This window comes from Lentzea aerocolonigenes, from assembly GCF_000974445.1.
Taxonomy (GTDB): domain Bacteria; phylum Actinomycetota; class Actinomycetes; order Mycobacteriales; family Pseudonocardiaceae; genus Lentzea; species Lentzea aerocolonigenes.
In genome coordinates this window covers 230,687-288,357 of sequence record NZ_BBOJ01000010.1, presented here as the reverse complement: position 1 = coordinate 288,357, position 57,671 = coordinate 230,687, and the positions used below count along the sequence as shown (strand labels likewise).

General features: G+C 68.1%; 52 protein-coding genes and 1 tRNA gene (2 of these 53 running past the window's edge). 21 read left to right on the top strand and 32 right to left on the bottom strand.

Features of this window, described 5'->3' with window-relative positions:
- The 5 genes from der to AOM45_RS20895 all read left to right on the top strand — a co-directional run.
- Positions 1-967, top strand: the 3' portion of a protein-coding gene (gene der, locus AOM45_RS20915; protein WP_030469075.1) for a ribosome biogenesis GTPase Der. Its footprint begins 452 nt before the window's first position; 967 of the gene's 1,419 nt are visible here — the last part of the coding sequence; its start codon lies off the left edge, out of view; its stop codon occupies positions 965-967.
- Positions 968-1,011: 44 nt separating this feature from the next.
- On the top strand, positions 1,012-1,644 hold the full coding sequence (locus tag AOM45_RS20910) for a response regulator (protein WP_035911157.1): 633 nt from the start codon (positions 1,012-1,014) through the stop codon (positions 1,642-1,644).
- Complete coding sequence (locus AOM45_RS20905; protein WP_035911066.1) at positions 1,638-2,753, top strand: sensor histidine kinase; 1,116 nt, start codon at positions 1,638-1,640, stop codon at positions 2,751-2,753. The genes AOM45_RS20910 and AOM45_RS20905 overlap by 7 nt, the downstream gene beginning before the upstream one ends.
- Positions 2,754-2,926: 173 nt before the next feature.
- Positions 2,927-3,000 (top strand) — tRNA-Pro (locus AOM45_RS20900).
- Positions 3,001-3,283: 283 nt separating this feature from the next.
- Positions 3,284-4,231, top strand: coding sequence for a hypothetical protein (locus AOM45_RS20895; RefSeq protein WP_051783889.1), 948 nt, complete (start codon positions 3,284-3,286; stop codon positions 4,229-4,231).
- A 378-nt stretch (positions 4,232-4,609) separates the two neighbouring features.
- Here AOM45_RS20895 and AOM45_RS20885 read toward each other — a convergent pair whose 3' ends face one another.
- The gene (locus AOM45_RS20885; protein ID WP_030469080.1) at positions 4,610-6,418 is read right to left on the bottom strand and encodes a UvrD-helicase domain-containing protein; all 1,809 of its coding nucleotides are present in this window, start codon (positions 6,416-6,418) and stop codon (positions 4,610-4,612) included.
- Between the two features lie 2 nt (positions 6,419-6,420).
- Positions 6,421-8,265, bottom strand: coding sequence for an ATP-dependent nuclease (locus tag AOM45_RS20880; protein ID WP_030469081.1), 1,845 nt, complete (start codon positions 8,263-8,265; stop codon positions 6,421-6,423).
- A 459-nt stretch (positions 8,266-8,724) separates the two neighbouring features.
- Here AOM45_RS20880 and AOM45_RS20875 point away from each other — a divergent pair, with 459 nt between their 5' ends.
- Positions 8,725-10,794, top strand: coding sequence for a GNAT family N-acetyltransferase (locus AOM45_RS20875; protein ID WP_030469082.1), 2,070 nt, complete (start codon positions 8,725-8,727; stop codon positions 10,792-10,794).
- A 67-nt stretch (positions 10,795-10,861) separates the two neighbouring features.
- On the top strand, positions 10,862-11,335 hold the full coding sequence (locus AOM45_RS20870; protein WP_201780031.1) for an ASCH domain-containing protein: 474 nt from the start codon (positions 10,862-10,864) through the stop codon (positions 11,333-11,335).
- A gap of 327 nt (positions 11,336-11,662) precedes the next feature.
- Here AOM45_RS20870 and AOM45_RS20865 read toward each other — a convergent pair whose 3' ends face one another.
- Complete coding sequence (locus AOM45_RS20865; protein WP_236703779.1) at positions 11,663-12,823, bottom strand: tyrosine-type recombinase/integrase; 1,161 nt, start codon at positions 12,821-12,823, stop codon at positions 11,663-11,665.
- Between the two features lie 103 nt (positions 12,824-12,926).
- A complete protein-coding gene (locus AOM45_RS49685) occupies positions 12,927-13,301 on the bottom strand; it encodes a helix-turn-helix domain-containing protein (RefSeq protein WP_081902270.1) in 375 nt (124 codons plus the stop codon).
- A gap of 422 nt (positions 13,302-13,723) precedes the next feature.
- Between AOM45_RS49685 and AOM45_RS20860 the strand changes: the two genes are divergently transcribed.
- Positions 13,724-14,929: a hypothetical protein gene (locus tag AOM45_RS20860; protein ID WP_156093955.1), complete on the top strand. Its 1,206-nt coding sequence runs from the start codon at positions 13,724-13,726 to the stop codon at positions 14,927-14,929.
- Positions 14,930-14,952: 23 nt separating this feature from the next.
- Here the strand turns inward: AOM45_RS20860 and AOM45_RS20855 are convergent, their stop codons facing one another.
- Complete coding sequence (locus AOM45_RS20855) at positions 14,953-16,275, bottom strand: DNA cytosine methyltransferase (RefSeq protein ID WP_156093956.1); 1,323 nt, start codon at positions 16,273-16,275, stop codon at positions 14,953-14,955.
- Positions 16,276-16,575: 300 nt separating this feature from the next.
- Between AOM45_RS20855 and AOM45_RS20850 the strand changes: the two genes are divergently transcribed.
- Genes AOM45_RS20850 through AOM45_RS20840 form a run of 3 tightly spaced genes read left to right on the top strand, consistent with a single transcriptional unit; the run spans position 16,576 to position 19,665 of the window.
- Positions 16,576-17,646, top strand: coding sequence for a tyrosine-type recombinase/integrase (locus AOM45_RS20850; RefSeq protein ID WP_030469087.1), 1,071 nt, complete (start codon positions 16,576-16,578; stop codon positions 17,644-17,646).
- Positions 17,647-17,976 (top strand): helix-turn-helix domain-containing protein, encoded by a 330-nt coding sequence (locus AOM45_RS20845; protein ID WP_030469088.1) that lies wholly within the window; start codon positions 17,647-17,649, stop codon positions 17,974-17,976. It begins immediately after the preceding gene.
- Between the two features lie 45 nt (positions 17,977-18,021).
- The gene (locus AOM45_RS20840; protein ID WP_174517920.1) at positions 18,022-19,665 is read left to right on the top strand and encodes a site-specific integrase; all 1,644 of its coding nucleotides are present in this window, start codon (positions 18,022-18,024) and stop codon (positions 19,663-19,665) included.
- Here the strand turns inward: AOM45_RS20840 and AOM45_RS20835 are convergent.
- Together AOM45_RS20835 and AOM45_RS20830 are read right to left on the bottom strand one after the other, a co-directional pair.
- Positions 19,581-20,678, bottom strand: a complete 1,098-nt coding sequence (locus AOM45_RS20835) for a TRM11 family SAM-dependent methyltransferase (protein WP_030469090.1) — start codon at positions 20,676-20,678, stop codon at positions 19,581-19,583. The two genes, AOM45_RS20840 and AOM45_RS20835, sit on opposite strands and share 85 nt — an antisense overlap.
- Entirely contained in the window at positions 20,675-21,775 is a 1,101-nt protein-coding gene (locus tag AOM45_RS20830) for a hypothetical protein (protein ID WP_030469091.1), read from the bottom strand. Before AOM45_RS20830 ends, AOM45_RS20835 begins: the two co-directional genes overlap by 4 nt.
- Positions 21,776-22,312: 537 nt before the next feature.
- On the opposite strand from AOM45_RS20830, the gene AOM45_RS20825 reads away from it, so the two are divergent.
- Positions 22,313-23,371: a hypothetical protein gene (locus AOM45_RS20825; protein ID WP_030469092.1), complete on the top strand. Its 1,059-nt coding sequence runs from the start codon at positions 22,313-22,315 to the stop codon at positions 23,369-23,371.
- A gap of 143 nt (positions 23,372-23,514) precedes the next feature.
- On the top strand, positions 23,515-23,871 hold the full coding sequence (locus AOM45_RS20820) for a pilin (RefSeq protein ID WP_051783891.1): 357 nt from the start codon (positions 23,515-23,517) through the stop codon (positions 23,869-23,871).
- 281 nt (positions 23,872-24,152) lie between these two features.
- Here the strand turns inward: AOM45_RS20820 and AOM45_RS51015 are convergent, their stop codons facing one another.
- Positions 24,153-24,314, bottom strand: coding sequence for a hypothetical protein (locus AOM45_RS51015; RefSeq protein ID WP_156093957.1), 162 nt, complete (start codon positions 24,312-24,314; stop codon positions 24,153-24,155).
- Here AOM45_RS51015 and AOM45_RS52945 point away from each other — a divergent pair.
- The 6 genes from AOM45_RS52945 to AOM45_RS20790 all read left to right on the top strand — a co-directional run bounded on the left by AOM45_RS52945 (position 24,301) and on the right by AOM45_RS20790 (position 33,948).
- Positions 24,301-25,938 carry a TrbL/VirB6 family protein gene (locus AOM45_RS52945; protein WP_156093958.1) on the top strand — a complete coding sequence of 546 codons (1,638 nt, stop codon included), beginning with the start codon at positions 24,301-24,303 and terminating at the stop codon, positions 25,936-25,938. The two genes, AOM45_RS51015 and AOM45_RS52945, sit on opposite strands and share 14 nt — an antisense overlap.
- Positions 25,939-25,943: 5 nt before the next feature.
- Positions 25,944-27,188: a PrgI family protein gene (locus AOM45_RS20810; protein WP_030469095.1), complete on the top strand. Its 1,245-nt coding sequence runs from the start codon at positions 25,944-25,946 to the stop codon at positions 27,186-27,188.
- Positions 27,185-29,140 carry a VirB4 family type IV secretion system protein gene (locus AOM45_RS20805; protein WP_030469096.1) on the top strand — a complete coding sequence of 652 codons (1,956 nt, stop codon included), beginning with the start codon at positions 27,185-27,187 and terminating at the stop codon, positions 29,138-29,140. Before AOM45_RS20810 ends, AOM45_RS20805 begins: the two co-directional genes overlap by 4 nt.
- Positions 29,141-29,197: 57 nt before the next feature.
- A complete protein-coding gene (locus AOM45_RS20800; RefSeq protein ID WP_030469097.1) occupies positions 29,198-31,834 on the top strand; it encodes a helicase HerA domain-containing protein in 2,637 nt (878 codons plus the stop codon).
- Positions 31,835-31,901: 67 nt separating this feature from the next.
- Positions 31,902-32,966: a replication-relaxation family protein gene (locus tag AOM45_RS20795; protein ID WP_030469098.1), complete on the top strand. Its 1,065-nt coding sequence runs from the start codon at positions 31,902-31,904 to the stop codon at positions 32,964-32,966.
- A 7-nt stretch (positions 32,967-32,973) separates the two neighbouring features.
- The gene (locus AOM45_RS20790; protein ID WP_081902271.1) at positions 32,974-33,948 is read left to right on the top strand and encodes a C40 family peptidase; all 975 of its coding nucleotides are present in this window, start codon (positions 32,974-32,976) and stop codon (positions 33,946-33,948) included.
- Positions 33,949-34,058: 110 nt separating this feature from the next.
- Here AOM45_RS20790 and AOM45_RS20785 read toward each other — a convergent pair whose 3' ends face one another.
- Positions 34,059-35,258, bottom strand: coding sequence for a restriction system modified-DNA reader domain-containing protein (locus AOM45_RS20785; RefSeq protein ID WP_156093959.1), 1,200 nt, complete (start codon positions 35,256-35,258; stop codon positions 34,059-34,061).
- 182 nt (positions 35,259-35,440) lie between these two features.
- Positions 35,441-35,872: a hypothetical protein gene (locus AOM45_RS20780; RefSeq protein WP_030469101.1), complete on the bottom strand. Its 432-nt coding sequence runs from the start codon at positions 35,870-35,872 to the stop codon at positions 35,441-35,443.
- A 454-nt stretch (positions 35,873-36,326) separates the two neighbouring features.
- Here AOM45_RS20780 and AOM45_RS20775 point away from each other — a divergent pair, with 454 nt between their 5' ends.
- Positions 36,327-37,133 (top strand): MarR family transcriptional regulator, encoded by an 807-nt coding sequence (locus tag AOM45_RS20775; protein WP_236703778.1) that lies wholly within the window; start codon positions 36,327-36,329, stop codon positions 37,131-37,133.
- A gap of 1,162 nt (positions 37,134-38,295) precedes the next feature.
- Here the strand turns inward: AOM45_RS20775 and AOM45_RS20770 are convergent.
- The 22 genes from AOM45_RS20770 to AOM45_RS20665 form a co-directional block, all read right to left on the bottom strand.
- Positions 38,296-38,715: a hypothetical protein gene (locus AOM45_RS20770; protein WP_156093960.1), complete on the bottom strand. Its 420-nt coding sequence runs from the start codon at positions 38,713-38,715 to the stop codon at positions 38,296-38,298.
- Complete coding sequence (locus AOM45_RS20765; RefSeq protein WP_063757079.1) at positions 38,712-39,161, bottom strand: hypothetical protein; 450 nt, start codon at positions 39,159-39,161, stop codon at positions 38,712-38,714. The genes AOM45_RS20770 and AOM45_RS20765 overlap by 4 nt, the downstream gene beginning before the upstream one ends.
- The gene (locus AOM45_RS20760) at positions 39,158-39,502 is read right to left on the bottom strand and encodes a hypothetical protein (RefSeq protein ID WP_030469105.1); all 345 of its coding nucleotides are present in this window, start codon (positions 39,500-39,502) and stop codon (positions 39,158-39,160) included. Before AOM45_RS20760 ends, AOM45_RS20765 begins: the two co-directional genes overlap by 4 nt.
- A 30-nt stretch (positions 39,503-39,532) precedes the next feature.
- Positions 39,533-40,030, bottom strand: a complete 498-nt coding sequence (locus tag AOM45_RS20755; protein WP_030469106.1) for a hypothetical protein — start codon at positions 40,028-40,030, stop codon at positions 39,533-39,535.
- 82 nt (positions 40,031-40,112) lie between these two features.
- The gene (locus AOM45_RS20750; RefSeq protein WP_156093961.1) at positions 40,113-40,625 is read right to left on the bottom strand and encodes a hypothetical protein; all 513 of its coding nucleotides are present in this window, start codon (positions 40,623-40,625) and stop codon (positions 40,113-40,115) included.
- On the bottom strand, positions 40,622-40,885 hold the full coding sequence (locus AOM45_RS20745) for a hypothetical protein (protein ID WP_030469108.1): 264 nt from the start codon (positions 40,883-40,885) through the stop codon (positions 40,622-40,624). The genes AOM45_RS20750 and AOM45_RS20745 overlap by 4 nt, the downstream gene beginning before the upstream one ends.
- A 46-nt stretch (positions 40,886-40,931) precedes the next feature.
- Positions 40,932-41,201, bottom strand: coding sequence for a hypothetical protein (locus tag AOM45_RS20740; RefSeq protein WP_030469109.1), 270 nt, complete (start codon positions 41,199-41,201; stop codon positions 40,932-40,934).
- Positions 41,202-42,257: 1,056 nt separating this feature from the next.
- Positions 42,258-45,347, bottom strand: coding sequence for an AfsR/SARP family transcriptional regulator (locus tag AOM45_RS20735; protein ID WP_236703777.1), 3,090 nt, complete (start codon positions 45,345-45,347; stop codon positions 42,258-42,260).
- A gap of 164 nt (positions 45,348-45,511) precedes the next feature.
- Positions 45,512-45,919: a hypothetical protein gene (locus tag AOM45_RS20730; protein WP_051783894.1), complete on the bottom strand. Its 408-nt coding sequence runs from the start codon at positions 45,917-45,919 to the stop codon at positions 45,512-45,514.
- Between the two features lie 62 nt (positions 45,920-45,981).
- Positions 45,982-46,428 (bottom strand): pilus assembly protein TadG-related protein, encoded by a 447-nt coding sequence (locus AOM45_RS20725; protein WP_051783895.1) that lies wholly within the window; start codon positions 46,426-46,428, stop codon positions 45,982-45,984.
- A 5-nt stretch (positions 46,429-46,433) separates the two neighbouring features.
- Positions 46,434-46,898, bottom strand: a complete 465-nt coding sequence (locus AOM45_RS20720) for a TadE/TadG family type IV pilus assembly protein (RefSeq protein ID WP_030469113.1) — start codon at positions 46,896-46,898, stop codon at positions 46,434-46,436.
- Positions 46,895-47,572, bottom strand: coding sequence for a hypothetical protein (locus AOM45_RS20715; protein ID WP_030469114.1), 678 nt, complete (start codon positions 47,570-47,572; stop codon positions 46,895-46,897). The genes AOM45_RS20720 and AOM45_RS20715 overlap by 4 nt, the downstream gene beginning before the upstream one ends.
- Positions 47,572-48,087 carry a TadE/TadG family type IV pilus assembly protein gene (locus AOM45_RS20710; RefSeq protein WP_156093962.1) on the bottom strand — a complete coding sequence of 172 codons (516 nt, stop codon included), beginning with the start codon at positions 48,085-48,087 and terminating at the stop codon, positions 47,572-47,574. The genes AOM45_RS20715 and AOM45_RS20710 overlap by 1 nt, the downstream gene beginning before the upstream one ends.
- Before the next feature lie 16 nt (positions 48,088-48,103).
- Positions 48,104-48,295 carry a hypothetical protein gene (locus tag AOM45_RS20705; protein ID WP_035911076.1) on the bottom strand — a complete coding sequence of 64 codons (192 nt, stop codon included), beginning with the start codon at positions 48,293-48,295 and terminating at the stop codon, positions 48,104-48,106.
- A 47-nt stretch (positions 48,296-48,342) separates the two neighbouring features.
- The gene (locus AOM45_RS20700) at positions 48,343-49,236 is read right to left on the bottom strand and encodes a type II secretion system F family protein (RefSeq protein ID WP_030469116.1); all 894 of its coding nucleotides are present in this window, start codon (positions 49,234-49,236) and stop codon (positions 48,343-48,345) included.
- Between the two features lie 10 nt (positions 49,237-49,246).
- On the bottom strand, positions 49,247-50,155 hold the full coding sequence (locus tag AOM45_RS20695) for a type II secretion system F family protein (protein ID WP_051783934.1): 909 nt from the start codon (positions 50,153-50,155) through the stop codon (positions 49,247-49,249).
- A complete protein-coding gene (locus tag AOM45_RS20690; protein WP_030469118.1) occupies positions 50,152-51,642 on the bottom strand; it encodes a TadA family conjugal transfer-associated ATPase in 1,491 nt (496 codons plus the stop codon). The genes AOM45_RS20695 and AOM45_RS20690 overlap by 4 nt, the downstream gene beginning before the upstream one ends.
- The gene (locus AOM45_RS20685) at positions 51,642-52,499 is read right to left on the bottom strand and encodes a CpaE/TadZ family protein (RefSeq protein WP_051783896.1); all 858 of its coding nucleotides are present in this window, start codon (positions 52,497-52,499) and stop codon (positions 51,642-51,644) included. The genes AOM45_RS20690 and AOM45_RS20685 overlap by 1 nt, the downstream gene beginning before the upstream one ends.
- Positions 52,499-53,137, bottom strand: a complete 639-nt coding sequence (locus AOM45_RS20680) for an SAF domain-containing protein (RefSeq protein WP_236703776.1) — start codon at positions 53,135-53,137, stop codon at positions 52,499-52,501. The genes AOM45_RS20685 and AOM45_RS20680 overlap by 1 nt, the downstream gene beginning before the upstream one ends.
- Before the next feature lie 150 nt (positions 53,138-53,287).
- Positions 53,288-53,953, bottom strand: a complete 666-nt coding sequence (locus AOM45_RS20675; RefSeq protein WP_236703775.1) for a hypothetical protein — start codon at positions 53,951-53,953, stop codon at positions 53,288-53,290.
- 192 nt (positions 53,954-54,145) lie between these two features.
- On the bottom strand, positions 54,146-54,691 hold the full coding sequence (locus AOM45_RS20670) for a hypothetical protein (RefSeq protein WP_236703774.1): 546 nt from the start codon (positions 54,689-54,691) through the stop codon (positions 54,146-54,148).
- Between the two features lie 238 nt (positions 54,692-54,929).
- Entirely contained in the window at positions 54,930-55,574 is a 645-nt protein-coding gene (locus AOM45_RS20665) for a prepilin peptidase (protein ID WP_162185684.1), read from the bottom strand.
- Positions 55,575-55,900: 326 nt separating this feature from the next.
- Between AOM45_RS20665 and AOM45_RS20660 the strand changes: the two genes are divergently transcribed.
- Positions 55,901-57,671, top strand: the 5' portion of a protein-coding gene (locus tag AOM45_RS20660; RefSeq protein WP_030469124.1) for a tetratricopeptide repeat protein. Its footprint extends 431 nt past the window's final position; only the first 1,771 of its 2,202 coding nucleotides appear in the window; the start codon lies at positions 55,901-55,903; the stop codon falls past the right edge of the window.

The window sequence follows — 57,671 nt, the reverse complement described above, 5'->3', positions numbered from 1 at the left end:
CGACCGGCTGACGGCCGACGTCGCGTCGCTGTGGTCGCTGGGGCTCGGCGAGCCGTTCCCGGTGTCCGGTCTGCACGGCCGCGGCTCCGGCGACCTGCTCGACGTGATCCTCGCCAAGCTGCCGGAGACCCCGCGCGACGACTTCGGCGCGCGTGGCGGCGGCCCCCGGCGCGTGGCGCTGGTGGGCAAGCCGAACGTGGGCAAGTCGTCGCTGCTGAACCGCCTGACGGGCGAGAACCGCTCGGTCGTCGACTCGGTCGCGGGCACCACCGTCGACCCGGTCGACTCGCTGGTGGAGCTCGACGGCGAGATCTGGAGGTTCGTCGACACCGCGGGCCTGCGCAAGCGGGTGAAGTTCGAGAGCGGCGCCGAGTACTACGCCTCGCTGCGCACCAAGTCCGCGATCGAGACCGCCGAGGTCGCGATCGTGCTGCTGGACGCGCACGAGCCGTTGTCGGAGCAGGACCTGCGTGTGCTGACGATGGTCGTCGAGTCGGGCCGCGCGTGCGTGCTGGCGTTCAACAAGTGGGACCTCGTCGACGAGGACCGCCGCAACGAGATGATCCGCGAGCTCGAACGTGGCCTGGTGCGCGTGCCGTGGGCGGACAAGGTCAACATCTCGGCGCTGACCGGCCGCGCGGTGCACAAGCTGGCGCCCGCGCTGCGCACGGCGCTGAACTCGTGGGACACGCGCGTGCCGACCGGCCGCCTGAACCAGTGGCTGTCGGACCTGATCGCCGCGACCCCGCCGCCGGTGCGCGGCGGCAAGCAGCCCAAGGTGCTGTTCGCAACCCAGGCCTCGACCCGGCCGCCGACGTTCGTGCTGTTCACGACCGGTTTCCTGGAGGCTTCGTACCGCCGGTTCATCGAGCGCAAGCTGCGTGAGGAGTTCGGCTTCGAGGGCAGCCCGGTCCGGATCTCCGTGCGCGTGCGCGAGAAGAAGAAGGCTGGCGCTTCGAAGAAGTAACCGCACTGGTTGCTCTTTGGCATGGGGTGCGGTTGGTTGGGTTCGTGGCCGTACGAGTGGTGCTAGCCGACGACGAGGCCCTGCTGCGGCGGGGCCTGAAAGTCCTCCTGGAAGCCGACGGGCGGGTGGAGGTGGTCGGCGAGGCGTCCGACGGTGCCGAACTCGTCGAAGTCACCCTGGCCCACCTGCCGGACGTCGTGCTGGTCGACGTGCAGATGCCCGGTGTCGACGGCCTGGAGGCGGTGCGCCGCCTGAGGACGTGGGCCACCCCGCCCGCGATCGCCGTGCTGACGACGTTCGACCTGGACGACTACGTGGCGACAGCCCTGGACCTCGGCGCCCAGGGCTTCCTGCTGAAGGACGCCGAGCCCGACACCCTGGTCCGCGCCGTCGTCGACCTGGCAGCGGGCGGCGCCGTCCTGGACCCGCGCATCACCGCCCGCCTGCTCCCACGCCTGCGAGGCTTCCGCGCCAACCGCCAGCTGGATTCGTTGAGCGCCCGCGAACGCCAGGTGCTGGAACTGCTCGCCGGCGGCCGCTCGAACCACTCGATCGCCGAGGAACTCTGCCTGTCCGAGGCGACGGTGAAGAGCTACGTCTCGACGGTCCTGACGAAACTGGGCGTGGAAAACCGGGTGCAGGCGGCTCTGGTCGCGCACCAGGTCGGTGTGTGGTGAAACCGTTAGTCGGCGAGGTCCTCACCGTGGGCATCACCACGGGAGTGGTCCTGCTGACCGAAGACCGCCCGTTCCCGTGGTCGCTGTGGACCGCGGTGGGCGCCTCACTCCTGCTGTCCGTGCGCCTGCGCTGGCCCTGGCTGGCTTCGCTGCTGTGCGTCCCCGCCGTGGCAGGCGGACTGGGCTGGGCACCGGCCCTGGTGGCCCAGTTCCGCCTGGGACGCACGGAGAAGTCCATCCCGGTCCAGCTCTTCTGGGTGAGCCTGCAGACCGCTGCCGCCATCATCCCGGTCCTGCTGACCGAGACCATCCCCCTGGGCGCGTTGCTGCTCGCCACAGCCTTCGCGTTCGGCCTGGCAGGCGCCCCCACGGCGTTGGGCGCCCTCGTCACCACCCGCAAGGACCTGACCCAGTCCCTGTACGAAACCCGCCGAGCCAGAGCAGCGGAACTGGAAGCCCAGGAAACCTCGGCCAGAGCCGCGGAACGAGCCCGCATAGCCCGCGAAATCCACGACGCGGTGGGCCACCACGCCACCCTGATCGCCGTGGAGTCCGCCGCCCTGGCCGCCACCGCCACCGACCCCACCGTGCGCGAAACAGCACTCCGATTACGCGCCCTGGCAAAGGAATCGCTGTCGGAGATGCGAGCCGCCCTGGGCCTGCTGAACTCCGACACGTCCTACCCGACCGTCCAGGAACTGGTGGACCGAGCCAGGGTGGCCGGCGTCTCCGTGACGCTGTCGGAAACGGGCGACGCCGCCCTGTCGCCAGCGGTGTCTCGCGCACTGTTCAGGGTGGTCCAGGAGTCGCTGACGAACGTGACGAAACACGCCCCAGGCGCCACCGTGACGGTGACCGTGGACCGATCGTCCCCCGTGCGAGTCTCCGTGGTGAACGGCCCCGGCGACCTCCCCGCACAGGGCGAAAAAGGCGGCGCCGGCCTCCACGGCCTGTCCGAACGCGTCCGCCTGGCCGGCGGCACCCTGACCACCTCGTACCGGGCGGACGGCGGCTTCAGCGTCAGCGCCGTCCTACCACCGGGTAAGTCGAAGGTTGACGGACAAGACTCGACTTTCGGAGGTGGCGCCCGCGACGCCGCCAACGCATAGTTCTCGGTGTCGGTCGAGGATCGGGGGATCGGTCGGACCGAGGGACGCGGGGACCCGAACTTCGGGTCCCCGCCGTATTTCCGCAGCTCGGAGCCTGTGGTGGGGGCCGTTTTTGATCTCTGTCCGCGGTGTTGTAGGATTCTTTCTGCACGCCGGGAGACCGGGAGTGTGGCCGGGACGTGGCGCAGTTTGGTAGCGCACTTGACTGGGGGTCAAGGGGTCGCAGGTTCAAATCCTGTCGTCCCGACGGTCTGAATCAGCCCGCTGATTCTGGGTGAAAGCCCAGGTCAGCGGGCTTTTTCGTGCGCTCAAAACGATCTTCGCTTGATCATCTACTTCATGATCAACAGGCCGATGAAGGAGCGAATCAGGAGCCAGTGGCTCCTTCTTTTTGGCCAACGGCAAATGGGGTCGTCCACGAACGGGTGAATCTGCCGAACCGTCCTGAACTGCGTCGAACCGGCGCGATGTGGCCTGAACGGGTCTGAAATCAACGCGGCGGCAGGGGTTGTTAGTTCTAGGCTCCACGCATGGTCGACGACGATGCCATGGCCAGGCGGCGGTTCACAGTCACCGCGGAGATCGAACTGGACGTGGTCGACGCGGCCGCGTTGGAACGCGCGGCGCTGGCGTACATCGACGAGATGGTGTTCGCCGTGGACGACGATTCCGAGCAGGCGCAAGAAGAACTGCGTGCCGCTGAACGCGAGGACGTCGCAGGTGACCCGGCAGCGGCTCTGTCACTCCTGCTGGATCCGGACGCCATCGTCGAAGTCGACGGTGTCGAGGTCGGTGGCGCCCAATACTCGGTAGGGGAGACCGGTGCGGACGGTCGTTCGCGGTCGGTGTCGCCGGACTTTGCGGAGCTGTTCGACGCCTGTGAGTGCGGTCTGCCGTCGTGTGAGAAATGCGGTGGCTTCCAGGTGACTCCGCGGACTGCCGCGGTGTTGTGGACTATGGCGGCTCTGCTGGCGGATCAGGCCTTCGACGATGTGATCGCACACGGCGATGATCCTGTTGGATCTGCGGAGTTGTGGATGGTGTTCGACGCGTTCCCGCGCATCACCTGGCGGCAGGACGCAATCTGGCGCCGGCAGGCGGCGCGGTCGTTCGACGATCTCCGCGCGGACCTGACGGCCGGCCAGTGGCCACAGCCGAGTTGCGCGGCCGAGGAGATGGCGCTGCACCTGATGCTGACGACGGCACAGGCGGCGGTCACGGATGGCTGGTCGGGGCTGGAGGACCGCTTCAGCGAGTTGCCAGAGCATCCTGATGATCTCGACTGGGGCATGCTGGTAGATGTTCTGTTCCAGGACACCGACATTCTCGCGTTGTTCGACCCGAGTCGTGACGGCATCGAAGCTCCGGACGATGACGAGAACCAGTACCTCGGCATGGGCGACTACACCCCGTCTGCCTGGTTCAGGCCGTTCGACAACATGTCGCCGAGGGATCCACGTCGCCCCTTCCGCCGCTGATCACCAGGGAGGATCTGACAGGGCCGTCGGCCTGTGGTCCGTGACGCCCCGAACCTCGACTCGAGACTGATCGTGATCCCACACGGCGACCTTTCGGACCGGATAAAGGAAAGCTGTCGAGGAGTGGCGAAGGACGCCTCCGCGAGGGCGAACACACTGGGTGGACTGATCGTTCGCGGCGTCCACGATGTGCAAGAGGAAGCCCACGACATCAAGGACCTGCCGGTTGGTGAACGTGAGCGGCAGCGGTTGACTGATATCGGTGCCGGCAAGCGTGGACACGCGGCACGTTCTCGAACACACGTGGTAACGCTGTCCTCCTTGGACAACTCGGTACTTCGAGTGCTGAGCCGTAAGCCTTGCGTTCTCCGGTCGGAGTCAGGGCTTCGGGATGATGAGTTCGAAAGGCACCTCTCGTTCCTTGAGATGGGCCGCAACGCGGTTGGGCGAGTCATCAGGCAGGGCTATGGCGAGGAGCCGCCGGGCTCGGGTCGCCGCGACGTAGAGCACTCTGAGGCTTTCAGCCAGTTCGGGCGGATGTTCGCCTGATACCCATGCATCGATGAGTGCATCCGTCCGATCGTCGGCGGGCACGATGACGAGGACCGCGTCTTCCTCTTCGCCTTTGACCTGGTGCACCACGCTTGCGCGAGTGACGCTGGCGAGCTGTGACTTGGGCACGCCACCAGCGGTGCGCGGGGTTGCGCTTGCGAGGTTGCCCGCTCGCAGGCTGCCGCTGGAACTCCTGCGTGTCATCTCCGGATGGGGCGGCAGGCGCTTCATCGTGGTGTTCGCGGTGGTGCACCATGATGCGAAGGTTCCTTCGTCGACTTTGGAGAGGGCGCTCGCGAGTTGTGCTGCCAGTCGACGGAGCCGCCACTGATCGAGTTCGAGGGTGTCGCAGATCGCAGCGACGGTGCGGTTGCCGGTGTCGTCATCGGTGTACCAGAACCGAAGTAGGGCGCGCTGAAGGATCTCGTATGCGGTGTTGCGAAGTGACGTGGAGCTGCTGACCGCATTGACGATGGTGGCCGCCCAAGCCACTCTGGCCGAAGAGTTCTCGGGCGGAATCGACGCCGTGGTGTGCGTGGTGTTGGGTAGCCTCGCGGCGGCGTGAGCGAGCGCCAGACGACGTTCTGGTGCGATGGCCATCGCGTCTGCGTGAGCGTTGAACGTGGTCAACGCCTGTTCAGGTTGCGATCCAGCGGTCTGGATCAGCAGAATGCCGGCCGCTTCGTCGTGGTTGGGTCCTACGGCGTCGTCCGGCGGCCGCGCGGTCGCACTGGCACGAAGCGTCGCGGCCAGGCCGCAGATCGCGTTGCTACTGCGCCAGTTGCCTGCCAGGGTGATCTGCTTGCCAAGTGACTTGCCGAAGTGTCGCACGCTGTCGGGCAGCGCGCCGCGGAACTCGTAGATCGCTTGGTCTGGATCGCAGACGAACACCAGAGGGACTCCGGCTTCGCGAAGTTCGGTGAGGATCGCCAGATCCAGCGCCGAACAGTCCTGGGCTTCGTCGACGATGATCTCGTCGAACCGGGTTGCCAGGAGGGCGGTCGTCTTGCGGCCGTCTTCGCGTAGCTGGCGCAGGGCCCTTATGCGAATCTCGTGCCCGGTGACGTGACCCTGCTTGGCCAGATCATCTCGCCTGCGGACGGCAGCTCTGGCGGCTGCCTGAAGAAGGTTCTGTTTTGACAGTGACTGGAAAACCTTCCTGTTGCGCCGCTTCGGCAGGAGCTGTGCTCTGCACTCACTCGAATCGGGGTCGCGGCTCCATTGAAAGTCGTTCAGCCTCATCGTGTGCGGGTGAGTCCCGTTCACCACGACAGTGGCGTCGATGCGATCCCATGAGTCGATCCTGTGCCACATGCGATCGGGCGAAAGGAAGGGCCGAACGAGATAGCGCCACAGGAAGGCGTCAATCGTGCCAACGAAGTTCGGGAACGCCGCGAGATGAGGTTGGCCGGCTTCACGGCACCGGCGGTGGATCTCGTCGCACGCCACGTTGGTGAAGGAGACCGCGGCCCGCCCGCGTCTTGCTCCACTGCGTTCGCCGGAAAGATGCCTCTCGACGATCACCCTGGTCTTGCCTGCACCAGGGCAGGCCTGGATGTAGAGCGGAGCCGGCAGGCGCACTGCTCGCTGCTGGTCGGCCTGCGCCGTTGCGCGGCGTTCATCGATCGTTGCCATGGCTACCCCTCCGAGATCCAATTGATGGCTTCTCGCAGGTAGTCGGGGATGGTGAAGTCGGGATGCTGTGCACTGAGCTCGGCTACGTCTTGAGCGAAGTCGCCCTTGCGGAGCTTCTGATCTTTGAACTCAGACAGGAACAGGGCGGTACGTGCGGCAGCGTCCTCGAGCGCCTTGATCTGTTGCCACGCCTTCGGCCCGGCTTGCGGGCGCTGGCGGTTGAATGCTTTCTCGGTGACTTCGACGTTGCGATCACCGCCAGCGAGGAGCTCTGGTTCCAGTGTCGGCTGGGCAACGTAGACCTCGAGTCGCTCACCGGCACCAAGTTCTTCAGCCAGAGCGGAGAGCGTGACTTTTCGATCTCCTGACACTGCCGGGTCTTCGTCGGTGATGACCGCGACCCGCTCAGCGATGCGTCCCCCTCCCTTCGATTCTGTGAGGAGCACCCTCACGTAGGGGGCGAAGTCAACGCCGTCGATGGCAACGATCGTCGTGCCGATGAACCGCGCCCATCTGGCGCGATCCTCGGCCTGCGGATCCGGTTCACTGGCAGACAGCCGAAACAGCGGAGTTGCTGCAGGTCGCTGCAATACCCGTCGAGCGAACACCGGCAGGAGCAGGGCTTCCGCGATTCCCTCGACGAGTACAACGCGTGGGCCGAAGAGCATGGCGCTGCGCGTGGCGTCGAGATAGCGCTTCAGCTTCGCGTGCCCTCCGGCCAAGTCCAGCTCAGCCAACGGGATTGCCTTCGTCTCGAACAGACTCTGGTCTTCTGCGCTGGGCAGCGCGTGTCGCTTGAGGACCACCAGGTCCTCGACCGCGGCAGAGGACGTGATCAACGGCGAGTGAGTGGTGACGATCACCTGAATGCGGCCCGCGTAGTCGAAGGCAGCTGATTGGTCCGCTGAGGCTTCTGCGGCGTCGCGCAGGTACTCGACGAGAAGCGTCTGCAACTGGGGATGCAAGTGTGCTTCAGGCTCCTCGACCAAGAACACGGTGAGATCGTGATCGCGTGCCGCCCGGAGTTCGGCGATGACGGTGGCGATGAACAGCAGGTTGGCGTATCCGAGTCCTGAACCGGCTATATCCCTGGGGTCCAAACCACGGTCGTTCATGCGGATGCGGAGAGAGCGCGCGATAGACAGAAGCGTCGGGTCGGTGAAGGAGACGTCAGCGTCCTGGGGACTCGCGCCCGCCGAGACGTCCGCGAGCGGGGTTCGCACTGCCCTTTCGACCCCGTCGAGGACCTTGCCCGCTGTGGGGCTCTTCCTGACCGTGTCGAGGTTGGACTTGACCTCGGCGACGAAGTCAGCCTCGCTGACGGCTTGTTCGGCGAGCAGGTAGTTGAGAATCACCCGCAGGCGGTTCCCTGAGCCGGAGTTCAACTCGCGCTGGGCGTCGCGAAGCGGTGGCAGGTAGACGTGCCTCAGACGTGCACGAGCTTCTGGTTCCGGATCCCGATCGCTCGATCTGGCTTCCCCTGCGATCCAGGTCAGTTTTCCGCGGGTTTCGGTTCCGACAGGTGGTGCGTACGTGACGCGATAGCGGACCGACTCCATGTCGTTGAGGAGTCCTTGGCTGTAAGTGCCCAGCTGGTCAGGCGAGGTGCACGTGTAGACAGCCGTGAGTTCAGGGTGCGCAGGGGTCGGCATCCGTGTGACGTCATCGACCTCCCAGTACCGGTCGCGACGTCCGTCGAGTGGGTCGGTCACCAACCGAACGACGTCCAACAGGTTGGATTTTCCGCCGTTGTTCTCCCCGATGACCACTGTCAGGTGTTCACGTACAGGTACCCGCACATCCCGCAGTGAACGGAAGTGCCGAGCCTCAACCGAGAGCAGCCTCACGCGCATCCCTTCCGCGGCCCCTGGCCGATTACCGACGAAAGCAGTTGCCGGACTGATCGCACTGAGTTGCCAGCTGTTACGTCGATCGAGTCGCATTCGCCTTTTCGGGTGATCGGTCCTGCGTTGCCCGAATACGGCGAGCGGGCCGTACATCCCAGGCCCACCTCGAACCAAAGGACAGGCGGTCGGGGTGAGCGCGTGGATCACGCCGTGGAACGACCCGTTGATGATGGCCGTACGGAAGGAACGGTGAGGTCGCAGGCCTCGGTTGTGGCGAGCCCGGTGGTGCGGGCGGCGAATACCGGAGTTCGTGGAACGCTCGGTGCGCTGCCATTCGCTCTAGACAATGGGCATTGGTTCACCAGTTCGAACCTGTGACGGCCGATCGGGTGGACTGCCTCGATGGGCGGTTCTGCCATTCCAGACCTGGCACATGCTGAAGGTGTGAACAGCGGAGCGGTGCGCATCGAACTCCTTGACCTGGGGAGTCAGGAGGCGTTCGCCGCCGTCATCGCGCTCGGTGACCAGAACCGCGATCGTCTCGGGCAACTGCCGTACGCCGTCTTCACCGAGGCCGCCGCCCAGTCCAGGTTATTCGTGGCGGTTCCAACCGAAGGAGGAACGCCACTCGGCTATGCGTTGTTCCGGCTTCCGCGAGACGAGGTCAGCCTTACTCACCTATGCGTGCACCGCCAGGCGCGAGAGCACGGCGTCGCTCACGCGCTGATCAAAGCGATCAGCGCCACCTACGCGTCACGACTCGGGATCCGGGCCAAGTGTCGCGACGACTACGACCTCGCAGACACGTGGATCAAGCTCGGATTCCGGCCGAGGGCCACCACTTTCGGGCGTGGGTTGGATCGCGCGCCGATGACAGTGTGGTGGAAGGACCATGGTCATCCCGATCTCTTCACCGAGCACGAGCAGCCAGTCGAGCTGCGTGCTGCGATCGATCTCAACGTCGCGCGAGACCTGGCTGATCCGAAGAAGCGAGGTCACCGCTCGCAGATTCTGGTTGCCGACCACCTCGTTGGCAGGCTCGAGATCGTCGTGACGTCCGGCATGCGGGCTGAGATCAGGAGCATGCCCGCGGAGAACCGTCAGCCGCTGATCGATGCGACCGCCAGGTTTCCGCATCTGCAGGCGGATTCGGACCAGGCAGAGGCGATCGAACAAAAGATCATCACTGCTGTCCAGATCGGTCATCCCCGATACCCGTCGACCGATCAGGACCGAAGCGATGTTCGGCAAGTCGCTCATGCGGTGGCCGCAGGGCTGACCACGTTCCTCACCCAGGACGACGCGCTGATCAACCGGCTTGGACCCGTGGTGTCCGAGCAGTTCAGCATGCGGATCATGGCTCCCGAGTACGTCGTGGTGCACCTCGACGAGCTGTCCAACGAGGCCGCGTATCTCCAGCAGGACCTCGACGACAGTGAGTTCACGCGCGTTCGCGCAGGGGCCACCATCGAGCAGGAGTTGTACGAGTTTCTCGCGCACCATGCTGGGGAGCGGCGCAACGCGTTGCGCGACCGAGTGCGCAAGCTCATCGAGGACGGCGGCGAGCTTTGGGTGATCCGCGCTTCCGGAGGATCACCCGTCGCGCTTTACGGCGTGATCGACAACGGCAAGACCTTTGAGGTGCCACTACTCAGGCTCACAGATCACCGACTGGCCGACACGCTAGCTCGTCATCTGCTGTGGACCTTCCGGCGTGCCGCACGAGCCAGCGGAGCGATCGTCGTGGACATCAGCGAACCGTGCTTGTCTCCGCGGCTTGCTCAAGCTGCCGACTTCGAATCGATGATCAGTGCGGAGGGTCATTGGTACGCGCCGGTTGTAGACGTGTGCGGCGACGCCGGCGAAGTCGCCGCAGTAGCGGCGCGAGCGCACGCCCAAGCCGAGGTCGGGGCTCCGCCGCTGCTGGCGCCTGGCCTGTCCCGGCACGCGGCGGCCCGGTTGGAGCAGGCGTGGTGGCCGGCGAAGATCATGGACAGCGAACTGCCCTGCTTCATCGTGCCCATCAAGGTCGCCTACGCGCACGAGCTGTTCGGATACCAGTCGGGAGTGATCCGGCGCGACCCGCAACTCGCACTCGGACGTGAGCACGTCTACTACCACTCCGCCTACCGAAGCCTGCTCACCGCGCCGGCGCGGATCCTCTGGTACGCCTCCGGCAACGGTGCCGGAGCAGGACACTTCTTCGCTACCTCGCGCCTGGACGCGCTGGTCGAGGACACGCCCGAGCGCCTATATGCGGATCTCGGCTACTACGGGGTGTTCAACAAGAATGCTGTGAAGGCTGCCGCGCGAGGCCGCGACACCGCTGAGGCGCTCAGGCTCTCGAACACCGAGCTCTTCGATCAGCCCGTTTCTGAGCGCAGGTATCAGGTGCTTCGTGCAGAGCACGACGGACCTGCGGCCTTCATGGGCGTGTGCAGGATGAAGAACGTCCGGCTCTACCAAGAGCTCTACAAGATCGGAACTTGCCGTCCGGCGGTGGATGACAACGAACGGTCATCGAACTAACGTTCGATCTGTGGCGGGTGAGCCCCAAGATCGGACACGAACGTGGCGCCGGGTAGGGTCTCGCGCCGTGACTCGAACCGTTGCGAGCGACGAAGAGGCACGTCGCATCGCAACGAGGCCACTCCTGATGTCGCTTCGGCCGCGGTTCGCCGATGCCATTCTCGACGGCAGCAAGACCGTAGAGCTGCGACGCACCCGCGTCTCGGCGGTGCCTGGAACGCTCATCGTCATCTATGCCAGCGCACCCGTCATGTCGGTCGTCGGGGTGGCCACGCTCGACGCGGTCGACATCGACCGACCGGCAGCATTGTGGCGTCGGCACAAGCGAGAGCTGGGGCTTACCCGCCAGGAGTTCGACGCGTACCTCGAAGGTGCGGAGATCGCCTGTGGCCTGCAGGTACGCGAACCTCGGGTGCTCGAAGAGCCATATCCACTCAGCTGGCTTCGTGGCCATGCGGGTTTCCAGCCGCCGCAGAGTTACCGGTACCTCGCAGACCTCGACCCCGAGCCGCTTCACGCGTTGACGCGCGCCCACGGCTGACGCTGAACGCGCCAGCTTCAACCGCGAAGCAAGGCCAAATGAGCAGGACCGGACCACCCGCTTCCATCAAGGTCAACACGGTTCATCGGTCGCCGCGAGCCTTACTCGCGCTCACCCAGAAGATCCGCTGCCGACCATCCCGTGCCGCCCAGCCAGCGGTCTGCCCGCAGACGTTCTCGGCGCATTCCACGTGCTGCGGGCGAGCGGGGATCCAATTTGAGCGCCGATGACGATTGTCAGGCCGCGAGTGGTCTCGTCACGCCGTCCGTCCTTGTCGTTACCTTTGTCCTCGAGGAGGGACCCGGTCACCGGCTATGGAGCTCCGGATTACGCAGCAAGCGCGAACAAGCGGTTCTCGTCGGTGAAGACGAGGCCATTCGGGAACTGTGCGGCCAGTGCGTCTTCCCAACGCTGTTGAAGGCACCGAAGGATCTTGACCTCGATCTCCGGCGCGACGTGGTCATAGACCTCGCGGATCTTGTCGGACACCTTGTGCCCGAGCCGGAGTGCGCGGGCGACTTCGGGGATCTCGTCCGCGATGAGCCAGGTGTTCTGACTGTGCCGCAGTCCGTGGAACACCAGGCCGGGTTTGACCGGCCGGACGCGGATGAGCGGGTTGGCGATGTGCAGGTTGCCGTCGGCGGCCGGACGCATGGCGCGGCGGGCGAAGTTGGAGCGTCGCAGGAGCTGGTGTTGTGCCGTGACGAAGATGTGCGGGTGGTCGTGCAGTCCAAGCAGGTACCGCCACATGTCGATGAGGAACGGCGGCAAGGTGACCGTGCGTGCGGAGGCGGCGGTCTTGGGCTGGCCGAGGGAGAGTTTGCTGCCGACTTCGTGCAGGGCACCGATGTCCGGGTCGATGACGAAGAATCCGTCGTCGAGGTGAATGTTGGTGCGCTGCAGCCCGGTGAGTTCACCCCAGCGGGCTCCGGTGTAGGCGGCAGTGATGATCAGGATTGCCGCCCACTCGCCGACGAGCATTGCTGCTTGGATCGCGATGCGCAGAACTTCCAACGGAGATGCCCAGATCGCTTCTGGCTTGCGGGTACGACGGCGCCGGCCTCGGCGCCGCACCCGGATGGGACTGACCGGGATGATGCCCTCGTCGGCGGCGTCAGCGAGCATCATAGTCAGGATCTTCATGATGGTCTTGACCGTGTTGTCCGCCAAGCCTTTCTCACGGAGCTTGACGGCCCAGGTGTGCACGGCGAGGTTGCTGATGTTCTCGAACGGCACGGTGCCCCAGCGCGGCGTGATGTGGTTGCGGGTGAGACTTTGGTACTGGGCCATGGTCGAGTCGGCCACGTCGATCGATCCGAACCAGGGTTCGATCCAACCGCCGAACGGTTCTTGGGCTGCGGCTGGGTTGGCGCGGCGGTGACCGAGGAGGGCCTCGCGGTTCATACGGGACGCTTCGTCTTTGGCGGCTTCCTCCGTCGGGAAGCCCGAGATCGAACCAAGCGTTCCGTCGTCGCGCTCGAAGCGCACGCGCCACAGGTTGGCACCTGAACGTTCTGCGTAGGCCATGAGAAACCCCTGCCGTGCATAGTTTTGCTGACAGTCCTATGGAGCCATTGCTTGCACGAGAGGATCAAGCCGCCTGCGAAGGCTTGCCGGATCGGGTAGTTCGCGGGCCGGTGCGCACGTCTTGCTTGCTTTCCTCGGCTATCTGGTCGATGTCCTCGCGGGCGAAGCGAAGGTGCTTTCCCAGGAACCTGCAGGGGATCGCGCGTGCCGTGGCTCGTCGGCGCAACCACGACGCACGGACCTGAAGCAGTTGCGCGGCCTGGTCGACGGTGAAGAGCAACGGTTGGTGTGCGCTTGCGTCGTTGTCAGGCAATGGCAGTAGCTCGCTATCAGCGTCGTGCGCCGCAGACGGTTCGCGCGGTTCGGAAGGTTGAACGGCGGGTGCGCGGGAAAGTCGAAGCCGGCCAGGAGTGCGTGGGCGCTGTGCGTCGGTGGTCATGGTGTGGTCCTCGGTTGTCCGTGAGGTCAGCCTTCGTCTAGGAAATCCGGAATTCCGTGTCGCGGGGACACCTGTAACAGGTTCGTGGTTGGCGGCCATATCCAGAGACCGCAGTCGCTGAGCGGAGGGATGCCGTGGTGGGAACCGTTTACGTCCGGCGCCGCATGGCGATCGCGGTGTGCGTGCTGCTCGTGTTGAGCGGCTGTACGGAGGCACCTCCGCCTGCTCCGGAACCTGTGATCGAGGTCGTTGCTCCTGGTGTCGAGGTCACGACGCGAGATCTGGGCGTTGCCACCGCGCCGACGCCGGAGGTGCACTTCCTCTCGAACCTTTACGAGCTGAGCCCGCCGGGCCCGTTGCCGTCGCCGGCGACCGCCACGATCCGCCTGCAGAACCCGGTCCCGGAGGGCGACGTTGTCGTCGTGGCGAGGAGACCGACGAGCGCCGACGAGTGGGAGTACCTGCCGGTGACCGTCGCCCAGGACCGTGCCTCGGTCTCGTTCACCACCGACCACTTCAGCGAGTTCGGCTTGCTCGGGTTCGACCTGGGCAAGGCGATCGACGCGTTCAAGCGCGACTTCATCGACGGCTTGACCGGCGGCTTGACCCAGACCGCCGACAAGCCGACGTGTGACAACGAACAGCCCGCGCGAGGTGACGGTTACTCCATCACCTCCGACTCAAAAGACACCTTGTTCTGGTGCCTCGGCGCAGACAACGCTGGCCATCGGGTCCTCAAGGTGACGAACAACCGCCGCTACCCGCTGCTCGCCTCCCACCGCGGCATGGACGTCATCGACAACGCCATCGACTGGGGGCAGCTGTCCTCGCTGAGCCGCGTGATCGCCGGAGACAAGGCGGTCATCGCGCCGAGCGGAACGGTCGTCTTCAACGCCGACCTGTCACCCGGCACCAGCGCTCGCATTACGACCGAGGCCGACGTGATCGGTCAGTCGCTCTACGCCCTGCAAACGGGTGTCATAGCGCTTTTGCAGATCCTCACCCGCTTCGGGGCTGGCTCCGGCGTCAAGGCCATCGACATCTTCAACAAGATGCTCCAAAGTCCGTCGTGTCTTGCCAGCCTTGGCAAGGGCAGCGGAGCGATGATCTCGGGCTGCCTCGACGCGAAGCAGATCATGGACGCGTTCGGCTACAAGGGACTGTTGCTGGCTCCCGTCATGGTTGCGGGCCCGATCGTCGCGTTCTTCAACAGCCAGTGGAACGCGATCGTCGACCAGTTCAACGGCAACAGCATCTACCGCATCGAGGTCGTCCGGGCGAAGCCTGCCGCGAGCTTTGCCATCTTCGCGGGCGATTGGATTGGGCATACGCGGTCCTTGACCATCACGGCGGACGGACGGGCTGCCGAACATGTCGGTAGCGGTTGCTGTCACCCGGTCATCGACCTGACGTTCACATTGTCCAATCCACAAGGGGGTCCAGGCGCGGCAACGGCGACCATCACCGTCACCTCGGTACAGCTGCACGACTGGAGCAGGTCCGACCCGGCGCCGAAAGTGGGGCAGACGGCCACCATCAAGCTCGCCGATGGTGTCGTCACCGAGCCACTCTCCGGCGGCACGTACTGCGACCACGTTAGGCAACTGGCAGGTGTTTGTGGTGCGTGAGCACGACGCGATTCGCTTCGGGGTCACGCAGCCGCCACTCCGGCGTGCTCGATCGCGAACTCAAAGCCAAGTAGCTCGGTGAGGTCGTTGAGCAGTAGCGAGATCGCGAGGGTTGCTTGCTGAGGGACCACGCCGTTTCCCAGAGCGCGGAGTTGAGCTGTGCGGGGGAGTTGGACCGCGGAGACCCACCCCGGCGGTAGGCCCATGAGGTGTTCGACGAAGGCCGGAGCGAGTACGGGGCGGCCGTGCCGCCCAGGTTGCGTGGGGTCGGGCGCCGGTCTGTCGAGCAGCTGTTCCCATCGGCGCACCGCCGGGGTGTAGTCGCCCCAATCGACACTCGCATCTACGCGGCGTTCTCCGTCTTGCCCTGTGACAGCAAGCGGATGATCGCCGAGGGCAGCATCAAGTCGCCTTTGGACCCACGTTGTGCTGGGCACCCCTTCGTCCCATCGGTCGCGCGAGGCGTCGGCAGATACATCAACTGGTCCGCTGATGTGTTGTGGGACGTCGCGTTCTGGAGCGCCCGGCACTCGTCGCACAGCGACGGGCCGCCCTTCTGGTTCACGTGAGTAGAGGCCTTCGCATCCGACGCCGTCGGCGTGGGCAGCAGCTTGATGACGCTGTTCACCGCGTCGTGCAAGCTGACCTGATGACCGAGCTGCCGACGGCGCACCGGGTCGGCTGCCCCGCGGTTGTCGCCGTCGCGTGCTTGCGGCGTCGGCAGCATGCGTCGCGGTGCCAGTGCGAGGCCAGGCGAGCAGGAACACGCGTTCGCGTCGGTGTGGGGCGCCGACGTCGGCCGCGCGAACGCTACGCCAGAGCGCGTCATACCCCGCTTCGGCCAGGTCGCCGAGTACACGGTGGAGTCCTCCGTTGCGCCAGCGAAGCGCGGCGACATTCTCCAGCACCAGCAACGCTGGTCGTAGTACCCGAACGCAATCCATGACGTTGGTCCACAGTCCACTGCGTGTGCCTTTCTCGATGCCCGCTCGCCGTCCGGCGGCGGAGATGTCCTGACACGGCCAGCCCGCAGTGAGGACGTCGACTGGTTCCACGGTCGTCCAGTCGACGGCGCGGATATCGCCGAGGTTGGACACGCCCGGCATCCGTGCGGCGAGGATTTGGGCGATGTGCGGGTCGGGGTCGGCGCACCAAGCGATGCGGCCACTGCCGAGTGCGGCGAGGACCCCGAGGTCCAGTCCGCCATAACCAGTGCACAGAGATCCCACGGCCAGCTCAGGACGCTCGGCGACTGACCCCGTCTCCGCAGTCGCGATGCTGAGGATGTCGGCGTAGTTCGGCTCGTGCTCTGGTTCTGACCGGGCACTGCGTGGCCGTGTCTTCATGCCGCCCGCCCGGATCCTTCGTCGCCTCCGGCGTCGGATCGGGCGATCCGGGGCAGGTAGGCAGGAGCCGGACGCCTGCGTACTTCAGAGTTCGGTCGAGCCGTCGTGGTCGGGCGAAGTCCGACATCACCTGAGTTCCGCCGGTCTTGGCTGCCTCCCAAACTGTCCATTGTGGTTTGGAGCTGGCCGTCTGTGCTCGTTTGGGTGATCTTGGCTCGTATTGACTCAACTTCAGGATTCATGAACCGATCTCCGTGATGTTGAAGTGATCTCGGTCGTGATGAACACGAGGGGTGCGAGTTGGCGCTGTCGGTCGTGCGGGACCTACGTGAGGCGCGGCGACCCGCGAGCGCGGAGGAGCTGGCGGATTTCGAGACCGACCTGCTTGCCGAGTTCGTCCTCGCCCGTGCGTCGGCGGGGCTGTCGGACGGCACGATCCGCGGCGAGATCAGCAACCTGGAGCAGATCCGCGAGTGGTTCGGCCGCCCGTTGTGGGAGATGGAACCGCCTGACGCCGATAGCTACTTCGGGCAGGTGCTGCGGCGTGCGGCCAGCGGTACGCGTCACGCGCGGACCTCGGCGTTGACGACGTACTTCGCGTTCCTGGAGCTGCGCCATCAGGCCGAGTTGCACGCGCTGACCGGTCGCGTGGTGACGTGCCCGATCGACGAGATGAACCGGCCACGGGGCGGCAAGGACGCGCGGCTGCGCATCCCGCCTGTGGTCGCGGAGGTGGAACGGCTGTTCGCTGGCTGGGCTGAAGAGCTGGTGGCGTGCCGCAAGTTCGCGCCGACCGCGCGCAACTACGCGGCGGCCCGGCTGATGGCCGAGATCGGGTTGCGCGCCAACGAGGTGCGCAACCTGGACCTGGCCGATATCAAGTGGGAGCTGGGCCGCTTCGGCAAGCTCCATGTGCGGTACGGAAAGGGAGCACGTGGTTCGGGCCCGCGCGAACGTGTGGTGCCGCTGATCAACGGAGCCGACCGGACCCTGCAGTGGTACGTCGAGGACGTGTGGGGCCAGTTCGACGACGACCACACCCGGCCGGGGGCGCCGTTGTTTCCCTCCGAGCGCCGCAAGGGTGCGGCAGGACGCCGGTTGGGCAAGAACACCTTGCGCGGTGCGCTGGCGGCGGCGACGCGGGCGCACCTGCCGGACTGGAACGGCCGGCTCACTCCGCATGTGCTGCGGCACTTTTGCGCGTCGCAGCTGTACCTGAACGGAATGGACCTGGTCGCGATCCAGGAGACGCTCGGGCATGCGTGGATCGCGACCACGATGCGCTACGTGCACGTGCACCGCGAACATGCCGAGCAGGCCTGGCTGGCGGGTCAGGCGCGAGCGGCGGGCCGTTTGCAGGGGCTGGTCTGAGTGCGGTGGAACATGCGGCTGGCCGCGGCGAACCGGGGCATCTGGAAGGCCTCCGAGTTGCAACGCCTGCTCGCCGAGCGCGGGCTGGTGATCTCCGCGGGCAAGATGTCCTATCTGTGGTCCGGGCAGCCGGTCTCGCTCAAGCTGGACGACCTCGATGTCATCTGCGCGGTGCTGGGCTGCCCGATCGGTGAGCTGCTCGTCCCGGAACCGGACAAGGTCGCTCTGCCGGAGAACACCGGCCAGCAGGATGCGGCGGTGGCCTCGGCACCTCGCCCGATGCGGGTGGTGCCACGCCGACGTGGCGGCCGATCGATGCCGCCGGCCTGAACGATGGTGGCTCGTGACGGGACCGGACCGAAGATTCCCCGGACGGTGAGCAACTGTGCGGAGTGCTTGGCGTGGGGCCTGACCCACGCCCGTGGCGTGTGCCTTGCCTGCTACAACTTCTCCGCCCCGCGGTTCGGGCACCAACTCGGCGACTGTGGCGCCTGCCGGCGCCGCGTGCCGTTGAAGTCCGGCTACTGCCGGTTGTGCTGGTGCCAGGCCCGCGAAGACCGTGCTGCGATCGCCGAGAACGCACGGTCGCAGGTCGTGCTGGCGCCCTACCTGCCGAACGTTCGATGCCACCAACTCTTCCTGGCCGGCATGACCAAGCGCCGCGGTCTGCCGCGCAGCACGCCCCGTCGGCATGGGGTGAAGGGGCGCCCGCCCAAGCCGTCGCCTGCTGTCGCGGTGCGCCCAGGCATCCGCTGGACCCAGCTGGTGTTGTTCGACGAGCCGCTCGGCCGCGACTACCTGGTGGTGCAGTTCGATCTGCGCCGCCATCCGGCGCCGGACAACCCATGGCTGGCCTGGGCGCTGCACCTGGCCGACCGGCTGGCCGAGGTGCGCGGCTGGCAACCCACAGTGCGACGCGGGATGCAACGCACACTGGTCAGGCTGCTGGCCCAGCACAGTCATGGCGAGTTGATCCGCGCCACCGACGTGTGTGCGGTCGCGTCGCGCTACAGCGCGAACACCGAGTACGCGCTGGAGATCCTGCGCACCATGCAGATCGTGGCTGAGGACCAGACCTCGACCTTCGAGAACTGGCTGGACGTCAAACTCGACGGCCTTGCCCCTGCGATCGGGCACGACACCGGCCGGTGGGCGCGGCAACTGCACGTCGGCGGTCCCCGCAGCAAGCCCCGTGCGCCGGACACTGCTCGTTCCTACCTGCGGCTGTTGCGGCCCTCGCTGCTGGAGTGGTCGACCCGTTACGACCATCTGCGGGAGGTCACCCGAGATGACGTGCTGGCCGTGCTCGACACAGTGCGCGGCGAGGCTCGCCGCAGCACGGTGACCGCGCTGCGGTCGCTGTTCGGCTGGGCCCGCCGTGGCGGCGTCATTTTCCGCAATCCCGCCACCGGACTCAAACTGGGCAAGCGGGATCACCCCGTGTGGCAGCCTCTTGACCCGGCCGACATCACCGCCGCCGTTGCCGCCACGAGCGCACCGGACGCACGCGTGTTCGTGACGCTGGCCGCGATCCACGCCGCGCGGCCGGGCGAGATCCGCGCCATGCAGACCACCGACGTCGACCTCGCCAGTCGACGTCTGACGATCGCCGGTCACGAGCGGCCGCTGGACGAGCTGACCTACCAGGTGCTGCGCGAGTGGCTGGCCTACCGCGCACTCCGCTGGCCGCACACCGCGAACCTGCATCTGTTGCTCAGTAAGGAAAGCGCGTTGCGGCACGGCCCTGTCAGCGCGGCGTTCCTGCTGAACCTGCGTGGGCTTACGGCCACTGTGGAGCGCCTGCGGATCGACCGGCAGCTCGAGGAGGCACTGGCCGTCGGCTTCGATCCGCTGCATCTCGCCGAGGTGTTCGGCATCGCCGAGACAACCGCGATCCGCTACGCCACCAACGCGCGACTGCTGTTGGAACACCCTCACGAAGCCACCGCCCCGGCTTCCCGCGCAACTCGGGTGTCCACATGGCACACTGACCGCACCGGAGCACCGGGTTCGCGCTGAGAACACCTGAGTTCGCGCGAACTCTGGGAAAAGAGCGGGGTGCGAAGCAGGAGAACGTCCTCGTGCGCGATGAGGTGGAGCGGCAGTCCGGCTTCGCGTTGTTTGCGGATGAAGTCGCGTTGGAAGAACGAGCCCCTCGCGACGAGGTCGTGTTCAGCAGCGCGTGCGAGCAGTGCGACGCATCGCTCGACCGGGATCAGGCCGGCGTGCAGTCCGCAGGCGAGGATCTGTGAGGGCAGGTCGATGAGTTCGGCGTGTTCGCGCCAGGGCCGGATGGTGATGGCGATGTGCCCGCCGGGTCGCAGGTATGGGACGAGTCCGGCGAGGATGCGGGTGAAGCCGGACAGCAGCCGGTGGTGGCCGATGTTGGCGAGGTTGCCGCGGTCGAGGGTGTTGCCGTAGAGGTGGTGGTACTTCTGGATGCCTTTGCCCGGTGCGACCGCGACCTGTCCGTGGGTGGACGGTCCGTACGGCGGGGACGTGACGACGAGCGCGGCCTGCCCGAGGTACTCCGGAGGCAGAAGCGTGCCGATCTGGCGGGCGTCGCCGTGGAACACCCGGCCCTCATGCGCCACCCCGGCCTGGTGAGCGAGGACGAGGTTGGCGCGGGCGACGTCGACCCAGTGCGGTTCATACTCGATGCCAGCGGCGCGGCGTCCGGCGTGCACGGCTTCGACGAGCGTGGTGCCGATGCCGCACATCGGGTCGAGCACCAGATCGCCCGGCTGGGTGTAGTGGGCGATGGCGTGCGCGGCGACAGCCGGGAGCATCTTGGCCGGATGCGCGGTCGACTCAGGCACATAGCGGCCCTTGCGCTGGGCGGCCGGAGAGGTCTGCGCGGTCGTCCACACCGACACCGCGGGCTCCCGCACCAAGCCGTCCGCCGGGTTGCCGGTGCGGGTCGATGTCGGGGTGTCGGACAGGGTGTGCGGGGCGCTGTCGTCTGCCACGGGCGTGCCTTCTGGACGGTGGTGTGTGGGCTGGGCGGGGTTCGGGTGCGGCACGCTGGTCATCGGATGACTCCGTTCTGGCGCGCAGCGTCGCCGGGGCTCAGGCGAGCCGGTTCGTGGTCGTGCGGCTGAGCGAAAACCAGGACGTCGGAGTGGATGCGCTGATGGGGTTCGGGCAGCCCGCGCACGACCGCGCGGTGACGGGTGCGAGCCTCGTTCTCGGCTGCCGGGCCATCGGGATCGGTGAGCGGGTCGTCGGCGAACCGGCCGTCGCGCACCGGTGCGTGCAGGGCCACGACGTGCTGCAGGTAGAGCAGGTCGGCGTTCTGCGCCGAGGCCACGACCGCGCCGCTCGGGTCGATCAGCTCACCAGCGGACCAGTCACAGTGAGTGAGCACGACGAGGATGCCGCCGACCCGCAGCAGCCGGGCCGCGACCAGCGCCACCAGATCGCTGAACCGGTCGCCGCCGTGCTCGGGACGCAGACTCGTGATGATCAAGTCGGTGTCCGCAGCCCCGCCCTGGACTCCGCCGGGGAGCTCGGAGTTGAGGCCCGAGAGCGAGGGTGCAGCGTCGGTCACGGCCGCGTGGTCGGAGTCACCTACGAGGTCGGCCCAGAACGGTCGCGTTCCCGGACCGGTGATGCTCGGATCTGCCGCGACGCGCACCACGCGACCGCTCCGGCCGAGTTCCTCGACGGAGGCGAGCGCGTCGGCCAGCGCGTCATCGGACTCGGCCTTCGGGGCGTGCCTGAGCACCGCGTCGGAGAAGATCGGCGTGAGCCGCGGACGGTCATCGGGGGACGGGAGTGCGGTCGGCCAGGGCAGGAGCGCGACTTGTCCGCCGGGCTTGCTGAACGCGTGGACGATCTTCTCGATGAACGGTGCCGGCCAGGTCGCGTCGAGGTCGATCGGCGCCGGGCCGGCCGTCCACACCGTCGCCGGGGCGGGCGTCGGGGCCGAGCCGCGCGACCGGGCACGGGCGCTGGGCGCGCCGGGTGTCGCGGGGCTGATCCTGGTGGTGGACGGGGCGGTCGGATAGGGGCGGCGCTCGGCCTCGGCGGTGGTGGCGGTGCGGCTGTTCGTCGGGCGGGTGGAGTCGTCGCGTCGCGTCGGTCCGTGCCGACGGGCACGACGAGCGGTGTTGTCTGACTGAGCCATGGATTCCTCACAAGAGCCGTGGGGGTGCGCCTGGCGATGCGGCGCCCTCGTACACCCCCCAACTCCGAAAAACGGCCCGTTTTTCAACACTGCATACCCGACTTTTTCGGGAAATTTTTGTCCCGATAGCCAGTGAGGCTGCAAGCAAAGGGGGCTCGCGCAGTACACCCGCGCGGAGAGCCGGAGAGTGCCTTGCCAAAAAAGCCGCAAGATCAACCTAGGCAAAGTTTCGCCGCAGGGTTCGAGACGTCGGCCCGTACTGCCTCTTGGCGGCATTGCTCCGCCACTGGATCGCCACCAAAACGCCACCAAAACATCGTCGCAGCAGTTCAATGAACGTCTTCCGTGGTCATCGAACGATCTTGATGGAGGCTGCCGACGTGTAACTGACTGATCTTCGTGGCGGCTTGAAATGATCACTCAAGATCGTCGGTGGCGTTGTTGTGGGCTTTTGGTGGCGGTCTGGTGGCGTTTTGGTGGACTTGATTTGAGTTCCTTGTGTGGTCGTTGTTCTCCGATCACACAAGGAGTCTGGATATGGTCTCGCGTAGCGTTTTGAATTGCGTTCCTTTCGGGCGGGATTCCCTGCCCTTGGATGCCGCGCGGACGGCGTTTGAATGGCTGGTCGCCGGGCCGAGTCCGGCCTGTGTCGAGGGCTGGCGTTTCCCTGGTCTGCCGCGGCGGCGGGTGCCCTTGAATGAGCTGCGGGATCTACTCCTGGACCCGCAGCTGCCGATGTCGACCGTGGACCCGGTCTGGGTGCATCTGGTCACCCGTTCTCGCGATGAGGGCGATGCCGCGACGGTGTGCTGCGTCGGGGTCGCGCTGCCCGCGTTGTTCGGCATCGCCGCCGAGTTGTGCGCGCCGTTCGCCGACGACCACCACGACATCCACGCCGCGATCCTGACCGGGTTCCTGTCGGAGCTGGCGACGATCGACCTCACCAGGCCGTGGGTGATGTGGCGGCTGCGCTGCGCTGCTCTGCGCGCGGGGCACCTGTTCATCCGGGACGCGCTGGAACGCCCGATGCCGTCGGATGAGGACTTCCACTCCAGCGAGCCGACCTCGCCATGGGGGCACCCGGACTTCGTGCTCGCCCGCGCGGTGGCCGAGGGGGCGATCACCGGCGAGCAGGCCGAGCTGATCGGCGCCACCCGGCTGGAATCGGAGTACACGCTCACGCAGGCCGCCGCGGACTGGGGCGTGAGCTACAAGGCCATCGAACAAGTCCGCCGCCGCGCCGAGCGCCGGCTCGCCGCATGGCTGTCCGGACAGGCCCCACTCGATGACCCCAGCGACCGTCGCGACCACGACGTGGAGATCCGCGCGGTGAACGCGGCGACGATCACCGCCGCGGCCCGCGAAGCCACGCGTCCCTTCGCCCCTCCACCCGATGAGTCACACACGGTGACCGAGCTCGGTGGAAAGTCATCGAAAAAAGTTCGGGGTCGCGTGTTGAAAAACGCCCCGAAATCCGGAGTCGAGGGCTGCGGGACAGACGCAGCCGCTCCCGCGCAGACCACCTCGCCCGACCGCCCGACCGGGATCACCCAGCGGGCGACGGACCCGACTCCGGAGGTGCCGAAATGCGCCTGACTCATTCCCTCATGCACTGCACACCGCGCTACCGCGGTGGCGCGGTGTGCCCTCGACGCGGACCCGTTGCCGAGTCTCTCCAGACGCGCGTGCCCGCCTCACCGTCGTGCACCGCTGCAACTGCCATACCTCGGACGTCTTTGATGGCGGCGGGATGGCAGACCTGTCTGCGGCGCACGCTCGTGGTGCTGGCCGGTGCGGCGGTTGTAGTGCTGGTCGTGCCCGTCTGGACCGCACACGCGCAGAGCGTCACGGTGCTGGCCGAGGTGGCGTCCGTCGACCAGGTCCTGACCAACATCCGCACCTGGATCATGGGCATTCTCGCCCTGCTGGCGACAGTGTTCCTCACCATCGGCGGGGTCCGCCGGGTGATGGCCGGCGGTGACCCCGGCGAGCACGAAAAGGCCAAAGACTGCTTCAAAGCCGCCGCGATCGGCTACAGCCTGGCCGCGCTCGCCCCGCTGGTCGTCAGCGTGCTCAAAGGCATTGTGGGGGCGTAGGCGATGTCTGCGATCACCTCGATGCGGCAAGCCCGTCACGACCCGGCGCGCCCTCGCCCGCGCCTGCCGCGCCCCCTCCTCACCAAGCCTCCCGACAGCCGGCACGGCGTACTGCGACGGCGCGCCCTGTGGCTGCTCATGGTCGTGCTGCTCGCCGTCGCGAGCGGCGGTGCCGCGGTGGCGGTGGCACAACCGAGCCCAGTCACGCCCACCCCCTGCCCGCAGCCCGGCGCTTCATCGCCGACACCGTGCCCGCCCGCACCGCCGCCAAGCGGACACCCTCAGACGCCACCGAGCACCACGTCGTCGGCTCCCGTCACGACCACACCGGGCACCACGGCACCGAGCACGACAACGCCGAGCCCGCCGCCGGTCACGCCGCTCAGTCCACCCAGCGGGGAGTGCGGCATCACCGACATCGGCGCGTGCATGGCCGACGGCATCAACAGCTTCTTCTGGGCGCTTGTTGTCGCCGCGCTGAACTCGTTGTTGCGGCTGGTGGCTCAGACGCTGCTGGCCACGCCGACGCTGGATCAGCTGCCGCGGATCGGTGAGCTGTGGGAGTCCTCGCGCGGGATCGCGGTCGCCAGCTACGCGCTGCTGATCATGGTGTCGGGCATTGTGGTGATGGCCTACGAGACGCTGCAGGCCCGCACCACGATCCGCCAGGCCGCGCCACGGCTCGTGGTCGGATTCCTCGCCGCGAACCTCTCCTGGATCCTCGCGGCCAAGGCGATCGAGTTCGCCAACGCCCTGTCGTACGCGCTCGTCGGCGGGGGCGTGGATCCCAAGGGCGCGGCGGAAACGCTGTCGGCGTTGCTGACCAACACAGTGCTGACCTCGATCACCTCGTCCGGGTTCGTCGGCATCCTGATCGCGCTCGGCCTGGTCGTACTGCTGGTCTCCCTGAGTGGCAGTTACGTCGTGCGCGTCGCGCTGACCGCCGTGCTGGTCGCGGGAGCCCCACTGGCGCTGAGCTGTCACGGCTCGGAACAGACCGAGGGGGTCGCCTGGTGGTGGTGGCGCGCGTTCTTCGGAGTGCTCGGCATCCAGATCGGCCAGTCCCTCACGCTCATCACCGCGCTGCGCGTGTTCTTCTCCGAAGGAGGGTTCACCTTCTTCGGGCCGACGCCGGACGGCGTGGTCAACCTGATCGCCACCGGCGGCCTGCTCTGGATCCTGGTGAAAATCCCGAGCTGGGTCATGCACCACGTCCAGCTCGGCGGTGGCCGGCGTTCGATGCTCGGTTCGCTGGTGCGCGCGTTCGTCGCGTACAAGACCTTCGGCCTGCTGCGAGGCCGGGGCGGTAGTGGCACCAGGTCACTCCCGGCTGGAGGTGGATCCGGTAGGGGCCGAGGCGCAAGCTCCGGCGGTGGCGGACCGGCGAACCCCTACGCCCATGCCCGCACGACCGCGAGCGGGCAGTACATGCTGCCGCTCACGGGGCTTCGCCGCAGCCGTCCAGCCGCCGCACCCAAGTCCGCGCCCGTACCGAAGCCGAGTGGCGGGCACGGCCGCCAGCTGACCTTGCCGCTGGACGGTGACTGGCCGGAGAACAAGCCCGTTCTCGGACGCGACGGCCAGTACCGGTTGCCGCTGGATGTCGAACGAGTCAAGCCGACGCCACCGCCTCCGGTCCCGCCCGGCACGTCGCGCGCGGCTGGGCGGCGTCGTGGCGGGCAGCAGCTGGAGCTTCCGTTCGACCCCTACCGGGGTAATCGGCCGGACCGCTCCGGTCAGTACCCGCTGCCGCTTGAGGGCGTGCGCCGCACCCCACGTCCACCGAGCCCGGCACCGGCCCCGGCACCTCCTGCGCCACGGGCACGCGGAACACAGCCGCAGCTGCCGTTCGACCCGTACAAGGGCAACCGGCCGACCCGTTCCGGGCAGTACCCGCTGCCGCTGGACGGTGTGCGCCGCGTCCCGCCCGCAACACCCGCACCGCCGCCACCACCACCGCCGCGAGCGGCCTCGCCCGCAGGCCGGCAGCTGCGGCTTCCGTTGGACCTGCCGACCCGGCCGCGGCGGTCCTCGCCGCCACCACCCACGTCTGGAGGTACGCCGTGAATACAGTGCGCATCCCCGCCGACGTCGACATGGCCGACAAGGTGATCGGCCCGTTGACCGCCCGTCAGCTCGCGATCCTCACGGTGACCGGTCTGGTGCTCTACGCCGGCTGGACCGGCACGCGCGGGTTCGTGCCGTTGCCGGTGTTCCTCGCGGTGGCCATCCCGGTCGGGGTGAGCGCGGCGGTCATCGCGCTCGGCCAGCGGGACGGGATGTCGATGGACCGGCTGTTGGCCGCCGCGATCCGGCAACGCCTGCGGCCACGCCACCAAGTGGCCGCTCCCGAGGGTGTCCGGCCCGCGCCGCCGTGGCTGACCGCCCAGGCTGTCGCGACGAGCGCGAGCCGGACTGCGGGCACCGGCAAGAACAGGTCAGCCGAGCACGCCAAGAACACGCTGGTGGCATCGGAGCAGATTTCGCTGTCGGCGTTGCGGTTGCCCGCCGAGGCGGTCACCGACACCGGTGTCGTCGACCTCGGTGGCGACGGTCTGGCGGTGGTCGCGGTCGCCTCGACGGTGAACTTCGCGCTGCGGACACCGTCCGAACAGGAGTCCCTGGTCGCCTCCTTCGGCCGCTATCTGCACAGCCTGACTGCCCCGGTGCAGGTCCTGGTGCGCACCGAACGGCTTGACCTGTCCAGCCAGATTGGCGAGCTGCGGGAACGCGCGGGCGGGCTGCCCCACCCGGCGCTGGAGGCCGCCGCGCTCGAGCACGCCGACTACCTCGCGCAGCTCGGCGCGCAGACCGACCTGCTGCGCCGCCAGGTGCTGCTGATCCTGCGCGAGCCGATCGGTCCCGCCGCGCCGACCGACGGGCTCGGCGGCCCTGGACCGCTCGCGGTGCTGGCCTCGCTAGCCCGCGGCGCACGCCGCGGACGCGGCGAGGCCACCCAGGCGAGCGCAGCGGCGCGGCGTGCGGCGGAGTCCCGGCTGGTGCGTCGTCTGAACGAGGCGATCGAGCTGCTCGCGCCCGCCGGGATCGTGGTCACCCCGCTGGACGCCGGGCAGGCCACCGCCGTGCTCGCCTCGGCATGCAACCCCGACACCCTGCTGCCTCCCTCAGCGGACCTCGCCGGCGCCGACGAGGTCATCATCACCACCACCGGCGGCACCGACCTGGTCGACGACCACCCGTCCTGGCAGATCGGCCGCGGCACGGCCGACATCAGCGAGCACGAACCAGACCACGAAGACGACGACTGGGACTACGAGGACGAAGACGACGACTTCTCCGAGAGGCGGCGGCGATGAGCATCCGACCACGGTCCCGGCGCGGCCAGCGCCGCTCCGACCACCGGGCCGCCAATCAGCGGGCCAACGCGTTTACTCCGGACGCCCTGTCCGTGGGCGCCCGGCACCTGGAGGTCGGCACCGAGTGGGTCTCCAGCTTCGCGGTGACCGGGTTCCCGCGTGAGGTCCACCCCGGCTGGCTCACACCGCTGTTGACCTATCCCGGCCGGTTGGACGTAGCTCTGCACGTCGAGCCGATCGACCCGGCCACCGCCGCGGCCCGGTTGAAGAAGCAGCTCGCCAAGCTCGAGTCGGGCCGTCGGCACACCGCCGAGCACGGCCGCCTGCACGACCCACATGTCGAAGCGGCCACAGAGGACGCCTACGACCTGAGTTCTCGCGTGGCGCGTGGCGAGGGCAAGTTGTTCCGTGTCGGCCTGTACCTCACGATCCACGCGCCCAGCGAGCAGGTGCTAGCCGATGAGGTGGCCGCGCTGCGCTCGCTCGCGGCGAGCCTGCTGCTCGACGCCAAGCACACCACCTACCGCGCGTTGCAGGGCTGGGTGTCGACCCTGCCGATGGGCCTGGACCTGATCGGGATCCGCCGCACCTTCGACACCTCCGCGCTCTCCGCGGCGTTCCCGTTCACCAGCCCGGACTTGCCCGCGGCCGACCCGACCTCAGTGGCCGCGCCGTCCGGGGTGCTGTACGGCTACAACCTCGGGTCGCAGGGGTTGGTGCACTGGGACCGGTTCGGCGCGGGGATGCACAACCACAACTCGGTCATCCTCGGCCGCTCCGGTGCGGGCAAGTCCTATCTGGTCAAGCTGGAGTTGCTGCGCAGCCTGTATCGCGGGATCGAGGTCGCGGTCGTCGACCCCGAGGACGAGTACGCCCGGCTCGCGCACGCGGTCGGCGGCACCTATGTCCACCTCGGTGCCGCGGGCGTCCGGCTCAACCCGTTCGACCTGCCCATCCACACCCGCCCAGACGGACACCGCACCGCACCCAAAGACGCGCTCGTGCGCCGGTCGCTGTTCCTGCACACCGTCATCGCCGTGCTGGTCGGCAGCGAGTTGCAGGCCGCCGAGAGGGCCGCGCTGGACCGGGGCATCGCCGCCACCTACCAGTCGGCCGGGATCACCGCCGACGCCCGCACCTGGACCCGGCCCGCGCCCACCCTGCGGTCCTTGCGCGATCAGCTCGCGACCGCGGGCCAGGCCGGTGACCGGGCCGCGGCCGAGCTCGCGGCGAGGCTGCATCCCTTTGTGGAGGGTGCGTTCAAGCAGCTGTTCGACGGGCCGACGTCGACCACTCCCGACGGGCATCTGGTGGTGTTCAGCCTGCGGGACCTGCCCGACGAGCTGAAAGCCATCGGCACGCTGCTCACCCTGGACGCGGTGTGGCGGCGGGTGTCGAATCCCGCGATTCGCCGGCCGCGCCTGGTGGTCGTGGACGAGGCGTGGCTGCTGATGAAAGACCCGTCCGGGGCGGACTTTCTGTTCCGCATGGCCAAAGCCGCCCGCAAGCACTGGGCCGGGCTGACCGTCGCGACCCAGGACACCGCCGACGTACTAGGCAACGATCTCGGCAAGGCCGTGGTCGCGAACGCGGCGACCCAGATCCTGCTACGGCAAGCGTCCCAAGCCATCGACGAGATCACCCACACCTTCGACCTGTCCGCCGGGGAACGACAGTTCCTGCTCTCAGCCGAAAGAGGCCAGGGTTTGCTGTCAGCGGGAACCCAGCGGGTCGCCTTTCAAAGCGTGGCCTCGCCGAACGAGAACTACTTGGCCACAAGCGCGCCGGCCGAGCTCGCCATATACGCCGCGGACGCCGACTCCATCGGCGAGGCCGACGACGAGCAGTCCTTCGTCGATCTCGGCTTCGCCGACCAGCAGGCCTACGCGCCCGAGTGCGACGAGTTCGGGTCATTCGGCACTGACGACGACATCGAACTCGACGCCGCCTGACACCGGCCACCCCATCGCCGATCAAGCATTTCCCTTACGTTCTAGGGAGAACCTGTCATGGTTTCCTGGCTTTCGGCCGCCCTCACCCACCCCGAGCTGGCTGCTCATGCACTCGCACGGACGAGCCTTACCGACGGGTGGGTCGGGGACTACTTGCGCGACCCCGGCGGCGCACTACTCAGGTTGCTAGGCCACCTGCGGAAGTGTGCGGTCAGCTGGGGACCGATCGTCGCCCCGGTGCTCGCGGCAAGCGTCGTAGGAGTCGTGTCCGGCCGGCGCCGGTGGGCCAGGCGCTGTCACGCGAGGCTGGTCGCCGACGCCCGTCAGGTCACCGTGCTCGCCCCGCCGACGGTGGATCCCGCGGGCGGCGAGGCGTTGTGGTCCAACCTCGTCGGCCTCCTGCGCCCGGCCTGGCGCCGCTGGTTCACCGGCCAGCCCCACGTGGCATGCGAGTACGTGTTCTCCGAGGCCGGGGTCGCCATCCGGCTGTGGGTGCCCGGAGTGATCCCGCCCGGCCTGGTCGAACGCGCGGTCGAAGCGGCCTGGCCCGGCGCCCACACCCGCGTCGGCCCCGCCGAATCGCCCCTGCCACCACCCGAGGCCGGCCAGCGGCGGCTGGTCGTCGGCGGGGAACTGCGCCTGGCCCGGTCCGAGGCGCTACCGATCCGCACCGACTTCCACGCCGATCCGCTACGCGCGCTTATCGGCGCCCCGGTCGGGCTCGGCCGCGACGAGTACGCCTGCGTACAGATCCTGGCCCGCCCCGTCACCGGCCGACGCGTCGCCCGAGCACGCCGCTCCGCGCGCCGGGTACACACTGGCAGTTCCACCCGTGTGGCCGGGCGTCTGCTCGACCTGATCACACCCGGTGCGACGGCCGGGCGGGCGCGGAACACGACGAAATCCGGGGTACTGCATACGGATCCGCAGACCGCGCTGGAGTACGCGGCGCACAACCGCGCCATCGTCGCCAAGCAACGCGGCTCCCAGTACGAGACGGTCATCCGCTACGCCGTCGCCACCCTCCTGCCCGCCGACGCCGCAGAGACCGAGGTCCGCACGGCGCGTGATGTCGCCCGCGGACGGGCACACGCCCTGGCCGCGAGCTTCGCTTCCTACACCGAGTACAACCACTACACCCGCCACCGCCTGGGCCATCCTGGCGTCGTGCTGGCCGGGCGGCGTCTCGGCACGGGCGACCTGCTGTCCGTGGGTGAGCTGGCCGCCGTGGCGCACCTGCCGATCGACGAGACGATCCCCGGTGTCCAGCGCGCCGGTGCCCGCGCGATCGCCCCACCACCGGGCATCGCCACACCAGGGCCGCAGGCCAAGCGGATCGGGGTCACCGACACCGGCCACGAACGCCCCGTGGCGCTGCGTGTCCCCGACGCGCGGCACCACCTGCACGTCATCGGCGCGACCGGCTCGGGCAAGTCCACCTTGCTGGGCAACATGATCCTGGCTGACGCGGAGGCCGGGCGCGGCATCGTGCTGATCGACCCCAAGGGCGACCTCGTCACCGACGTGCTCTCCCGGCTGCCGAAATCGGCAGGCGACCGCGTGGTGATCTTCGACGCCGACTCGAAGTCCCGGCCACCGTGCCTGAACCCCCTCGACGGCGGGGAGACCGATCTGACCGTCGACAACCTCGTCTCGGTGTTCCGGCGGGTCTACTCCGCGTTCTGGGGCCCGCGTACTGACGACGTGATGCGCGCCGCCTGCCTCACTCTGCGCAGCCAGGAAGGCGTCGCCACTCTCGCGGATCTACCGAAGCTGCTGGCCGATCCCGCTTTCCGGTCCCGGGTCACGGCCGGGGTCACCGACCCGGTGCTGCGCGGTTTCTGGTCCTGGTACGAGGAACTCACCGACTCCAGCCGCAGCCAGGTGATCAGCCCGCTGATGAACAAGCTCCGCGCGTTCCTGCTGCGGCCGTTCGTGCGCGACGCCATCGCGGGAGGACATTCCACAGTGGACATGTCCAGCGTGCTTGATGGCGGGATCTGCTTGGTGCGTATCCCGAAAGGCTCGCTCGGTGAGGAGACCACCCGGCTGGTCGGGTCGCTGGTGGTCGCGCGCACCTGGCAGGCCACCACCGCGCGCGCCCGTACTCCGCAACGCCAGCGCAACGATGCCTCACTGGTCATCGACGAGTGTCATAACTTCCTCAACCTGCCCTACCCGATCGAGGACATGCTGGCCGAGGCACGGGGATTCCGGGTCGCGATGACCCTGGCGCACCAGCACCTCGGGCAGCTTCCTCGTGAGTTGCGGGAAGGCATGTCCACCAACGCCCGCAGCAAGATCTTCTTCAATGCGAGCCCGGAGGACGCGCGCGAGCTGTCCCGGCACACCGTGCCCCGGCTGTCCGATCACGACCTGGCTCACCTCGGCGTCTACCACGCCGCCGTCCGGCTTGTCCTGAATGGGGAAGAGTCGCAGCCGTTCACCATGCGCACCCAGCCGCTTCCCCGCGCAATCCCTGGCCGCGCAAGGGAAATCCGTGGCATTGCCCGACGCGCCACGTGCAGCCGTGCCCCCGGCGTCGTCACGCCCGCGTCTGGACCGCACACCCCATCCCGGTCTCCACGGCGTCCCGCCACCGCCTCAGTCCACACACGGCCGGCCAACGGCGATCGCCGCGAACAGCTCGGTGCTCGGGCACGCAACGCCGACCCGCGCCGCCAGCAATCCTGACCCACCCGACTGGTGCCGCGAGGTGGAAGAAAGTCCTTTTCGCACAACAATATCCGGAGTTCACATCATGATCACGAATCCCACAAGGCAGCGAACCCTTCGAGGCCACCAGGCAAGCCGGCCGACCCCACGGGCGGCGAACAACGCCGAGCACCAGGCGGTGCTGGCCGGCCGGTTGACCCCGAGGGACCGGTGGATCATCCGGATGCTGCACGAACACCGCGTGCTCACCGCACACCAGATCACCGCGCTCGCGTTCCCGTCCTTCCGGTCCGGGCGGATGCGACTGCGGGAGCTGTACATGTGGGGCGTGGTCGACCGGTTCCAGCCGTTCATCACCTCCGGCACCGCGCCGATGCACTACGTCCTCGCGCCCGCCGGGGCCGCGGTGCTGGCCGCCGAGGACGGCCTGGACGTCAAAGAACTCGGCTACCGCCACGACCGCGCCTTCGGCATCGCCCACTCCCTGCGACTCGCGCACACCGTCGGCGTAAACGAGTGGTTCACCGCCCTGGTCGCACACGCCCGCCACACAGATCCGGCCGGGCACACCGCGCTTGCCGTGTGGTGGTCGGAAACCCGCTGCGCCCGCCACTTCGGGGACCTGATCAAACCCGACGCCTACGGCCGCTGGACCACCGGTGACAGGGACGTCGAGTTCTTCCTCGAGTACGACTTCGGCACCGAGGTCCTCGCCAAACTCGCCGGGAAACTCACCGGCTACGCCGCCCTCGCCGCGGCCACCGGCATCACCACCCCGCTGCTGGTGTGGCTGCCCACCTCGCGCCGCGAGGCCACCGCCCGCCGGCTGCTGCACCGCGCCTGGCGCGAGCTCGACGACCCGCGCTCGGTCCCGGTCGCCACCGCCACGGCCGAACTGCTCAACCCCGAAGCCCCGCACCCCAGCCCCACCGACGAGGTCTGGCTGCCCCTAGACGCAGCCGGGGGCGGTGGCGTGAGCGCACGACAGGAGCTGCACCGGCTGCTCGACGCCTGGCCGCACATCTCACCGCCCAGCGCAGACGAGGGCAATGAGCCGACAGCGGAGTCAGACCTGCCGTTGACAGCTCCCGCGCCCACACCGATGCCACCCCAACCCAACCCACGCCCACCGAGCACCGGCAGGAGGTGAACACACCATGATCGTGAAGATCGGAGCCGCCGTGATCGCGGCGACCCTGGTGATCTCGATGCTGATCGCCGGTGGCGTGTCAGGTGCACTCTCGTCGATTCTCGGCGGCAGTGGCCGGCCCAGCGCGACCGCGCTGGCCGATATCCCCGCCGACTACCTTGCCTTGTACCGGGCGGCGGCCGGAGTGTGTCCAGGGCTGGACTGGTCGATTCTCGCCGCCATCGGCAAAGTCGAGACCGACCACGGCCGCTCCACCCTGGTCGGCGTGCACAGCGGCGAGAACTCTGCGGGCGCGGCCGGCCCGATGCAGTTCCTCGCCCCCACCTTCGCCACCGTCACCGCCCAGCACACCATCCCGCCCGGCGGACAGACCCCACCGTCGCGCTACAACACACACGACGCCATCTACGCCGCAGCCCACTACCTGTGCGACAACGGCGCCCGCGACGACAAAGACCTCTACCGGGCGATCTTCACCTACAACAACGCCGACTGGTACGTCCGCAAGGTCCTTGACCAAGCCGCCATCTACACCCAGGCCACGTCCGAAACCGCTGCGGCGTGCGCCGCCGTGCAATCGGCTAGTGATCTCGCGGTCGCGCCCGCCGCACTCGTGGCCGTGAGGTTCGCCTGTGGCGAGCTCGGTGAGCCGTATGTGTGGGGCGGCGACGGAGATGCTGAGGGTGGCTGGGACTGCTCTGGGTTGACCAAGGCTGCCTACGCCGCAGCGGGAATCAAGCTCGAGCGAGTTGCACAAGACCAGTACAACATGGGACCGCTCGTGCCAGCCGGATCAGCGCTGCAGGCGGGAGACCTTGTGTACTACGGATCAGACATCGCGAGCATCGCGCACGTGGGTATCGCCATTTCGCCCACCCATATGGTCAACGCACCCGAACCCGGCACGGTGGTGCGTATCGACAAGATCGGGCGCCCTCTCGCAGTCACGCGTCCCGGGTTGGCCTGGCCCGCGCGCCACTAAGTGGCCCCATACCCAGAACTTCCAGCCACGGGCCAGCCTCCCATGCGTGGTCGATAAGCCGCAGCAGCCCGAGTGTGGGCAGGGTTTCTGGCATTGGCTCGTCCGGACCTTCACGTCGTCGAGGGCGCTGGCGGCTGCGGCTGGCCGGGCTGGTCCTGTGCCGGGTCTTCAGGTCGATGTTGCGTTGCTGGCGGTGTGGTGCGGTTGCGGTGTTCATCCCGGAGTTCGGCGAGGGTGCGGTTGTCGCTGATACGGCGCCATGTTCGCCAGCCGTCGGTCACATTCCCGTGGCAGCAGGCGTTGATGGCCGCAGCGGGCGTGGGAAAGCGGCGTCCATCTTCGACTTGGAGCTGACCGTCTGCGAGCACGTACGCGGTGTGGACGACGCCCTTGCGTGGCTGGACGTAGCGGAGTTCGTCGCCGGCGCACAAGGTGCCGTCGGACACGAGGGCGAACAGTCGCGGATCGTGCGGCGGTCGCCGGGCAGGAGCAGGGGACCTTCGGGACCCAGGCATCCGGATCTGGGACAGGGGTACGCCGTCACGGGCGCGACACCAGTAGTGCCAGCCGTTCTGGTGTGGATAGCCGAGGGCCGTCAGCGCACCGGAAGGACGGCCGAACCAGCGGCCGTCAGGCAACTGGATGCCGCCGTCGACGACGTGTGCCTCGTAGCGGACGCCCTCTCCCGGGCGGGCGCACACCAGTTTCTCGCCGTCGCGAAGCCTGCCCGCCAGCACCAGGTCGTGCAACACCCCGAACCGGCCATCGACGCCCACGGTCGGTGCTGACTTGAACACCAGGCTTGCGTCGCACGCCATGAGCCGGGTGATGGTGGCGGCGATCTGATGCGGCCATTCGGCATTCATGCCGGTCCATGTTCCAGCCCGCTCCCACCGGCCTCCTCGCGCGGTCAGCACGTCGACATCGACGAACGACTGGTTGCTGTCGGCGGGCGTGGTGGCTGCGGTTCGCAGCCGTACCACCACGTCACCGTCATGGGCGCGCGCGTCGGGCTGCACGGTCAGCGTTAGGGCCGCGAACAGCGCGAGCTTCCCGCCGTCGATCGCGGTGTCTGCGGCGATCACTTGCAGACCCCACACCCCGGCGGGTAGCTGTGGCGGGGCGGTATGCCCGTCAGCGACGATCACTACCGCGTCAGCGGGCAAGGCCTCGCGGGCGCGGATAGCAATTACGTCGAACGCACCAACGCTCGCCAGGGAGGGCGGGACCGCGTCACCTGTCGACACGATGATGCTGGACGGGTGCGCGGCCTGCGCGTGTGGCATGACAGCGTCGTGGGTCGTGGACATTGCTCTTGTCTCCCTTCGGTTCCCGGTCAGGTGTCGGTGCCGGGGAGTTCCGGCTAGTGCGGGAGTGTCTGTGCGGGTGGTGACGTCAGCGGCCGAACTGTCCGGGCCGAGATTGCCTCAGGCAGCTCGAATTGGCGGAAGGTGGCCTTTTCTTCAACGGTGCAGGGGCCACACGGCCGGGGTCAGCGTCCTGCGCGCCCCGATTGCGCGCGTGGGCTCACGCTCTGCACCATCGCGCCGACGAGGCGGACTGCTGCGACGTCCCCGCACTGCACATGGATGTCCTGCAGGAAACGGGGATGGCCAGGGTGGTCGAGGTCGACCTCGTTGTAGACGCTGGCCAGCTGGAACACCTGCTCGGCGAGATGCATGGCGATCCCCGTGATGGAGTCGCTGATGTCGGTGCCGCACGTGACGGTGACCCGCAGCACCGGCTCGTCGCCCGTGTTGTCGGCGTCGACGGTGAACTCGGCGTCGGCGGGCAGCATGTCGTCGTCTTGGACGTTGGCGAGGTTCTCGGTGAGCATGGCGGCGATGTCCTCGAGCGACAGGCCTGTGGTGTCGTCGTGGTGATCGCCAGTGAGTCGGCCGCGGGTCGCGGCAACGGAGGTCATAGCGGAGGTCCTTCGGGTTAGGCGTGGCACGATCTCGTTGCCGCGCAAGGGGATTGGTTCCTCCGGCGGGTTCGGCCGGACGCGTCCATCCACGCTCGATACACCGGCACATGTCAAGCGGCGGAGCGCACGTGACCGGATCGGGTTAATCGAACTGGGTCAACGTCATTACGGCGGCCACCGTCCACACGAGACAGACGTCTTGTTTGTCGAACCGGCTTGACTTCAGGGGCTGAAGGAAGCGTCCATAGTCGTGTAGCCCGCACACACCGGCAGCGCACCGGGGGCCACACCCGCTCCGGCCGGGGCATGACCATCGATCACCGACCACACACGCGCGAATCGAGGGAATGTCATGTCCAGCACGACCCGCACCCGCAAGACCACCACCTTCAGTACGAGCGGATCGATCCCGCCGCTGCGGTCAGTTCCCGACCACGACACGGCCGAGACGGTGCGCACGGACGCCGAGGACAAGCTGTGGGAGGCGTTGCACGCTCACCCGAACACCACGGCCACCGACCTCGCCCAGATCGCGAAGATCGGGAAGTCGACCGCGCAGAAGTTCCTTGCCAAATGGGCGGGCGATGGCAGTGTCACGCGCACCGCCGGAATCGCCACAGGTGGTCGGCGCGCCGCCGACATGTGGGCAATCACGCCGTCAGACACCAACACCCAGTTCGACACTGCCGATGCTGACGACGCGACCACGGCGGGCAAAGCCGACGCGGCGGACACATCGCAGGCCGAGCTGGACGCCACTGCCGGTGCGCCGCTCGACCAGCACACGCCCGACACGGACGAAGACACGTCCATCGAGCCCGATTCCCACGCTCCGGAGGACGCGGAGCCTCCCACCACCACGGCCAGTGACACGCAGGACTCGGCCAGCCCCGAGGCGAGCACCCTCGCGGGCGCGGACTCCGTTGTGGCCGGAGTCATCGAGCCCACCGACTCAGGCAGTTCAGCCGACGCCGACCCAACGGCTGAAGACGGCATGGTTACGGCGGCCGGGAAGGCGCCTCGGTTGGCATCAGGAGCGCTACGCGTGATGGTCGAGGACTTCCTGCGCGAGCACGCCGGCGACGAGTTCAGCCCGACCGCGATCGCGAACGCGCTGGGCGGGAAGTCCTCGGGTGCGGTCAGCAACGCGCTCGACAAGCTGGTCGTCGACGGCATCGCCATGAAAACGCAAGACAAGCCGAGGCGCTTTGCACTCGCTGCGGATGAGCAGGCGGATGCTGCGGCGCCCGTGGACTAGTGAACCTGCGGGCCTTGCCCAGTTATGTCCCGACGGATCACCGTCGGGACACAAGGCATTCGACCCTGGCTGTCCTCAACGGACGGTCGGATCGACGTGATCGTAGGGCCTTGGCACACACCCAGGTCAGGCCAGTTCGCCGGTCGTGCCCTTACCGGCGATGTCTTCAACTCGGGCCCGAGACGTTGTTGCAGCGAGAGGGAAGTGATTGTCGTGTATGTGACTGACCCGCCCTGCCCGAACTGTGGACATCGCGGGGTCATCGTGACGCGCCGCCTGCGGGTGACCGGTCCAGCGGTGCTTGCCGGTGCGAGCATCAAGATGTCCGCCGACGAGATCTATGGGTGGAGGTGCGGTGTCTGCGGGGGATATGGGACGGCGCACACACCGCCAGGTTTCGTGTACCGGGAGGACGACGACACGGCGACCGCTGGGCTGATTCGCCCGGACGCAGCGACGCCGGTGGCCGGTAACGATGGAGCGGGAACGCCCGACTACGAGGCATGAGACGCCGCTACGTGACCACCTGCGGCGGCGGCCGGGCACTGCCAGGTGCCTTGGTCGCAGTGTTCCTTGTTCTTGCCGCGGTCAACGGGGCGACGGCCGTACTCGAGGACGCGGTGTGGCCGGTCGCGGTCGCCGTGTGCTGCATCGCGATGGCGATTGTGGTCAGCCGAGCATGTCCGGCGCGGTGGCGTAACCAGCTCGATCGGCGCGGCTGAACGGGACATGCTGACGTCGGCACCGGCGTCTGCTTACCGTGTGACTCGGCCGACGACGCGTACTCGATGCCGTCATGACGGAGCGGCATGCCACGGAGCTGGACCGATGCTCTCGCACGGTGTGGGGTGGAGTAAGTCCCGCGTTCAGAGGATGGCGGAGATGTTGCTGCCGCTCACACATCGGCCGCAGGCGGTACAACGTTCCCACCAATCGGTACAGCCGCCGAAGCTGGCGAAGGAGTCGCCCTCGCCGGTGTTGATCGCACCGCAGGCAGTGCACTGCTCGTCAGTGTCGTTGATCGGTACGAATAGCCGCTCGGCCGGTGTGCATGCCGATGTGTGTCGATTGTGGCGCATGGAGGTGTGCCTCTGTCTTGTCAGGACACTGTGACGGCGTGGATGTGGACCGCCCGATGCGTGGCCTCGGTCGTCATCGAGGGTCACGATGCACCGCCGAGGGGCGGCTCGGTCGTGAGAGACAGCGGGGCATCGGGGTCGTCCGGGTAGGCCGGGCGGGCGTGGTCGGCGAGAAGGTCCGCCCATAGTTCGGCGCGCAGTTCCCAGATCCAGAAGTCATCAGCGAGCTTGCTGGCGTTGCGGGTGAGCCGGAAATCTAGCCGGGAGAACACATGGCTCGGATGGTCACCGTTGATCTTCAACCTGTGTACCTTCGCTGCGGTGACGCCGAGCGAGTTCAGTACGTTGGCCAGCAACGAGAACGGCTGGTCGTCGACGAACAGTTCCGACGGTTCCTGTTCGCTCCATGGTGGCAGCGAGGTGTCGAGGTCACCGGTGTCGCGGGCAGCTTGTTCGAGCAGGGCGTGCAGCTCGCAGAACCCGATTTCACGTACCGCCATCACGCACCTCCGGCTGAGCTGATGGTGGATGGTGGGCGCAGCTGCGGCGGGAACGTTGCGCGTGGCCCGTCGGAACTGGATCGGCGGAGGCGGTTGACAGCTATATCGAAATCGGTGTGGGTGAGGGGCGGGCAGGGGAACCACGCGCGGCCGAAGTAGCTGATCCACACGCCGGCGGTGTCGAACGCGTAGCACCAGCCAGTGAGCGAACTGTCCGGCCAGCTCCAGGGCCACCCGTCGGCGGGACGGGAACTGTCACCGTTCTGGATGACGGCGGGCAATGCGAGAAGGTCGTCGACGGCGCGGGCGAAGTCCTGGCTGGTGGTCGCGGCCAGCAGCATCCGGCCAGGCGGTGTGACGGCTAGTTCGGCGGGGTCGGCCTGCGGGCGCAAAGATCCGATCCAGCGGGCGGACGGGCCTCGGCCCAGGTAGAAGTCGGCGGCGGTCATGGCGTGGTCCCGATGGAGCGCCGCGGGGCCGACCAGGCCCGGCCCGCCATGATCTGCACCTGGCCATCGGTGAAGATGAACACCCAGTCGGTGTGGCGGCTGTCGGGCTGCAGCCACGGCCAGCCGTCGCGCGGGTGGTACCCGTAGCCGAAGTCCTCGTCGTCCCACACGTCGAGCAGGTCGGTCACGGCGTCGGCGTAGGTGACCGGGTCGATGGCGTCCAGCGCCAACCGTCCACACGCGACGGTGCGAATGATGTCGGGGTCGGCGTCGCCTTGCAGCGAGCCCAGCCAGACGGCCTGGTCGCCGGATCCGTCGAAGAAGTCGGCTTTGGTGCTCACGGAGTCCTCCCGTGTTGTGGGGGTGGGTGATCAGTCGCGGTTCGCGCAGTTGCTTCGGTGCGAGCAGTCGCGTCGGTGCGCGGGGTCGCCGAAGTGATCGGCGGGTAGGCGGTCGAGGCGGGTGTCGTTGTCGGGGTCGAGGTAGTCGCCGACGTCGGCCAGCGTGGTGACCAGCGCCATGGGCACGATGCCGCCGCATCCGGGGCATTCGTCGATCAGCAGCCACCGTCGGTCATAGGCCGCGAAGTCCGGCACGAACCGCAACACCTCGGAAGTGACCGGGTCGGTGATCGTGATCAGATCACCGGGCGACCGGGAGAGGCCGTACCAGCGGACGTGGTCGTCGATCACCGCCACGGTGTCGGTGTCGACCGCGAGCTGCACCGCGATCGAGCGTGCCGAGGTGTCACGGCGTGTCCATCGCGGCAAGTCCTCGGGCTGGTCGTCGGCGCCGTCGGGGTCGGTGCTCCGGCGGTGTCGGGCCTCGGTGATCGCGCGGGCCACCAGGCTGCCGGGTGCGGTCGTCACCGTGACCGCCCCAGGGCGGTCGCCGAGTTGGGCGTGTTCATCGCGGTGGCCCCTTTCGATCTAGTGCGGTCTGCGTGGGGTGTCAGTCGTGGTGTGCGCAGCCGAGGCGTGAGCAGTCGTGGTGTGAGCAGTCGGCGCGATGTGCGGGGTCGCCGTGGTGTTCGATGGGCAGGTCGTCGAAGCGGGCGTCGTTGTCGGGGTCGAGGTAGTCACCGGCATCCGCCAACGTGGCGACGCGCGCCATCGGCACGATGCCGCCGCATCCGGGGCATTCGTCGATCAGCAGCCACCGCTGGTTCGGCGCGGTGAAGTCCGTTACGAACCGCAAGACCCGGGACGTGGCAGGGTCGGTGATCGTGATCAGGTCGCCGGATTCCGGCCTGGAGATGCCATAGGTGCGGTCGGGGTCGTCGATCACCTCCACGGTGTCGAGCGGGACCCCGAGCTTCTTAGCGATCTTGTCGGCCGTGGCGATGCGGCGTGTCCATTGCGGCAGGTCCTCGGGTCGATAGTTGAAGCCTGCGGCCCAGAAACTCCGGCGGCTACGGGAATCGGTGATCGCGCGGGCGACCAGGCCACGGGGTGTGGTCGTCATCGTGACCACCCCAGGGCGTCCGCCGCGAGTTCGGGTAGGTAGCCGACTTGGCCGCGTTCGCCGAGCCACACCACGGGCGGGTCGTGGCGCGCGGTGCCGTCGCCTTCGGTGTCGTCGGGGGTGCACACGACCGGCCCGATCGTGTACTCCATCGGGTAGGACGGGCGCGCGGCCCACCGGATCGGGGTGGCGCGGTCGTACCGCGCGAGCGCGTCCTGCAGGTCGCCGACGGTGTCGATGTCATCCGGCCAGCCATCCATGACAGCGGGTCCTTTCGGTTGCGGTGTAAGGGGTTCGCGGTGCTGGTCAGTCGAGGGATTCGCCGTGGTCGTGGTTCCATTCCGGCTCGCTGATCTCGACCACGCGCAGCAGGCAGTGCTGGCGGCGGTCGTCGCCCGCGTCGTTGCGGTACCGGGCGATCACGTTGATGTACGTGCCGTCGGTGCCGTCGTAGAGCTCGACGTCGAGCCGGTTGGGGTCGGGCAGGTCGGTGTGGCTGGCGCCGTTGATCAGGTCGCGGATGCCGTACACGAACTCCGCGAGGGTCAGCCCGGGGTCGGTGGTGGGTGCGGTCATCGCTGGTGGTCCTTTCACGCGGTGCCGGTAGCCGGGAACCCGTTACGGGGGTTCGGCGGGCGGGGTTTATGCGGCGGGGGCGGTGTGGTGCGCGTTTTCGTCGTCGCCGTTACGTGCGTTGGGCATGGCTCGCGCCGGGTGTGGTATTCGGTGTGTTTCCGGTTCCTCCGGCGGTAATTCAATTATTGCTCTGCCGCCACCTCGCGCGCAATGGGAATGGCCGCCTTTTTGGGACCCTTTCGGGTGATGGTTTCCGGCGCGTTTTGGTGTGATTGAAAACCGTCCGTACGGTCATAATTGCGAAAGGCTCGCCCCGATTTCCGCAGGTCGGCGACGCAGGGGTGGCGGCCAGCTGCTGCGGATGAAAATGTCCAGGCGGCACGCAGGGGGAGCGGTTTCTGACGGGATAAATGAAATAGAGGAACGGAAAGGTGGGGGATTGGTCAAAGTGACACACGGGCGAGAGGTGGTCACGGAATCGCGGTGGAGTGGCAATCGCCCAGCCCGCGCCGATGTGTCTACCGGCTTGCGGGCAAGCGAGTCTGGGATACCAGCGGATCCCCCTGCGGCATCGACGACCAGCATCTCCGCAGGCCGCAGAGGGTGGTTCTCTAACCTGATCCCCCGTATGAACCCAGTCATGACCCTCCGTATGACCCCCCTATGGAAGTCGCTGTGCGCACAGATGATCTTCCCGGCTGCCCCGCGGGTGATACCCCGCAAAGACGAGCGAACGGCTCCCCTGGAATGTATGTGACCTCAAGTGTCCGGTCGAGTCAGGTGGTTCCCGTGTCTTATCGCCACGCGCTCGGGTGGCAGCATGTCGCGAGAAGAGGTTCTTTCGTGGCCAGTCCGAATTCTGTCGACGAAGAATTCCGGCAGACATTCCGGCTGCTAGAATAGCATTCCCAGTTGGCGTTGGAAAAGGTGGCCGAAGAATCTATCGTGATGTGCGAGTTCTGCGGGCTGACTTTTCCGGGCGCGGTCTCGGCGGCGCTCGAAGCGGTGGAGTTCTGATAGTGACTGAGACGCTGGTCGTTCACTGGAATTGCCACGTCAGCTGGCTGTGCTGCGATCACGAGTGCCCGGAGCGCGTGACCTCGCTGGGCCGCCCGGGGTGCCCTCCTGCTGTTGTCCCAGCTGGGTTGCCAGGCCGTGAGCCTGTGGGGTCGGTGTCGCGTCGACCTCGGCCAGCCGGGCGGTCAGCAGGGTTAGGGTCCGCGGGATGGCGTCGAGCTGTCCGAGCCGTTCCTGCAGTCGCATGATGTCGCGGTACAGCGGTTCGTTGTGGGGGTCGAAAGCGCGCGCGATCTCCAGGAGGTCCAGGGTCTGCTGAGGGTCAGTGTCGACCAGTGCGCGGGCCAGTGCGGCGACGGCGTCGATGGCGTCGCGGCGGATCGCCTCGCGGACGGGTTCGACCCATTCGGCCGTCATGTCTTCCGCCAGGGTTCCGCCGTAGGAGTTGACCACGTCCCAGAGGGCGTCGAGTCGGGCTTGGTCGGTGGTGACAGCTCGGCGTGTGGTGACAGCGTGGGCGAAGCGCCGGTAGTCGACGCTCACCATCGCGGGGTCGAGTTGGTAGCGGCCGTTGCTCTTCGAGACGATCTCGGACACCGCGCCGCCGGTGGCGGCGGCCAGTGCGGTGCGCAGTCGTGCCAGTGCGGTGTGCAGGGCGTTGGTCGGGCGGGCTGGCGGGTCTCGGCTCCACAGCGCCGAGACGAGGGTGTCGCGGGTGGCGCCGTGGGGATGCAGTGCCAGCAGGACCAGTAGTTCCTGGGTTCTGGGCTGCAACACTCCGGTGATCTCCCGGGGGCTTGTGGCGCGGTGGGGTTCGGGGTGCCAATGCACGCGCAGTCCGCCGAGCACGGTGACCGTGATCTGTGTGGCGTCCGTGTCGTACTCGTGCTGGGGGGTGAAGGCAGGCGGTGCTGCGGCCGCGGGTGTGGCGCTCTCCTCCGTTGGCTCCGGTTCATCGGTGAGCGCGCCTGCTTGTTCATGTTCTTTGTCCGCACCGGTGGCGTCCGCGCGGTCCGGTCTCTGATGGCGCTCCCGCGGGCCCGGCTCTGGGTTGGCGCCGAGGATCTCCAGCTGGGTGTCGGCGAGTGCGGGTTGCCTGGCCGTTGCCGTGCCGTCCAGTCCGGTCTCACTCGGATTGGAGCGGCTGGTGCGGCGAGATCCTTCTGTGATCGACGCCGTGTGACTGTCGCCGACGGGTGGTGTGGCCGCGGCAGTCGTGCGTGGTGTCGGCGTCAGGTTGGGCAGGTAGCTGGTGTCCGGCGTGTCGGGCTGGGGTTCGGCTTGGTGCAGCAGGGTGAGGAGTTCGGCGGTGTTGTCGCCGCCGAGGCGGAACATCCGGGTACCGCGCAGGGCCTCGCCCAGACCAGGGCCGGTGGCCGAGATCGTGCCGTCGGCGCGGACGTAGCAGGTGACGCCAGGTTGCCACTGCCCCAGCAGCAGTCCGGTGACCCCGAGAGGCCCACCGGCGTCCAGGACCGCCTGTAGCCGCTCGCGCAGTGTTGGTGGCTGTGCGACCAGCATCAGCGGCGGCCACGTGATGAGCTCGGCGCCGGGCTCACAGCTGGTGGCGCGCACCAAATTCTCGGCCTCCACCGCGTTCAGCGCGCTGTCCAGGTCGGGAACGACTCGCACTGTCGAGGGCAGTTGCCACTGGAGCGCTTGGTGACTGAGCAGGCAGACGAGGTCGCCGGCGGGGACGATGACTACCGTCCCCGCCGACGTCGCCGGGTGGTGTGGTGAGGCGGTAAGCGCCGTGATCAGCAGAGCGCGGGCCGCGGCAGGGGCCCCGGCGCCAACCAGACCGAGGCCGCGCGCGGCGGCGAGATCGAGGGCGATCTCACGACCATCGCGAACACCGACTCCTGGTGAGATGCCTGGATAGCGGCTGGCACCGGCATCGCGCGCGCCCACCACCAAGGGCGGCGCAGCCGAGGCAGGCTGCGGGCGTTGCTCGTGTTCGTCGTCCGCCCCGCCGTTGTCGAGGACGATGTCGTTGTGCGCCTCGGTGCGCAGATGTGCCAGGCGCAGCTGGTAGACGACCGGGGCGACGGGCAGGTCGTCACGGTCGCCGCTGCCGGGCCGGTAGCGGCTGCGATAGCGGCGGCGGGCGAGCATCAGCGTCGCGCTGACCGCGGCGGCCAGCCCGAGACTGACGAACAACTCTGCGCCCCAACGGAAGCCAGGTCCGTCCGCCAGCTCCGATGCTGGGATGAGGCTGGTCGCGGACGGTGGGGCCGCAGGCGTAGACGGCGTGGGTGATGAAGGTGTGGACGGTTGGAGGCTGGTCGATGGCGCTGAGGACGTCGACGGCGGAGTCCGAGTCGCTGGGGCCGGATCGGCCGGCGACGGCGCGGGCGTGTGCGCCTCGCGCGGCAGAGCGAGCTCCTCGCCAGGGAAGATCAGATCGGGTCGGGTGAATGTGTGCCCGTTCGGTTGCGGTTTTCCTTTGTTGAGCTCGAAGATCTCCGGCCAGCGGGCACCGTCGTCGAGACTTCGTTGCGCGATGCGCCACAACGAGTCGTGGACTCCGTCGTGCGGTGCCAGCACCACCACCGACTCCGGCCGCGCGGAAACATCACCCGCGCCGCCAGCGGGCGCTACCGGCGGCCGGGCTTCCAGCGCCGCCTGGCCGGGCGTGGGGTGGTGCCAGGCTGGGGCGGTCGCCACGATCGGGGATCCGGTGGCCAGCGTGGCCGTCAGCGGGGCGGGCGGTGCCGATGTGGGCCGGTTGCCCAGTACTGCCAGCAGGATCGAGCCGATCAGCGCACCCGCCAGCGCCTGGGTCGGGCCAGCCGCGGAGAACTTCGCGGACCGGGCGACGTCGAACCCGTGCCGGGCCAGATCCACCGTGCACCCGAGGACGTCGAGGGCGAACACCGCCCACCAGATCCAGCACACGCAGACGATGACGTCCAGGACGAACTCGGCTGTGAACGGGCTGAGCAGCACGATCTGCAGTTCGGTCCAGGTCGGAACGTGGTTGGGCAGTGGCCAGCCAACGTAGCGCCACAGCGCCCACGGCACGCCCGCCATCAGGACCAGTAGCGCCGTCGCGGCGATCAGTCCGCGCAGCACCCGGCCGGCGATGCGGATCGCGCCAGCCAGTACCTGCCGGGCGCGGCGGCCCACGCTTGGGGAGCGAGCTACCTCTCTGCGGATGTGGTGCGGCTTGGAGGTCACGGTGGGCTCGTTTCGTTGGCTGTACTGGCCTCTGCTGCGCGATTCGTCCTGTCCTGCGAGTCAGCACAGGCCGGATCGGGATTGAACCGGCTGGTCCGCGTGTTCGACTGCGGTCAGGTCGTGTCCGCTGTGACGAGCGGGGGCGGCGGGGCTGTCTGGCCGTTGGTCGAGGTGCTCGTGGAGGCCGGGTCGCGGCTCGTGTCGGCGCGCGTGCCCGCGGTGGTAGACGGCTTTTTCTTTGTACGGACCGGTTTGGCGGCGCTGAGCCAACCGGTCAGGACAGCCGGCCGGATGCCGGTGAACCGGGAGAGCTCGTCGATCTCCATCACGTCATGCGAGCTGGCGATGACCTCGGCGAGTTGCCGGTCGAACTCTTCGACCTTGGAGGCGTGGATGGCCCGTTGCCGGGCGAGGTCACCGACCTGTTGCGCCGCAGTGGTTCGCCGCTCCCGCCGAGCGGTGTCGTCTTCCTCGACTCGGCGCCTGATCTCCTGCGCTGTCGCGATATCGGTCGTCGCCATCTGATCTCTCCTCATGCTTGGTGCTGCCGGGTGACCGATGAGGTCCCGGGGGCAGGTGGTGGCTAGGGTTCGGCCGTCGTGATGCCACGCTGCGGACGCGCGCTGCCCTCGCCGTGGACCTGCACACTGGACACCCCGACGAGTCCGAGGAGCTGAGTCGGCTGGGATGCCGTGACTCGGACAGCCACGGTGTCGCCGGACACGGTGACGGTGCCGGACGCGCCGACATTGCCGAGGTAGTCGAGGGCCTCGGCCGCTGATTGTGCCGGGATCAGGCGAAGCTGGCCGGTGGCGCGGTACTGGGCGAGGTCCAGGGCTTGCGCTCCGGCGCGGGCGGCGGCCTCAGCGTGGCCGTTGGCTTTGACCTTGGCCGCGAGCGCCAGTCCGCCGTCGAGGCCGAGACCGGCGAGTGCCAGGAGCGCGAGGGTGATCGTCACGACGAACGCACTGACCTGCCCGTCGTCCGCACAGGACCGGACACGCCGTGCGAGCTGGGTCATCCGGGTCATCTGCCTCACCTTTCTGCGGTCACGTTGGCGTCGGACCGGTAGGTGTCCACTGGCTCGATCGCGGTGGCGGACAAGCGTTTCTGGCCTGCGCCGAGCATCAGGGCGTCACCGAGGTCGACATCGCAGCTGACAGTGACGGTCACGGTGCCGCCCGCTCTGAGATCCGCGGCGGCGATGTCCACGGCCAGGGCTCGGCAGGCGACTCCGGCCGAGGCCAGCGCGGTGGCGGCGGTCGAGCGTGCCTGGCCGGCGGCTCGAGCGCCGGTGCGTTCGAGACTGGCCGCTCTCGCCGCCTGGTGGGCCACGTCGTTGATCCGCAGGCGTGCGTCGACGCCGCGGTGCACGACCACCGCGACGAACACCAGCAGCAGCACCAGAAGCGGCGTGACCAGGACCGCCTCGCTGGCAACCGAGCCCCGCTCCTCACGCCACCACGAGCGGTGGCGCGGCGTTGTTCGCCTGGCCGTCATGGCGTCACCGCTGCAGGCAGAACGTCGTGCAGTGCGGTGAGGTGCGCGAGCAGGTCGCCGGTCCGGCTTGTGACGGCGGCGTGGTGGAGCCGCCGGTTGGCCTCGTGGATGTGGGCGGTGGCGAGGATGAGCCGGGCTACGGCGGGCTGCAGGTCGTCGTGTGCCGTGGGCGCCTGGTACAGCGCGAGCAGCGTGTCCCATGCCAACCGGCGGACCGTGTCCAGATGGGCGTGGCCGACCCAGGGCGCTGCGGGCCCTGTGTGGCTCAGGTGCACCGAGTCGATGATCTGCGCAGCCAGGGTTGCCGCGGCCACCGGTCCCCGATCATGGAAGTCGGCGATGCGGAAGAACCATTCGCCCTGGCCGCGGTCGGTGCGCCAGGCCGCCGTGCGCGCCGACAGATCGTGGCCGAACCGCAGGTAGTCGTAGCGTGCGATCACCGCCGCGACCGCGACCAGGACCGCGCCCACCGCGACAACGAGGATGAGCATAGGCCGGTTGGTCAGGCCGATGAGCAGCGTCACGATCCCGCCCAGCGCGTACAACCCGGCATCAGGGATCAGGCACCGCCACGCGGCACGACGACACAGCCGCTTCCGGGCCAGGCCGGGACGCCACAGCACCGGTTCGGAACCGGAACTGAAGCTCCCGTACTGCACAGGAGACTCGCTCATCACCGGCCACCACCACTCTGGTTCCCGCCGACGACGGCTTCAGAATTCCTGAACCCGTAGACGTTGGGCACGAACCTTTCGACGGGACCGGCTGCTTCGGCATGAACCGGTAGCCGCAGGAACGGGACGACAGCGCTCGCGGTGCCGGTGATCCGTACGGATGCCGACTCGGTGGTGCGCTCGGCACTGGCACTCGCGCCGGTTAGCGGGCCTTGTGCGAGCTGGTCGAGCAGCTGCCGTGCGCTCGCGGTGCCGGCCGCGGTGGTGCCGTTGTGTGCTCGGGTGGCGGCAAGTCCTTGTGAGGCGGCGGCTTGTGCGATGTGGGTGGCGTGGGACCACAGTGCGAACTGCACGAATGTCAGCAGCGCCAGGAGCAGTAGCGGTGTGAAGAGCACGAGATCCGCGCTGGCCGCGCCCCGATCCTCCTTCAGGAACCGCAGCAGCCAGCCACAATGCCGGGCGGCAGCGAGTCGGCGCTCATGCCGTTTCCGGTGGTGGCGGGTGGGAGTGGTCATGTGTGCCATCGGGGGCTCATAGCTCGATGCTCGTGGCCTTGGCGATCACCTTCGCCACGATGATTCCGAGCACCAGTACTCCTGCGGAGATGAGCAGGGCGGTGATCAGTGTCGTCTCGCTCACGTAGCCCGCGCTGGGGTTGCGGCGCAGCAGGTCGATGCGCGCTCGCACCATCGTCCACACCATGTTCAACTGGTTGAATGTCATCGTCTTCTCCTTGTCTTACAAAGAAAATCTGGGTGTGCCGGATTGCCTCAGATGCCGTTGATCACCTGTATCAGTGCCGGGTAGGCGACGTAGCCGAGGAAGCCGAGGAACAGGCATCCGACGGGTAGCGCCATGCGTTCGGTCGCGGAGTGGGCCGCGGCTTCGGCGTCGGTGAGTTGCCGTGTCCGCAACGCGGTGGCTTTCGAGGCCAGGCTCGCGCGGACCTTGGCTCCCTCGGTGCCGGCCAGGCTGACCGACGCGGCCAGCTCGACCAGCTCGGGGATGCCGAGCTCGTCACCGAGCTGCCGCAGCGTGGCCCACGGGGTGGTGCGGGTCAGCCGTGCGGCGGCCAAGGCGCGCTGGATGTGGGTGAACGCCCAGCCGTGCCCGACCGCCGCGGAGTCGTTCAGCGCGCTGTCCACGCCCGCGCCACCGGCCAGCGTGATCCACACCAGGTCCAGGAATGCCGAGAGCGCGTGCCGGAACTCGGTGCGCAGCCGCGCCGCCTCGGCGCGTGCCCGCAGATCAGGCAGCACGAATCCGACGGCCGCCCCGACGAGCCCGGCGATGATCGGGAACTGCCAGCCGACAGGCGGCCCGAGCACGGACGGCCCGAGCAGAAGCAGCACGGGCACGACAAGACCGGCGAGAGCGAAACTGGCTTTCTCCGCCAGGTGGATGCTGATCGGCCGCCCGACGACCACCAGGTCGCGGGCCAGCCGCTTGCCTGGCAACCCAAGCGCACGCAGCGGCGCGACCGCGAGACGGCCCAGCCTCGGCGCCCAGCCTGCCTCGCCCGCGACCGCGATCGGCGGCGGTGCGGGTGCGGCAGTGACCCGCGCCAGCACCACGCCCAGCGCCGGCCGAGGCGGAAACACCGCGAATGCCAAGGCCCACAGGCCAAGGCCGAATCCAGCACCCAGAACCAAGGCAGTCACCACGGAGGCCACGTCACACCTGCTTTCCGGCGACCGGCCGGGCAGGCCCACCCATCAGGCCTTGGTCGGCGTCGAGCAGCCGCGGCGACGGCGCGTCGCGGGTAATCCTTGCCAGCCAAGCGAATCCCAGGGCGAACAGCACTCCGATACCCAGGAGCACCACTTGTCCGGTCGCGGAGTCGTAGGCCGACAAGTAGGGGCGGTTGAGCAGGACCACGGCCACCGCGAACACCAGCGTGGTGCCCACAATCACCCGCACCGACGTGCGTGTGCGCGCTCGACCGGCCTCTACCCGCATCCGCATCGACACCTGTTCGCGTGCGGTCTGGGCGAGCGCGCCGAGTAGCTCGCCGAGCTGGCGGGCCTGTTGCTCGGAGGCTTTCACCAGTGCGGCGATCACCAGATCGCCGGTCGCGTCCGCGAGCTCGCCCGCCAGCCAGCGCAGCGACGGCGCGAGCCGTTCCCCGTTCTCGAGGCGACGTGCCAGGCCTTCGAGCTGGCCGCGGATTGAGACTGGCGCTAGCGGCGCGGTGGCCAGGATCGCTTGCTCAAGGCCGGATGCGGCGGACAGGGTGTCGCGCAGCATCTCGGTCCAGGTGGCGATCGCTTCGACCCGCGCGACCCGGTGTTCGTGCTCCGGGTCGCAGCCCAGGACACGCGGCAGCGCCCAGCAGGCCAGCCCGGCTAGGACCGCGCCGGCCAGCCAGCCGGTCGCCACCCCAGCCGCCACACCGACCGCGAACGCGACACCGAGCCGGATTCCGATGCGCGGACGCCGTTCGCCGCTGCGCGATCGCACCCACCGCTGGCGGGGCCGCTGTTCGGCACCTCGCCAGCCGAGGACGAACAACCACATTCCCAGTCCGGTACCAAGGCCAAGCAGGACCGCGAGTCCCTGTGCGGTGCCGAAGGAGACGTTCATCGTGGCCACCACCCGTCGGGCTGATCGAGCACGACAGGGTCGAGCCCGGCTGCGGCGAGCTCCTCGAGCGTGTCCGTGCGCAGCGCGCCGGGCACCGGGTGGGCTCGGCCGTCGCGTCCGGGCCGGTAGACCTCGTTGGAGACGACCTGGGGCCCGTCGGCGTCGACGATTTCGCGGACAGACGACACGACACGGGTCATCTTGTCGGCGCCGCGGCCCAGGTGCACCACGAAGTGCACCGCGCTGGCGACCAGGAGCGCGGTGGCTTCCAGCGACAGCCGCTCGGCACCTTGTGCGGCGTAGGAGGCCAGGCGGGTGAAGGCGATGCGGGAGCTGGAGGCGTGCAGGGTGGCCATGGATCCGTCGTTGCCTTGCGACATGGCGTTGCACATCGGGATGACCTCGGGCCCGCGGATCTCACCGACGATGACCCGGTCCGGGGACATCCGCAGTCCCCACCGCACCAGCTCGGCCTGCGAGACCGCTCCCTCGCCCTCCACGTTCGGTTCGCGCGCTTGCAGCGCCGTCACGTCGGCGTGGATGTTCGGATCGCGCTCGAGCCCGAGCTCGAAGGCGTCCTCGATGGTGATGATCCGCTCCAGCGGATCCATCTCGGAAGCCAAGGCGCGCAACATGGTCGTCTTGCCCGCTGCGGCTCCGCCGGTGATCAGGATGTTCTTGCGGGCGCGTACGAGCGCGCGCAGGAACTCTCGCAGCCCGGTGTCTATGGTGCCGCGTTCGCGTAGCTGGGGCAGGGTGGCGGTGAGGTATCCGTGCCGACGGATCGACAGTGAGGTCACTCCGTTCGCGGTCAGCCCCATCACCGCGAACAATCGCTCGCCGCCCGGCAGTTGCAGGTTGACCGCAGGGGAACCGTGATCGAACCGCCGTTCCTGGCTGGACGCCCGCGCGGCGAGCAGCCGGACCAGATCGGTGAGTTCGTCGTTGGACGCGGCGATCGGCGCGACGTGCTCCCGGCGGCCATCGGTGTGCTGCACGATCACGCGGTCGAAACGGTTGGCGTTGATCGTCTCGATCGTCGGGTCGTCCAGCAGCGGCTGCAAACCCGCCATGCCAAACATCTCGTTGAGCACCTCGACGACCACCTGCCGCTCCACACCTGGTGCGACCAGGAACCGGTTGGCCGCGAGTTCCCGCTCGCTGTGCCGCAACGCCGCGTCCGCCAGGATCGCCTCGCCCAGCGAGCGGCGGTCCGACGAGCTCATCACGGTGCCGCTGCGTTTCTCGTGAGCAGCGACCTGACCGGGTAGCTCGTCGGCCAGCACGACGCGCAGGTGCTGCCTAAGGCCGTCACGCGCAACAACATCAACGTCATCGGCGGCACCGACCGACTCCTCAGCAGGCGGATTACCCGCAGTTGTGGCATTCCAGGTGCGGCTGGTGCCGGGCTGTTGGGGTGGCGGCCAGGGCTCCTGACGTGGCAGCGGCGGCACCTGCCGCAGATGCCCGTTCACGGGATGGGTCATCACAACGCTCCCTTCCACGAGAGCTGGTAGTCACCCGGCCGGCCCTCTACGGGAAGTCCTGGTGTGCGAGGGAGTTCGTTCCCGGCGCTGGCACCGTTGATGAGGCTGAGGTGGGGCGCCACGACGACTCTCTGTGCCAGTCCGGCGGCGAGCTTGTGTGCGAACCGGCCCAGCGCGGAGTGCGACGGTCGGCTACCGCGCCACCGCGATCGCGGTGGCCGTCCACATAGGACAGCAGCGCCGCGCGGGTCGTGCGGGACGCGGCCCATCGGCATCACGCCGAGCTCTCGTCCGACGTCCGCGGTGGAGTAGCCGTCCCCGGCCAGCAACAGCACCGGCCGGGGCGTCCAGCTACCGGCCGTGGGCAGGCTGCGGGCCAGGTGCGCGAGATCGTCAGCGCGGGCGCCGGTGAGCAGTACCAAGGCGTCGGCCTCGCGCACGACGCTCAACGCTGCGGAGGCGTGATCAACCCGGCCGCAGTCGGCGATCACCACCACACCCGCCCTGCCGGCGCTGGCACGCACGACACTCGCAGCAGCGGGTGAACCAGAGGTGAGGGTGAGCAAGGCACCGCGGGTGAGGTCCGCGTCCGGTGGCGCGGTGACCACGGGCAGACCTCCTGGCAGCGCTTGGGTGTGCTGCCACAGCAACCCAGGGTCGGTACTGCCCCGTGCGGCTGCGGCGAGGCTGAGCAGACCGGGCGAGGAAGGGAGGCAGAACCGCGTCGCGATATCGCCTCCGGACGGATCCGCCTCGACCAGCACTGCCCGTACGGGGCCTGGCCACTGTGCGGCGAGTGCCAGGGACAAGGTCGTCACGCCGGGCGAGCCTTTGAAGCTGACAACGGCGATGAGCATCACCGGCCACCTCCCGCCACCAGCACCAGCGACAGCTGACCGACCGGCACCGCGGCCACCTGGCCGGCGGCGGCTTCGGCGAGTTGCACCGACACCACCGTGACCTGCTCGCTGGGCGGCATCGCCACGCTCGTCACCACACCCCGCCATGTGCCGCTCTCCGGGGCCGAGGCATGCGGCACTGCCCCGCTCGTGCCGCCGGAGACGAACACCACGGCCACCCGCGCTCCCTGCCCGACCTCGGCGGGGAACTGCCCGGCCTTGAGCGCCAACGACACGATCGCCTGCCCCGACACAGGGATCGCAGGGGCATCCACCGCGTCCGGGGTGAGCAACGCGCCTGCGGGCAAGCTCACCGACATCGTCTTACCCACGACGCCCGCCGTCTGCCCGGCGTCCACGACGAGCACGCCCGGATCGACCTCGACCCTGACACTGCGCAGATCCTGCGCCGTCACCACGTGCCCGACTGTGACCTCGCGAGCGAGCGCCAGCACCGGCCGGTGATCGTCCGTGGCGAGCGAGATCCACAGGAACGCACCCGCGCACAACGCTGGGAGCAGCAGCCCCAGCACCAGGTAAGGCCGACTTCGTCGCCTGCCACGCAGGCGCGAGATGCTGCGTTGCTTGTCGCTCATCCACATTCCACTGTCTGATGTGGATGGATTCACGGCGTTCTGGTTGGTGACCGAGGTGTCCATGTCGACCTCCACAAGGCATGGGTGTAGTGCGCCGCGTCGTGAACGAAGGTCAGCGAGCGGTTGCCGGATGGGCGGTGCAGTTGGGTGTCAGCGGGTCGCGTTGTTCAGGGCGTGTGACTCGGCGACCCGGAACGTCGCGGTGCTCGTGGTGGTCAGGTCCGGGAAGGTGCCGGTTTGACCGGCGCCGGACCACGTGACCGTCCACCGCACGGTCGCCGACACGGCGAACACCTGTGCAGGTTCGCGGGCGGAGGACCGGAGATAGGTGTGCCCGCAGTCCGGCGAGCTCGCTTTAGGGTCCCCGCCGGCCTGATACGGGGTGCCAGGTCCACTGCAGGTCACGGTGTGCCCGTCGCCCATCGACCAGCTCACCGCCACCGGCGACGCGGTCGCCGTCACCGACACACCCGGAACCGACGCGGTCGCGGACGACTGCGACCAACCACCAGACAACCACAGCCACGTCGGCACCCGCACCAGCTGCGTACCGGACGGGCTCGCGGCGATGGACGGGGACGGCAGCTGCAGCTGTTTGCGTGCCGTCTGTGCGACCTGCTCCGGGCTCACCGTCGGTGCGGTCGCGCCGGCCGGAACCCACACCGGACCGTGCGAGTCCGGGTCCTTGCCGTCGGGACTGCACAACACCATGAACCAGCCGCCAGGTTCCGGCACTGGCCCGCTCGGTGCGGGATAGTCCACCGGCACGTAGCGGCAGCCGAACTCGCCGTCGGAGTGGTCGGCACCGTCGTTCACTCCGGGCCGCGTGGGCTGGGGGTCGATTGCCGGGCGGTTGGGCCGGTTTCCGGCAACGACGTTGCAGTCAGGCGAAGGAGCTTGGCTGCATGTTGTGTTGCCCCAGCCGTTGTCGGCGTGAGCCGGCTCGGGCAAGTTCACCAACACTGCGCCGAGTCCAGCCACCGTGGCGATGAGTATGCGTCGCATGGCTCAACACGACCCCACGTCGTGCACGCCGTAGTCGGACACCTTCCACGACCCGTCGGCTTGTTTCTCCACGGTGGAGTTGATCAGGTGGCGGCCACCAGGCTTGTCGTCGGCAAGCGCACCGTTGTCCTTGCGATACTTCAGCCAGTTCGTCGAGTCGCCGCAGTCGGTGATGACGATCGTCTTCGGATCATTCGATGGTTCCGCTGTGGCCACGGACGGGTTCAGGATCGGATTGCCTTTGGTGACAAGGCCTCGGTAGTCGTCGCCGTACAAGCTCTGGGAGAGCTTGTCCAAGGCGATGCCCGTTGCGTGCTGGCGCAATCCAGGGGACTGCCAATCCGAGGTCTTGCCAGCGGCGGTGAAGTCGCCCCACATCTGTTTATACGCGGCAAGGGCTTTGTCGCGAGCAACATCGGCGGCCGAGGCCACAGAGGACGGTGTTTGAGTTGGTACGGGCGCATTGGTCGTGGTGGCGACCGGTGTGTCGCACGCGCCGAGCAGGAGCACCGCACCTGCTGCGGCCAAAGCCTTCTTCGTGAGGTTCACCGCGGCCTCCAAACCGGGAACGTGAGCAGTGGTGCCGAGGTGAACCCCGAAGGGGGGATGGGGTCCACCTCGGCCGGCGCGCCCAGGGCGAAGCGGGTGTCTGGGCGCAAGTTGTTGGGGAGTGCGGCGAGTGCGACAGGAGTGCACAACGCGAGCTCATGTTGCGGTGTCGCCCGTGCTCCGTGCGGGATCATGGAAGCTTTCTTCTCTGCGGGTTTGGTGCGTCCGGCGGAGTCCGCTACCTCAGCAGGATCGTGCAGACCGGTGCGAAGATCAGCGCTGGCCCGAAGGGAATCAGCAGCCCGCGCCGATAGACCCCGATCAGGCGCAACACTCCGAAGGTGACTGCGCCGAGCATGAGCGCCAGGCCCAGCCCGATGACCACGTGCCACCAGCTGAACCAGCCGAGGAAGAACGCGACCGTGGCCGCCAGCGTGACGTCCCCGGCACCCCACCCCTGCGGGGACACCAACGCCATCGTTACCGCGACCGCGAAGACCACCGCGAGAGCACAGACGGCCCGCAGCACACGTCCGGCACCGTCGGGCTGGACTAGTGCAGAGAGACCGAGCTGGATCAGGCCACCGCCGAGCAGCGTGCCGACGAGGACCTGGGGAAGCCGGTGACACGCCCAGTCGATCAGCGTGAGCAGCAAGCCCAAGATCACAAGCCACGAGACCGCGCCCGCTGCCGCGGGCCGCCGCTCGGCCACCTCGACCAGCACGACACTCAGCAGCGCACTGGCCGCGAGCATCGCCACCGGGTCGCCTCGGACGGCCAGGCTCCAGGACAGCGGTTCGCGCAGTGCCACACAACTGCCAACAACGGTGACGACTGGGCCCGCAATCGCGCCGAGAAGGCCATAGGTCAGCCAGAGCGACATTGCTCCTCCCATGGCGAGCGCGGAATGCGAATTCGCCTCGGATGATCGACGAAAGTCGTCGTTCGACCGGGTGACTTCCTATGCCTGGTTGCTCGGAATGCGTGACGAAGCAACGAGTGTTCCGCATACCCTCACCTCCTTGGACCTGCTGTTTCCAACCATGTGTAGTCGGTTGAACACGACCAGTGTTGACAGGTTCGAGGGGGAATCGCTAGGGGGTAGCTGTCTTCAGCTGAACAGAAGACACCAGAAGACACCACATCCAAACGACCAGGGGTGGAGAAAGGAATATGGCCGCACAACCAACCAGAACGTTCGGTGAGCAAATGCGACTGCTGCGCGACAAACGCAAAAAGTCGCTGCGCCAGCTCGCCGATGAGTCCATGGTCAGCAGGAGCTACCTCGGCAACCTCGAGCACAACCGCGGCATGCCCAGCCCGGAGATCGCGGCGGCGATCGACGAGGCATTGGGAGCCGATGGCAGCCTCGCCGAACTGGTCGTGCCTATCCCTCGCGCCCGGACGACACGCGACCGGCCGCGCCCAGCACAGCTGCCGGCGGCCGTGCGAGGCTTCGTGCCCCGCCACGACGTACTCGCCGAAGCGCGCGCCGCGCTGGCCGTGCACGCGGGTGTCATCGCCCTTGACGGCTCGGCCGGCGTGGGCAAGACCGCGTTCGCGGTCACTTGGGCACACGAGATCGCCTCGGACTTCCCGGACGGCGTGCTGTTCACCGACCTGCGCGGCTACGCCGCAGGCCCACCTGAAGATCCCGCGGTCGTGCTCGGCGCGTTCCTGTTCTCGCTCGGTGTCACACCATCGGAGATCCCGACTGATCTCAGCGCACGAGCGGCCCTGTACCGCACTCTGCTGGAGGGCACCCGCACCTTGGTGGTGCTGGACAACGCGTTCGACGCCGAGCAGATCCGTCCGCTGCTGCCGGGCTCGGCGACGTCACTCGCGTTGATCACCAGCCGCAACCAGTTGTCCAGCGCGGTCGTGCACGAGGGCGCCGTTCGCCTCACCGTGCCGCCCATGAGCGCCGACGAGGCGCACGAACTGCTTCGGTCGGTGGTCGGCCCGCGGCTCGACGTCGATCCTGCCGCGGCGCGTGTCATCGCCGACCGAGCTGGACGGCTCCCGCTCGCACTGCGCATCGCGGCGGAACGCGCCAACCTCAAGCGCAACACGCCGTTGAGCGCACTGGCCGACGAGCTCACCCGGCGTCAGCCACTCGACGTGTTCGCCGTCGACGACAACCTTGCGGTGCGGACGGTGCTGTCCTACTCCCACGACGGGCTGCCACCCAAGATGGCGGCCACGTTCCGGCTGTTCGGGCTGCACCCCGGCGGGCCCATCCGCATCGAGGCCGCCGCCGCCCTCACCGAGCTCCCGCCGGAATTCGCGCTGGGCTACCTGTCCGCGCTGGCCAGCGTGCATCTGATCGAGCTGACCCCGAAGGACGAGTTCGTGATGCACGACCTCGTCCGCTCCTACGCCCACGAACTCGCCCTCGAGCACAACTCACGCGAGGACAACGTCGCCGCGCTCGAGCGGCTCATCGACTCCTGCCTAAGCACCGGAGCGGCGGCGACACGGCTGCTGTGGCCCTCCCGGCCAAGACGGCCGCTCGACCTGCCGCGCGACAAGTTGACAACGTTGACATTCCGTCGGTCAGCCGATGCCCTCCGCTGGTTCGAAGAGGAGCTGCGGCTGCTCGTCCGGCTGGTGCGGCTCGGCGCGCAATGGGGCATCACCACCGTCGCCTACCTGCCGGTGGTGATCAACGAGATGCTCTTCCATCGCCGCGCCTGGTCCTGGTGGGTCCCAGCGCTCAAGGACGCGCTCGCCATGGCGCTCCAGGGTGGGCACCGCGACGCCGAGGCGTGGATGCTGGAGACGCTGGGTGATGCCGGCATTGACGCGGGCGACGCCGCCTCGTCGATCACGCTGTACCGGGAGGCGATGACCATCCGCGCCGAGTTGGACGATCGCAGCGGTATCGCCGCTTGCCATGTCGGCCTCGGACGGGCTCACTGTCAGCTCGGCGACTACGACAGCGCGATCGAGCAGTGCGAGACCGCCCGTCGGATCAGCG

Excerpts from the sequence above, each read along its gene's own strand:
- AOM45_RS20895 (WP_051783889.1), top strand. The coding sequence starts at position 3,284 with ATGGTCGACGACGATGCCATGGCCAGGCGGCGGTTCACAGTCACCGCG.
- AOM45_RS20885 (WP_030469080.1), bottom strand. The coding sequence starts at position 6,418 with ATGGCAACGATCGATGAACGCCGCGCAACGGCGCAGGCCGACCAGCAG.
- AOM45_RS49685 (WP_081902270.1), bottom strand. The coding sequence starts at position 13,301 with ATGACCACCGACGCACAGCGCCCACGCACTCCTGGCCGGCTTCGACTT.
- AOM45_RS20855 (WP_156093956.1), bottom strand. The coding sequence starts at position 16,275 with ATGAAGACACGGCCACGCAGTGCCCGGTCAGAACCAGAGCACGAGCCG.
- AOM45_RS20835 (WP_030469090.1), bottom strand. The coding sequence starts at position 20,678 with ATGACCAGCGTGCCGCACCCGAACCCCGCCCAGCCCACACACCACCGT.
- AOM45_RS20830 (WP_030469091.1), bottom strand. The coding sequence starts at position 21,775 with ATGGCTCAGTCAGACAACACCGCTCGTCGTGCCCGTCGGCACGGACCG.
- AOM45_RS20825 (WP_030469092.1), top strand. The coding sequence starts at position 22,313 with ATGGTCTCGCGTAGCGTTTTGAATTGCGTTCCTTTCGGGCGGGATTCC.
- AOM45_RS20820 (WP_051783891.1), top strand. The coding sequence starts at position 23,515 with ATGGCGGCGGGATGGCAGACCTGTCTGCGGCGCACGCTCGTGGTGCTG.
- AOM45_RS52945 (WP_156093958.1), top strand. The coding sequence starts at position 24,301 with ATGGCCGACGGCATCAACAGCTTCTTCTGGGCGCTTGTTGTCGCCGCG.
- AOM45_RS51015 (WP_156093957.1), bottom strand. The coding sequence starts at position 24,314 with ATGCCGTCGGCCATGCACGCGCCGATGTCGGTGATGCCGCACTCCCCG.
- AOM45_RS20805 (WP_030469096.1), top strand. The coding sequence starts at position 27,185 with ATGAGCATCCGACCACGGTCCCGGCGCGGCCAGCGCCGCTCCGACCAC.
- AOM45_RS20800 (WP_030469097.1), top strand. The coding sequence starts at position 29,198 with ATGGTTTCCTGGCTTTCGGCCGCCCTCACCCACCCCGAGCTGGCTGCT.
- AOM45_RS20795 (WP_030469098.1), top strand. The coding sequence starts at position 31,902 with ATGATCACGAATCCCACAAGGCAGCGAACCCTTCGAGGCCACCAGGCA.
- AOM45_RS20790 (WP_081902271.1), top strand. The coding sequence starts at position 32,974 with ATGATCGTGAAGATCGGAGCCGCCGTGATCGCGGCGACCCTGGTGATC.
- AOM45_RS20785 (WP_156093959.1), bottom strand. The coding sequence starts at position 35,258 with ATGTCCACGACCCACGACGCTGTCATGCCACACGCGCAGGCCGCGCAC.
- AOM45_RS20780 (WP_030469101.1), bottom strand. The coding sequence starts at position 35,872 with ATGACCTCCGTTGCCGCGACCCGCGGCCGACTCACTGGCGATCACCAC.
- AOM45_RS20765 (WP_063757079.1), bottom strand. The coding sequence starts at position 39,161 with ATGACCGCCGCCGACTTCTACCTGGGCCGAGGCCCGTCCGCCCGCTGG.
- AOM45_RS20750 (WP_156093961.1), bottom strand. The coding sequence starts at position 40,625 with ATGACGACCACACCCCGTGGCCTGGTCGCCCGCGCGATCACCGATTCC.
- AOM45_RS20745 (WP_030469108.1), bottom strand. The coding sequence starts at position 40,885 with ATGGATGGCTGGCCGGATGACATCGACACCGTCGGCGACCTGCAGGAC.
- AOM45_RS20740 (WP_030469109.1), bottom strand. The coding sequence starts at position 41,201 with ATGACCGCACCCACCACCGACCCCGGGCTGACCCTCGCGGAGTTCGTG.
- AOM45_RS20730 (WP_051783894.1), bottom strand. The coding sequence starts at position 45,919 with ATGGCGACGACCGATATCGCGACAGCGCAGGAGATCAGGCGCCGAGTC.
- AOM45_RS20725 (WP_051783895.1), bottom strand. The coding sequence starts at position 46,428 with ATGACCCGGATGACCCAGCTCGCACGGCGTGTCCGGTCCTGTGCGGAC.
- AOM45_RS20720 (WP_030469113.1), bottom strand. The coding sequence starts at position 46,898 with ATGACGGCCAGGCGAACAACGCCGCGCCACCGCTCGTGGTGGCGTGAG.
- AOM45_RS20715 (WP_030469114.1), bottom strand. The coding sequence starts at position 47,572 with ATGAGCGAGTCTCCTGTGCAGTACGGGAGCTTCAGTTCCGGTTCCGAA.
- AOM45_RS20710 (WP_156093962.1), bottom strand. The coding sequence starts at position 48,087 with ATGACCACTCCCACCCGCCACCACCGGAAACGGCATGAGCGCCGACTC.
- AOM45_RS20705 (WP_035911076.1), bottom strand. The coding sequence starts at position 48,295 with ATGACATTCAACCAGTTGAACATGGTGTGGACGATGGTGCGAGCGCGC.
- AOM45_RS20695 (WP_051783934.1), bottom strand. The coding sequence starts at position 50,155 with ATGAACGTCTCCTTCGGCACCGCACAGGGACTCGCGGTCCTGCTTGGC.
- AOM45_RS20690 (WP_030469118.1), bottom strand. The coding sequence starts at position 51,642 with ATGACCCATCCCGTGAACGGGCATCTGCGGCAGGTGCCGCCGCTGCCA.
- AOM45_RS20685 (WP_051783896.1), bottom strand. The coding sequence starts at position 52,499 with ATGCTCATCGCCGTTGTCAGCTTCAAAGGCTCGCCCGGCGTGACGACC.
- AOM45_RS20680 (WP_236703776.1), bottom strand. The coding sequence starts at position 53,137 with ATGAGCGACAAGCAACGCAGCATCTCGCGCCTGCGTGGCAGGCGACGA.
- AOM45_RS20665 (WP_162185684.1), bottom strand. The coding sequence starts at position 55,574 with ATGTCGCTCTGGCTGACCTATGGCCTTCTCGGCGCGATTGCGGGCCCA.